At 49.0% G+C, this 57,671-nt stretch carries 58 protein-coding genes and 1 pseudogene (1 of these 59 only partly in view); 53 read left to right on the top strand and 6 right to left on the bottom strand.

The window, feature by feature from the left end; genetic code table 11:
• The 20 genes from A1sIA79_RS04380 to A1sIA79_RS04285 all read left to right on the top strand — a co-directional run.
• Positions 1-458 carry the end of an ABC transporter substrate-binding protein gene (locus A1sIA79_RS04380; protein WP_095675497.1) on the top strand. Its footprint begins 709 nt before the window's first position, so the window shows 458 of its 1,167 coding nt (coding positions 710-1,167); the start codon falls outside the window, past its left edge; the stop codon is at positions 456-458.
• A complete protein-coding gene (locus A1sIA79_RS04375; protein WP_095675004.1) occupies positions 459-1,610 on the top strand; it encodes an ABC transporter ATP-binding protein in 1,152 nt (383 codons plus the stop codon).
• Positions 1,607-2,455: an ABC transporter permease gene (locus A1sIA79_RS04370; RefSeq protein ID WP_095675003.1), complete on the top strand. Its 849-nt coding sequence runs from the start codon at positions 1,607-1,609 to the stop codon at positions 2,453-2,455. The genes A1sIA79_RS04375 and A1sIA79_RS04370 overlap by 4 nt, the downstream gene beginning before the upstream one ends.
• On the top strand, positions 2,452-3,246 hold the full coding sequence (locus A1sIA79_RS04365; RefSeq protein ID WP_095675002.1) for an ABC transporter permease: 795 nt from the start codon (positions 2,452-2,454) through the stop codon (positions 3,244-3,246). Before A1sIA79_RS04370 ends, A1sIA79_RS04365 begins: the two co-directional genes overlap by 4 nt.
• Positions 3,243-4,391 (top strand): 1-deoxy-D-xylulose-5-phosphate reductoisomerase, encoded by a 1,149-nt coding sequence (gene dxr / locus A1sIA79_RS04360; protein WP_095675001.1) that lies wholly within the window; start codon positions 3,243-3,245, stop codon positions 4,389-4,391. The genes A1sIA79_RS04365 and dxr overlap by 4 nt, the downstream gene beginning before the upstream one ends.
• Entirely contained in the window at positions 4,391-5,530 is a 1,140-nt protein-coding gene (locus A1sIA79_RS04355; protein ID WP_095675000.1) for a M50 family metallopeptidase, read from the top strand. Before dxr ends, A1sIA79_RS04355 begins: the two co-directional genes overlap by 1 nt.
• Positions 5,531-5,583: 53 nt before the next feature.
• A complete protein-coding gene (ispG, locus tag A1sIA79_RS04350; RefSeq protein ID WP_190277091.1) occupies positions 5,584-6,738 on the top strand; it encodes a flavodoxin-dependent (E)-4-hydroxy-3-methylbut-2-enyl-diphosphate synthase in 1,155 nt (384 codons plus the stop codon).
• 21 nt (positions 6,739-6,759) lie between these two features.
• Positions 6,760-8,493 (top strand): proline--tRNA ligase, encoded by a 1,734-nt coding sequence (locus tag A1sIA79_RS04345; RefSeq protein WP_095674998.1) that lies wholly within the window; start codon positions 6,760-6,762, stop codon positions 8,491-8,493.
• Positions 8,493-9,269, top strand: coding sequence for a sulfite exporter TauE/SafE family protein (locus A1sIA79_RS04340; protein ID WP_095674997.1), 777 nt, complete (start codon positions 8,493-8,495; stop codon positions 9,267-9,269). The genes A1sIA79_RS04345 and A1sIA79_RS04340 overlap by 1 nt, the downstream gene beginning before the upstream one ends.
• A gap of 45 nt (positions 9,270-9,314) precedes the next feature.
• A complete protein-coding gene (gene rimP / locus A1sIA79_RS04335; RefSeq protein WP_095674996.1) occupies positions 9,315-9,791 on the top strand; it encodes a ribosome maturation factor RimP in 477 nt (158 codons plus the stop codon).
• A complete protein-coding gene (gene nusA, locus A1sIA79_RS04330; protein WP_095674995.1) occupies positions 9,791-10,759 on the top strand; it encodes a transcription termination factor NusA in 969 nt (322 codons plus the stop codon). The genes rimP and nusA overlap by 1 nt, the downstream gene beginning before the upstream one ends.
• Positions 10,760-10,939: 180 nt before the next feature.
• Positions 10,940-13,651, top strand: a complete 2,712-nt coding sequence (gene infB / locus A1sIA79_RS04325) for a translation initiation factor IF-2 (RefSeq protein WP_095674994.1) — start codon at positions 10,940-10,942, stop codon at positions 13,649-13,651.
• A 14-nt stretch (positions 13,652-13,665) separates the two neighbouring features.
• Positions 13,666-14,106 (top strand): 30S ribosome-binding factor RbfA, encoded by a 441-nt coding sequence (gene rbfA, locus A1sIA79_RS04320; protein ID WP_095674993.1) that lies wholly within the window; start codon positions 13,666-13,668, stop codon positions 14,104-14,106.
• On the top strand, positions 14,106-14,981 hold the full coding sequence (gene truB / locus A1sIA79_RS04315) for a tRNA pseudouridine(55) synthase TruB (protein WP_095674992.1): 876 nt from the start codon (positions 14,106-14,108) through the stop codon (positions 14,979-14,981). The genes rbfA and truB overlap by 1 nt, the downstream gene beginning before the upstream one ends.
• 18 nt (positions 14,982-14,999) lie before the next feature.
• Positions 15,000-15,887: a bifunctional riboflavin kinase/FAD synthetase gene (locus A1sIA79_RS04310; protein WP_095674991.1), complete on the top strand. Its 888-nt coding sequence runs from the start codon at positions 15,000-15,002 to the stop codon at positions 15,885-15,887.
• A 145-nt stretch (positions 15,888-16,032) separates the two neighbouring features.
• Complete coding sequence (rpsO, locus tag A1sIA79_RS04305) at positions 16,033-16,302, top strand: 30S ribosomal protein S15 (protein ID WP_095674990.1); 270 nt, start codon at positions 16,033-16,035, stop codon at positions 16,300-16,302.
• A gap of 172 nt (positions 16,303-16,474) precedes the next feature.
• Positions 16,475-18,676, top strand: coding sequence for a polyribonucleotide nucleotidyltransferase (locus A1sIA79_RS04300; RefSeq protein WP_095674989.1), 2,202 nt, complete (start codon positions 16,475-16,477; stop codon positions 18,674-18,676).
• Positions 18,677-18,680: 4 nt separating this feature from the next.
• A complete protein-coding gene (locus A1sIA79_RS04295) occupies positions 18,681-19,958 on the top strand; it encodes a M16 family metallopeptidase (RefSeq protein WP_095674988.1) in 1,278 nt (425 codons plus the stop codon).
• On the top strand, positions 19,955-20,689 hold the full coding sequence (gene dapB / locus A1sIA79_RS04290; protein ID WP_095674987.1) for a 4-hydroxy-tetrahydrodipicolinate reductase: 735 nt from the start codon (positions 19,955-19,957) through the stop codon (positions 20,687-20,689). The genes A1sIA79_RS04295 and dapB overlap by 4 nt, the downstream gene beginning before the upstream one ends.
• Before the next feature lie 16 nt (positions 20,690-20,705).
• Entirely contained in the window at positions 20,706-20,963 is a 258-nt protein-coding gene (locus A1sIA79_RS04285; protein ID WP_095674986.1) for a glutaredoxin domain-containing protein, read from the top strand.
• Here A1sIA79_RS04285 and A1sIA79_RS04280 read toward each other — a convergent pair.
• Together A1sIA79_RS04280 and A1sIA79_RS04275 are read right to left on the bottom strand one after the other, a co-directional pair.
• A complete protein-coding gene (locus tag A1sIA79_RS04280; RefSeq protein WP_095674985.1) occupies positions 20,960-21,265 on the bottom strand; it encodes an AzlD domain-containing protein in 306 nt (101 codons plus the stop codon). The genes A1sIA79_RS04285 and A1sIA79_RS04280 overlap by 4 nt on opposite strands.
• Positions 21,262-21,930 carry an AzlC family ABC transporter permease gene (locus tag A1sIA79_RS04275; protein WP_223298324.1) on the bottom strand — a complete coding sequence of 223 codons (669 nt, stop codon included), beginning with the start codon at positions 21,928-21,930 and terminating at the stop codon, positions 21,262-21,264. Before A1sIA79_RS04275 ends, A1sIA79_RS04280 begins: the two co-directional genes overlap by 4 nt.
• Before the next feature lie 60 nt (positions 21,931-21,990).
• Here A1sIA79_RS04275 and thyX point away from each other — a divergent pair, with 60 nt between their 5' ends.
• The 11 genes and pseudogenes from thyX (at position 21,991) to A1sIA79_RS04220 (ending at position 32,017) form a co-directional block, all read left to right on the top strand.
• Positions 21,991-22,710: an FAD-dependent thymidylate synthase gene (thyX, locus tag A1sIA79_RS04270; RefSeq protein WP_095674983.1), complete on the top strand. Its 720-nt coding sequence runs from the start codon at positions 21,991-21,993 to the stop codon at positions 22,708-22,710.
• A gap of 16 nt (positions 22,711-22,726) precedes the next feature.
• Positions 22,727-23,623 carry a 4-hydroxy-tetrahydrodipicolinate synthase gene (gene dapA, locus A1sIA79_RS04265; RefSeq protein ID WP_095674982.1) on the top strand — a complete coding sequence of 299 codons (897 nt, stop codon included), beginning with the start codon at positions 22,727-22,729 and terminating at the stop codon, positions 23,621-23,623.
• 9 nt (positions 23,624-23,632) lie between these two features.
• Positions 23,633-25,318, top strand: a complete 1,686-nt coding sequence (locus tag A1sIA79_RS04260; RefSeq protein ID WP_095674981.1) for a ribonuclease J — start codon at positions 23,633-23,635, stop codon at positions 25,316-25,318.
• A 49-nt stretch (positions 25,319-25,367) separates the two neighbouring features.
• Positions 25,368-27,689 carry an FtsK/SpoIIIE family DNA translocase gene (locus A1sIA79_RS04255; RefSeq protein ID WP_190277034.1) on the top strand — a complete coding sequence of 774 codons (2,322 nt, stop codon included), beginning with the start codon at positions 25,368-25,370 and terminating at the stop codon, positions 27,687-27,689.
• Between the two features lie 124 nt (positions 27,690-27,813).
• Entirely contained in the window at positions 27,814-28,545 is a 732-nt protein-coding gene (locus A1sIA79_RS04250) for a helix-turn-helix domain-containing protein (RefSeq protein WP_095674980.1), read from the top strand.
• 38 nt (positions 28,546-28,583) lie between these two features.
• On the top strand, positions 28,584-29,966 hold the full coding sequence (gene rimO / locus A1sIA79_RS04245; protein ID WP_095674979.1) for a 30S ribosomal protein S12 methylthiotransferase RimO: 1,383 nt from the start codon (positions 28,584-28,586) through the stop codon (positions 29,964-29,966).
• A complete protein-coding gene (gene pgsA, locus A1sIA79_RS04240; protein WP_095674978.1) occupies positions 29,963-30,523 on the top strand; it encodes a CDP-diacylglycerol--glycerol-3-phosphate 3-phosphatidyltransferase in 561 nt (186 codons plus the stop codon). The genes rimO and pgsA overlap by 4 nt, the downstream gene beginning before the upstream one ends.
• Entirely contained in the window at positions 30,524-30,997 is a 474-nt protein-coding gene (locus A1sIA79_RS04235) for a CinA family protein (protein ID WP_095674977.1), read from the top strand.
• 30 nt (positions 30,998-31,027) lie between these two features.
• Positions 31,028-31,217: pseudogene (locus A1sIA79_RS04230) on the top strand (helix-turn-helix domain-containing protein); the annotation flags it as partial.
• A 60-nt stretch (positions 31,218-31,277) separates the two neighbouring features.
• Positions 31,278-31,805 (top strand): TetR/AcrR family transcriptional regulator, encoded by a 528-nt coding sequence (locus tag A1sIA79_RS04225; RefSeq protein WP_223298323.1) that lies wholly within the window; start codon positions 31,278-31,280, stop codon positions 31,803-31,805.
• Positions 31,806-31,816: 11 nt separating this feature from the next.
• On the top strand, positions 31,817-32,017 hold the full coding sequence (locus A1sIA79_RS04220; RefSeq protein WP_095674974.1) for a DUF3046 domain-containing protein: 201 nt from the start codon (positions 31,817-31,819) through the stop codon (positions 32,015-32,017).
• A gap of 3 nt (positions 32,018-32,020) precedes the next feature.
• Here A1sIA79_RS04220 and yaaA read toward each other — a convergent pair whose 3' ends face one another.
• On the bottom strand, positions 32,021-32,575 hold the full coding sequence (yaaA, locus tag A1sIA79_RS04215) for a peroxide stress protein YaaA (protein WP_095674973.1): 555 nt from the start codon (positions 32,573-32,575) through the stop codon (positions 32,021-32,023).
• A 201-nt stretch (positions 32,576-32,776) separates the two neighbouring features.
• On the opposite strand from yaaA, the gene recA reads away from it, so the two are divergent.
• Positions 32,777-33,856, top strand: a complete 1,080-nt coding sequence (gene recA, locus A1sIA79_RS04210; RefSeq protein WP_095674972.1) for a recombinase RecA — start codon at positions 32,777-32,779, stop codon at positions 33,854-33,856.
• On the top strand, positions 33,856-34,362 hold the full coding sequence (locus tag A1sIA79_RS04205) for a regulatory protein RecX (protein ID WP_420022520.1): 507 nt from the start codon (positions 33,856-33,858) through the stop codon (positions 34,360-34,362). Before recA ends, A1sIA79_RS04205 begins: the two co-directional genes overlap by 1 nt.
• Here A1sIA79_RS04205 and A1sIA79_RS04200 read toward each other — a convergent pair whose 3' ends face one another.
• A complete protein-coding gene (locus A1sIA79_RS04200) occupies positions 34,363-35,082 on the bottom strand; it encodes an IclR family transcriptional regulator (protein ID WP_095674970.1) in 720 nt (239 codons plus the stop codon).
• A 70-nt stretch (positions 35,083-35,152) separates the two neighbouring features.
• Here A1sIA79_RS04200 and leuC point away from each other — a divergent pair, with 70 nt between their 5' ends.
• The 6 genes from leuC (at position 35,153) to A1sIA79_RS04170 (ending at position 40,770) form a co-directional block, all read left to right on the top strand.
• The gene (gene leuC, locus A1sIA79_RS04195) at positions 35,153-36,544 is read left to right on the top strand and encodes a 3-isopropylmalate dehydratase large subunit (RefSeq protein ID WP_095674969.1); all 1,392 of its coding nucleotides are present in this window, start codon (positions 35,153-35,155) and stop codon (positions 36,542-36,544) included.
• A gap of 14 nt (positions 36,545-36,558) precedes the next feature.
• Positions 36,559-37,158 (top strand): 3-isopropylmalate dehydratase small subunit, encoded by a 600-nt coding sequence (gene leuD, locus A1sIA79_RS04190; protein ID WP_095674968.1) that lies wholly within the window; start codon positions 36,559-36,561, stop codon positions 37,156-37,158.
• A 245-nt stretch (positions 37,159-37,403) separates the two neighbouring features.
• Positions 37,404-37,853: an HU family DNA-binding protein gene (locus A1sIA79_RS06980; RefSeq protein WP_095674967.1), complete on the top strand. Its 450-nt coding sequence runs from the start codon at positions 37,404-37,406 to the stop codon at positions 37,851-37,853.
• Positions 37,854-37,928: 75 nt separating this feature from the next.
• Positions 37,929-38,708 (top strand): lysophospholipid acyltransferase family protein, encoded by a 780-nt coding sequence (locus A1sIA79_RS04180; RefSeq protein ID WP_095674966.1) that lies wholly within the window; start codon positions 37,929-37,931, stop codon positions 38,706-38,708.
• The gene (locus tag A1sIA79_RS04175; RefSeq protein WP_095674965.1) at positions 38,705-39,706 is read left to right on the top strand and encodes an NAD(P)H-dependent glycerol-3-phosphate dehydrogenase; all 1,002 of its coding nucleotides are present in this window, start codon (positions 38,705-38,707) and stop codon (positions 39,704-39,706) included. Before A1sIA79_RS04180 ends, A1sIA79_RS04175 begins: the two co-directional genes overlap by 4 nt.
• A complete protein-coding gene (locus A1sIA79_RS04170; protein ID WP_095674964.1) occupies positions 39,703-40,770 on the top strand; it encodes a D-alanine--D-alanine ligase family protein in 1,068 nt (355 codons plus the stop codon). The genes A1sIA79_RS04175 and A1sIA79_RS04170 overlap by 4 nt, the downstream gene beginning before the upstream one ends.
• Here the strand turns inward: A1sIA79_RS04170 and A1sIA79_RS04165 are convergent.
• Positions 40,767-41,000: an Lrp/AsnC family transcriptional regulator gene (locus tag A1sIA79_RS04165; protein ID WP_095674963.1), complete on the bottom strand. Its 234-nt coding sequence runs from the start codon at positions 40,998-41,000 to the stop codon at positions 40,767-40,769. The genes A1sIA79_RS04170 and A1sIA79_RS04165 overlap by 4 nt on opposite strands.
• A gap of 53 nt (positions 41,001-41,053) precedes the next feature.
• Between A1sIA79_RS04165 and A1sIA79_RS04160 the strand changes: the two genes are divergently transcribed.
• A complete protein-coding gene (locus A1sIA79_RS04160) occupies positions 41,054-41,968 on the top strand; it encodes a thiamine-phosphate kinase (RefSeq protein WP_095674962.1) in 915 nt (304 codons plus the stop codon).
• 6 nt (positions 41,969-41,974) lie between these two features.
• On the opposite strand, the gene rpmB is transcribed toward A1sIA79_RS04160, so the two are convergent.
• Positions 41,975-42,160 (bottom strand): 50S ribosomal protein L28, encoded by a 186-nt coding sequence (rpmB, locus tag A1sIA79_RS04155; protein ID WP_095674961.1) that lies wholly within the window; start codon positions 42,158-42,160, stop codon positions 41,975-41,977.
• 151 nt (positions 42,161-42,311) lie between these two features.
• On the opposite strand from rpmB, the gene recG reads away from it, so the two are divergent.
• The 13 genes from recG to ffh all read left to right on the top strand — a co-directional run bounded on the left by recG (position 42,312) and on the right by ffh (position 57,616).
• On the top strand, positions 42,312-44,477 hold the full coding sequence (gene recG, locus A1sIA79_RS04150) for an ATP-dependent DNA helicase RecG (protein WP_095674960.1): 2,166 nt from the start codon (positions 42,312-42,314) through the stop codon (positions 44,475-44,477).
• 2 nt (positions 44,478-44,479) lie between these two features.
• Positions 44,480-45,067 (top strand): 16S rRNA (guanine(966)-N(2))-methyltransferase RsmD, encoded by a 588-nt coding sequence (gene rsmD / locus A1sIA79_RS04145; protein ID WP_095674959.1) that lies wholly within the window; start codon positions 44,480-44,482, stop codon positions 45,065-45,067.
• Positions 45,068-45,096: 29 nt separating this feature from the next.
• Entirely contained in the window at positions 45,097-45,579 is a 483-nt protein-coding gene (coaD, locus tag A1sIA79_RS04140) for a pantetheine-phosphate adenylyltransferase (protein WP_095674958.1), read from the top strand.
• Between the two features lie 2 nt (positions 45,580-45,581).
• Positions 45,582-46,064 carry an ATP synthase subunit B family protein gene (locus A1sIA79_RS04135; protein ID WP_095675495.1) on the top strand — a complete coding sequence of 161 codons (483 nt, stop codon included), beginning with the start codon at positions 45,582-45,584 and terminating at the stop codon, positions 46,062-46,064.
• Between the two features lie 21 nt (positions 46,065-46,085).
• A complete protein-coding gene (locus tag A1sIA79_RS04130) occupies positions 46,086-46,655 on the top strand; it encodes a YceD family protein (protein ID WP_095674957.1) in 570 nt (189 codons plus the stop codon).
• A gap of 94 nt (positions 46,656-46,749) precedes the next feature.
• The gene (rpmF, locus tag A1sIA79_RS04125) at positions 46,750-46,923 is read left to right on the top strand and encodes a 50S ribosomal protein L32 (RefSeq protein WP_095674956.1); all 174 of its coding nucleotides are present in this window, start codon (positions 46,750-46,752) and stop codon (positions 46,921-46,923) included.
• Between the two features lie 49 nt (positions 46,924-46,972).
• Positions 46,973-47,605: a ribonuclease III gene (rnc, locus tag A1sIA79_RS04120; RefSeq protein ID WP_236856100.1), complete on the top strand. Its 633-nt coding sequence runs from the start codon at positions 46,973-46,975 to the stop codon at positions 47,603-47,605.
• Positions 47,606-47,672: 67 nt separating this feature from the next.
• Positions 47,673-51,209, top strand: a complete 3,537-nt coding sequence (smc, locus tag A1sIA79_RS04115) for a chromosome segregation protein SMC (RefSeq protein ID WP_223298322.1) — start codon at positions 47,673-47,675, stop codon at positions 51,207-51,209.
• An 18-nt stretch (positions 51,210-51,227) separates the two neighbouring features.
• The gene (ftsY, locus tag A1sIA79_RS04110) at positions 51,228-52,064 is read left to right on the top strand and encodes a signal recognition particle-docking protein FtsY (protein WP_095674954.1); all 837 of its coding nucleotides are present in this window, start codon (positions 51,228-51,230) and stop codon (positions 52,062-52,064) included.
• A 156-nt stretch (positions 52,065-52,220) separates the two neighbouring features.
• Positions 52,221-53,525, top strand: a complete 1,305-nt coding sequence (locus A1sIA79_RS04105; protein WP_095674953.1) for an ammonium transporter — start codon at positions 52,221-52,223, stop codon at positions 53,523-53,525.
• On the top strand, positions 53,522-53,860 hold the full coding sequence (locus A1sIA79_RS04100; RefSeq protein WP_095674952.1) for a P-II family nitrogen regulator: 339 nt from the start codon (positions 53,522-53,524) through the stop codon (positions 53,858-53,860). Before A1sIA79_RS04105 ends, A1sIA79_RS04100 begins: the two co-directional genes overlap by 4 nt.
• Positions 53,861-53,899: 39 nt before the next feature.
• Positions 53,900-56,161, top strand: coding sequence for a [protein-PII] uridylyltransferase (locus A1sIA79_RS04095; RefSeq protein ID WP_095674951.1), 2,262 nt, complete (start codon positions 53,900-53,902; stop codon positions 56,159-56,161).
• A gap of 12 nt (positions 56,162-56,173) precedes the next feature.
• On the top strand, positions 56,174-57,616 hold the full coding sequence (gene ffh / locus A1sIA79_RS04090; RefSeq protein WP_095674950.1) for a signal recognition particle protein: 1,443 nt from the start codon (positions 56,174-56,176) through the stop codon (positions 57,614-57,616).
• The last annotated feature ends 55 nt before the right edge of the window (positions 57,617-57,671 follow it).

The following is a 57,671-nucleotide window of genomic DNA, read 5'->3' as shown; positions in this document are numbered from 1 at the left end:
ATGGTTGGATTCGCGGAGTTAAGGGCAACGAATACGCAGAGGATCTCACCTCTGGTGATGCCACTGCAGTCATTGGTTGGTCTGGCGATATGTTTATTCTAAAGTCAGAAAATGAAGGAAAGTTTGACTTTGCCATCCCAGAGTCAGGCGGAACTATCTCTGGCGATAATATGTTGATTCCATCAACTGCAACCCCTGAGGCAAAGGCCAATGCGGAGAAGCTCATTAATTACTATTACGAGCCAGCAGTTGCCGCAGAAGTTGCCGCATATGTGAATTACTTCTGTCCGGTCAAGGGCGCCCAAGCTGAGATGGAGAAGATTGATCCTGATCTAGCAGCAAGTGAGTTCATCTTCCCAACTGCTAAGACCATGTCCAACCTCTCGGTATTCCGTGCTCTGACACCAACGGAAGAGACAACCTGGACTGAAGCTTTCCAGAAGGCTGCCGGAAACTAAGTGTCAGATGCGGCAAGTTCTGCGCGAGGAGATCTAGGGCTCTCACACCTAACAAAGAGTTACGGTGATTTCACGGCCGTTAATGATTTGTCCTTGATCATTCCGAAGGGCTCATTCTTTGCACTCCTTGGACCATCAGGATGTGGAAAGACAACGACGCTTCGCATGATCGCGGGGCTAGAAGAACCTACGCAGGGAACTATCTCTTTGGGTGCTACTGACATTACCTATACAAAGCCGTATCAACGTCCTATCAATACCGTCTTTCAGAACTACGCCCTCTTTCCGCATCTAACCATCTTTGAAAATATTGCCTTCGGCCTTCGCCGGCGCGGTATTAAAGATGTCGATGATGCGGTCAATAAGGCGTTAGATCTAGTGGAACTTCCACATTTGGCCCAACGTAAACCAACTCAGTTATCTGGCGGGCAGCAACAGCGCATCGCACTTGCTCGCGCGATTGTGAACCGGCCAGCGCTGCTTCTCCTTGATGAACCACTGGGCGCACTTGACCTTAAGCTGCGTCGTCAGATGCAGATTGAACTTAAGTGGATTCAGAAGGAAGTGGGAATTACCTTCGTGCACGTTACCCACGATCAGGAAGAAGCCATGACCATGGCTGACACCATCGCGGTGATGAACGAGGGCGAAATTGAGCAGATGGGTTCGCCAGCAGAACTCTATGACAATCCCAAGACCGCATTTGTTGCCAACTTCCTTGGGCAGTCAAACCTGATTAAAGGAAGTATCACTGGCTCCGATGGAGCTAATCAAATTGTTGATCTCTTTGGGCAGAAGATTTCCCTGCAGAAAGATCGCTCACACGCAGTTGATAACTCAATTTTGGCAGGTATCAGACCAGAGAAGTTCCGTATTTCACGTCTTGAAACATCAACTTCTGGAAATGTGCTCACCGGCGGCAAGATTGAAGATGTTTCCTATATTGGCGTTTCTACCCAATACCAAGTGCTGATGCCATGGGGACAAGAGCTCATGGTCTTTGAACAAAACGATGATGGCGTTGCACCCTTTAGCGTGGGTGAGAGCGTGAACATCTCATGGGAGCCTGTCTTTACCTTCGCCCTGCGTGGCGATGATGATGCCGAAGCCGGAACTGAAGTAAATCCCGAAGAGGATTTAGAAGAAGAATGAAAAAGATCAGCACCCCGTATCTCCTGTTGATTCCGGGGATGGGGTTCCTCTTCATCTTCTTCATACTTCCCTTATTTAACCTTGCTCAGACTTCTACCCAGACTCCAGTGGGTGGGGGAGATACAGGTGAGTACGAACAGACCTGGCGCATTGCTAATTACTTCGATGCCTTTGTGGAAAATAGAGAGCAATTCGGTCGCTCATTTCTTTATGCACTCATTGCTACTGTGCTTGCGCTGGCAATTGCTTATCCACTTGCCTACACCATCGCCTTTAAAGGTGGGCGATTTAAGAATGTCATGCTGGTACTTGTCATCGCGCCGTTCTTTACCTCCTTCTTACTTCGTACCATTGCGTGGAAACAAATTCTTGGCGAAGAAGGTTTTGTTGTTCCCACACTTCGCTCGCTGCACGTCATCTCCGAGAGCACGACCCTGACCTCTAGCGCTTTTGCGGTGGTCATGGGTATGACATATAACTTCTTACCCTTCATGACTCTGCCGCTCTATGCCTCCATCGATCGCATCGACCCGCGCACACTTGAAGCATCAGGTGATCTCTATGCCAATGGCTTTACTACTTTCCGCCGCGTGACTCTTCCGCTATCTATGCCGGGAGTTGTCGCCGGAACTTTGCTGACATTTATTCCAGCGGCAGGTGATTATGTGAATGCGGCAATTCTGGGTAGTCCGCAGACAAAGATGTTGGGAAATGTGATTGAGTCCAGATACTTTAGAATTGTTGATTACCCAACGGCTTCGGCGCTCTCATTTACGCTCATGATCTCGATCTTGATTCTGGTTACCGTCTATGTGCGTAAAGCTGGAACCGAGGAGTTGGTATGAACACACTCTCGCGCTGGTTTGGCCGTAACTTACTTCGCATCTACGCGGTGGTTGCCTTTACCTACCTCTTTATTCCAGTTGCCTACACCTTTGCCTTCTCATTTAATGACTCTGGCAAGAGCAATCTCATCTGGAAGGGTTTCACCTGGGCTAATTGGCAGAACCCATGTGGTGCACCTGAAGTATGTACCGCGCTAGGAAATTCAATCAAGATCGGTTTACTTGCCACTATTTTTTCCACAATCCTAGGAACAATGATTGCTTTCGCTATTGGTCGTCATAAATTTAAGGGTCGTTCATCAACGAACCTACTTATCTTCTTGCCGATGGCAACCCCCGAGATTGTTCTTGGAGCCTCGCTGCTCTCACTCTTCCTTGTCTTTCAAATCAATCCAGGATTCTGGCCGACAGTCATTGCCCATGTTCTTTTCTGCATGTCATTCGTTGTTGTCACGGTCAAAGCTCGTATTGCAAGTTTAGATCCACGGCTAGAACAAGCTGCCATGGATCTCTATGCAAATGAACGAGAAACTTTCCGCAGAGTAACTCTTCCTTTGGTGGCTCCAGGAATCGCAGCTGCTGCGCTCTTGGCCTTTAGTCTCTCCTTCGATGATTTCATCATTACCAACTTCAACTCAGGCACCATGACGACCTTTCCAAAGTTCATCTACACATCTGCCGCCCGTGGAATTCCAGCACAAGCAAATGTGATTGGTTCAGCTATGTTCTTCCTCGCACTTGCCATTGTGATTGTTGGGCAGCTGGTAACACGTAAACGCAAAGTTTCATGACCCGCGAACTTGTCATACTAGGTTCCACTGGCTCAATCGGCGTTCAAGCGCTGGAGATAGTTGAGGCTAACCCAGCACTCTTTACCGTGGTTGCTATCACTTCAGCTGGAACTCATCCGCAGTTAGTAATTGAACAGGCGAAGAAGTTTGCGGTGAAGCTCGTTGGTGTAACAAAGAACGCTGAGATTATTCGCCAGGGACTACCTGGAGTGCAAGTCATTGATGGCCCCCATGCATCAACTGAAGTAGCGGCAATCACCTGCGATGTTGTGCTCAACGCCATTACCGGTTCTATTGGTTTAGCGCCCACACTTGCTGCAATCAAAGCGGGCAATCGGGTGGCGCTAGCAAATAAGGAATCACTTGTTGCCGGTGGAGATTTAGTGATTGCCCACGCTAAAGCTGATCAGATCCTTCCTGTTGATTCTGAGCATTCTGCGATCTGGCAGGCGCTTATGGGTGAGAAGAAATCTGAAATATCTAAGCTAGTTCTCACCGCAAGTGGTGGGCCATTTCGCGATCGCGCTGACTTGTCTACCGTGACTTTGCAAGAAGCACTTGCACATCCCACATGGACCATGGGACCTGTTGTGACAATTAATTCAGCCTCCCTGATGAATAAGGGTTTGGAAATTATTGAAGCTCACTATTTATTTGGCATTGCCTATTCACAGATAGAGGCAGTGATTCATCCGCAATCTGTGGTGCACTCGATGGTCGAATGCATCGATGGTTCAACTATCGCCCAAGCATCACCGCCGAATATGAAGGGGCCGATTTCATTGGCGCTCAGCCATCCACATCGCGTTCCTGGGGCGACGAAGCCAGTTGATTGGAGTACTTCTCACACTTGGAACTTTGCTCCCATTGATGAGGCTCGTTTTCCAGCGGTGGCACTTGCTCGCACCTGCGGTGAAATTGGGGGAGGACTCCCAGCAATCTTTAATGCTTCTAACGAGGTTGCCGTGCAAGCATTTATCGATGGGCAGATCTCATTTACCGACATTTTCGCCATTGTCAGTCAGAGCGTGGATCACCTTCGGGCATCAGCGGCCACAACTCTGCGTGATTTGGAAGATGTCAGTGCGGCAGAAGATGATGCTCGCCAGATAGCCGGTGAATTAGTGAAGAAAGTAGCTCTGTGATGAAAGTACTTGGAATCTTAGCTTTTGCAGTTGCGCTGCTTCTCTCTGTCATGGTGCACGAATTCGGGCATTACATCACCGCTAAGAAATTTAATATGAAGGTCACTGAATTCTTCCTAGGGTTCGGTACCAAGTTGTGGTCCTTTAGAAAAGGCGAGACTGAGTTTGGCGTGAAGGCGATTCCAGCCGGTGGCTACTGCCGCATCGAAGGAATGACACCTACTGATCGGATGCCGGCCGGGGAAGAATCGCGAGCTTTCTTTACCGCCTCATCAGGTAAGAAGTTAATTGTTTTAGGTGCAGGATCTTTTGCCCATTTCCTGATTGGCTTCCTACTCATCTTCTCAATCTTCTTTGGAGTTGGTTACACCGCACTACTTTCAAATATTGCCCAAGTTTCTCCCAACTCTGCCGCTTCCGAAGCAGGTTTTCTAGCCGGAGATAAAATCATTGAAGTAGATGGCCAGAAAGTTAAGGATTGGTATCTTGATTCGCGCAAGATTGCCGAGTCAGATGGCAAGCAGATGCGATTTACCATCGAGCGTGCAGGTGAGGTTCTTACTCTTACTGCCACACCGCAATATGTCCAAGAGCAGAAGCGATATGTGCTGGGTGTGGTCACCCAGATTGGTAATAAACGCGAAAGCTTCTTCCCTGCGATATCTGCCTCTGCTAAAGCCACGGTCACGCTGACCAAAGAATCAGTGAAATCACTCTTTGCTCTTCCTTCTAAGGTGCCACAACTTATTCGCCAAACATTTATGGGCGAGGAGCGCAATCCTGATGGGCTGGTTGGAATTGTTGGCGCAGCACGAGTTTCTGGCGATGCGGTGAGTTCGCAGAAATTAAATAGTAATGAACGGGTATCCACCTTCATCCTTATCGTCGCCAGCTTAAATATTTTCGTTGGTCTCTTTAATTTGCTGCCCTTTCTGCCACTCGATGGTGGTCATATGGCCATCGCAATTGCTGATGAAGTCCGCGCCCTCTTTGCACGCATTCGCAGGAAGCCTCGGCCAGCCGGTATCGATGTCAATGTCATGACACCAATCACCATGGCTGTCTTTGGCGTATTAGCTGTGCTGACGTTGATACTTCTTGTGGCAGATATCATCAATCCAATTTCAATCAACTTCTAGCGCACACTACTCACCACCAGGAGCAAGATTGCGCGAGATAGGGCAGAATACGCATCATGGTTGATCTCGGAATTCCAAGTGCTCCACCGCCAACCCTGCACCCGCGTCGCAAGACGCGTCAGCTCAAAGTTGGCTCGGTTGGGGTTGGCTCCGAATCACAGGTAAGTGTGCAATCGATGTGCACCACTCTCACATCAGATGTGAATTCAACTCTGCAACAGATTGCAGAGCTCACCGCATCTGGTTGCCAGATTGTTCGAGTTGCAGTGCCTTCCCAAGATGATGCTGATGCGCTGGCACAGATTGCTAAGAAATCTCAGATTCCAGTGATTGCAGATATTCACTTTCAACCAAAATATATCTTTGCCGCTATCGATGCTGGGTGCGCCGCCGTTCGTGTGAACCCTGGCAATATCAAGCAGTTTGATGACAAGGTCAAAGAGGTAGCAAAGGCGGCAGGAGATGCCGGCATTCCAATTCGTATTGGTGTGAACGCTGGTTCGCTAGATCCGCGACTGCTTGCAAAATATGGCAAGGCAACTCCAGAAGCTCTGGCTGAATCAGCGCTCTGGGAAGCATCACTATTTGAAGAGCATGGCTTTGGCGATATCAAGATTTCAGTCAAGCATCACGATCCGGTCACGATGGTCAACGCTTATCGAATTCTTGCCGCCAAATGTGATTATCCGCTGCACCTCGGGGTAACAGAAGCTGGTCCAATCTTTCAAGGAACAATTAAGTCTGCAACTGCCTTTGGAATCTTGCTAGCCGAAGGAATTGGCGACACTATTCGCGTCTCACTATCGGCGCCTCCGGTGGAGGAAGTAAAGGTTGGCATTTCTATCCTTGAATCACTTAATTTGCGTCAGCGTAAACTGGAAATTGTTTCTTGCCCATCATGTGGTCGCGCTCAAGTAGATGTCTATACCTTGGCTGAGAAAGTACAGGCAGGTTTGCAAGGAATGACAGTTCCACTGCGCGTTGCGGTGATGGGTTGCGTCGTCAACGGTCCTGGCGAAGCTCGCGAAGCAGACCTTGGTGTCGCATCTGGAAATGGAAAAGGGCAGATCTTTGTTAAGGGTGAAGTCATTAAGACAGTGCCTGAAGCACAGATTGTTGAAACTCTGATTGAAGAAGCGATGCGCTTAGCCGAAGAGATGGAAGCCGCCGGCGTTGCATCAGGAGTACCTTCCGTCACTACTTCGTAATCCTCCGGTAGGGTTCGCATTATGTTGCGAATGTCCACTCTCTTCTTGCGTACTTTGCGCGATGACCCAGCTGATGCTGAAGTTCCAAGTCATCGCCTCTTAGTACGCGCTGGATATATTCGTCGTATTGCAGCCGGGGTCTATTCCTGGCTACCACTAGGCGTCATCACACTTCGTAATATTGAAAACATTGTTCGCCAAGAGATGGATAAGGCTGGCTTTCAAGAAGTTCACTTTCCAGCGCTTTTGCCGAAAGATGCCTATGAGCAGACTGGTCGCTGGACTGATTACGGGCCAGATCTCTTTCGCTTGCAAGATCGAAAAGGTGCAGATTACTTACTAGGGCCAACTCACGAAGAGATGTTCACGTTGATGGTTAAGGGTGAGTACTCCTCTTATAAGGATTTGCCGCTCTCGCTCTATCAAATACAGACCAAGTATCGCGATGAAGCTCGTCCACGTTCTGGAATTATTCGTGGGCGCGAATTTGTCATGAAAGACTCTTATTCATTTGACCTCACCGATGAAGGTCTAGTTGATTCCTACATGCGCCATCGCGCTGCCTATATTGCAACCTTTGATCGGCTGCGCCTTAAGTACAACATTGTCAGTGCGGTATCAGGTGCCATGGGTGGCTCGGCATCAGAGGAATTCTTAGCACCGTGTGAAACCGGTGAAGATACGTATGTTCTTTGTGAAAAGTGTGGCTATGCCGCAAATGTGGAAGCGGTGACAACAGTTGTTGCACCAGGTGACGCATCGACAGTGCCGGCACAAGAAGTCTTTGATTCACCTAACACTCCCACCATCGACACATTGGTTGAACTTCTGAATGCCAAGTTTGGCGGGGGATATGACGGGGCAAAGACTCTTAAGAACGTCATGCTGCTGGCTGATGAGAAAGCGATTTCCGTACTTGTGCCTGGCGACCGCGAAGTTGATCTCAAACGATTGCAAGCAAATCTTGCTGGTGTCAATGACTTGCGAGTATTTGAAGAGGCAGATTTTGCAAAGTTTCCAGGACTTGTGAAGGGTTACATCGGACCGCAAGATGCAAAGAAGAATGGCATCACTGTCTATGCCGATCCACGCATTGCTCCTGGCACAGCATGGGTAACAGGTGCCAATGCCAAAGATAAGCATGCACGTAATGTGGTCAATGGTCGCGACTTCGCTGTTGATCATTACGTGGAAGCAGCGCAGATTCGTCAAGGAGATGCATGTCCTAAGTGCACAGCTCCAGTTGTAATTGATCGCGCTATTGAAATTGGTCATATCTTCCAGCTAGGTCGCAAATATGCGCAGGCACTTAACCTCACTGTGCTCGACCAAAATGGAAAATCACAAGTTGTCACCATGGGTTCCTATGGAATTGGTGTCTCGCGCGCAGTTGCTGCCATTGCCGAACAGAGTTATGACGAGATCGGACTTTCTTGGCCGGTAGAAGTTGCACCTGCCAAAGTCCACGTTGTTGCCACAGGCAAAGAGGATAATATTTTTGAGACCGCCGAGAAGATTGGCGCCGAGCTAGAGGCGCGCGGAATATCTGTGATGCTAGATGATCGACGTGGCACTAGCCCAGGGGTTAAGTTTAAAGATGCTGAACTGATTGGAATTCCAGTCATTGTTGTGGTGGGTAAGGCACTTGAAAATGGGAACGTTGAAATTCGGGTGCGCAAGACGGGAGATATATCAGAGACCGCGGTGGCATCAGCTGTAGATTCCATCGCTGCTCTGCTACCTACTTTGAGTTAATGTTTGAAGATATCTCGGCTCTTACTCTGACGCTTATTCTCTGCGCAGGATTTTCTGCCGGATTCATTGATGCCATCGCTGGCGGCGGCGGACTCATTCAATTACCCGCGATGTTGATTTCATTTCCACAAAAAGAAGTTATTGAAGTCGTTGGAACGAGTAAGGCTGGCGCGATATGGGGAACATCGGCGGCAGCGCTGAATTACCGGCGCAATATCAAGACTGATCCGAAATTACTCATCGCCATGGTTCTGCCAGCATTTATTGGGTCGGGGCTAGGGTCTTTACTTGCTACTCAGATTTCTACAACGCAATTGAAAGCTGGCATCGTCGTAATGCTCGTTGCAGTATTTATCTACACCCTGATTCATCCAGATTTAGGAAAGATTGAGATCTTTAAGCATTCCCATCTCCGCCGGATGCAGATTGCAATCTCTGCCGGTTTTATCATCGGTTTCTATGATGGGCTCATTGGCCCAGGAACTGGAACTCTCCTGATGATTGTTCTAGTCGCAGGGTTCGGATTCGCATTTGTGGGTGCATCTGCCATTGCAAAGGTAGTCAATGTTGCAACTAACTTAGCCTCAATCTTGGTAATTGGATTTAACGCCTCCATTATGTGGAAGGTCGGAATAGCACTGGGTATTGTCAATCTTGCCGGCGGTTTTCTAGGTTCGCATGTGGCAATAAATAAGGGCTCTGAGTTCGTCCGCAAGTTTTATCTCGTGGTTACCTTTGTCTTGATTGTCAGGGTATTATTTGACCTGTTCAAGTAAGGCAGTACCCACAACTTAAGAACAATTAAATATGAAGGGCTAGAAATGGCAATCACAGATCAAATAGCGCAACTGGTTACACCTGCAGTTGAAGCTCAAGGATTCTTCCTTGAAGAAGTCTTACTTGTATCACCCGGCAAACATCGCATTGTTACCTGCATCGTTGATGGCCAAAGTTCCTTAAATATGGATCAAGTCACCGCCGTTTCGCGCGCCATTTCAGAACTTCTCGATGAAGCCGCCTTTATGGGAGAAGCGCCATTCACGTTGGAGGTCACTTCTCCGGGTGTTGATCGCCCGCTAACTAAGCCACGTCACTTTGCCAAGAACGTAGATAGATTGCTCAAGGTTGTGCGCATTGATGGTGAGGTCGTTACTGGCCGAATCTCTGCAAATACTGAAACTGAGCTCACGCTTTCGGTGACCGAGAAGAAGGAAGTAAAAGAAGTTGTCATAGCGCTAGCTGATATTAAGCGCGCAACGGTTGAAATTGAATTTAACCGGAAAGATAGTGACAAGTAATGGGCGTTGATATTGAGGCGCTCAAGCAACTCACCGATGCCAAAGGTATGCCGCTAGAACAATTGATTCAGGCAATTGAAGCTGGAGTACTCACCGCTTATTCTGAGACGCTAGAGCCGAACCGTTATGCGCGCGTGCAACTTGATCGCGAAACTGGAGACATTGCGATATTTGTTCCAGAGTTCAATGAACTAGGAGAGCGCGTTGCCGAGAATGTGCTTGAGGTAGAGGGCTTTGATCGCACTGCCACTTCCACTGCACGCCAAGTAATTAAACTTCAGATGCGTGCAACTAACGATGCTGAAATCGTTGGTGAGTTCACTGCCTCCGTCGGTGATGTAATCTCCGGAATTGTGCAACAGGGGCGCGATCCTAAGATGATCAACGTTAACCTGGGTCGAACAGAAGGTCGCATTCCGCCGCAAGAGCAAGTTCCTGGGGAAGTCTTCAATCATGGCGATCGCATCAAATGTTTTGTAGTTGAGGTAAAGCAAGGACTTAAGGGTCCAGAAATCATGTTATCCAGAAGCCACCCAGCACTGGTCAAACAGTTATTTGCACTAGAAGTTCCGGAGATACAAGATCGCATCGTTGAGATTATGGCGGTTGCGCGAGAGGCCGGACATCGCACAAAGATTGCCGTGCGCTCTCACCGCGCTGGAGTTTCATCAAAAGGTTCACTGATTGGCCCAATGGGTTCTCGTGCACAAGCTGTCATGAATGAGCTACACGGCGAGAAGATTGATATCGTCGATTGGGATGAAGATCCAGTTAAGTTTGTGGCTCACGCACTTGCTCCAGCCAAAGTAACGAGTGTGACTATCGTCGATGAATCAATTCGTTCTGCAAAAGTCATTGTTCCGGATTACCAACTATCGCTGGCCATCGGAAAAGATGGACAAAATGCCCGTCTTGCCGCACGACTTACCGGCTGGCGAATAGATATTCACCCCGATACTCCCGCGTGAAATAGGGATTTCTGACCTCATTCGCTAGACTGGGGCCATCGCATAAGCGCAAACGCGTGAGTGCAATTACTGAAATGGATGCGAAAGATATGAAACTCAAATGAGCTCGTTTACATCATGAGGTCGAACAACTAGGGCTCGCATCCCACAAATTTTAATGCGGGCCAAGACAGGAGAAATGTGTCAAAGGTCCGCGTACACGAGTTAGCAAAGCAGCTCGGTATGGAGAGCAAGGAAGTCCTTGCAAAGCTCCAAGAAATGGGCGAATTCGTCCGATCAGCATCATCAACAGTGGAAGCACCGGTTGTGCGCAAGTTAGTTGCGCTATACCCAGATGCTAAGCCTGCCGAAGAGAAGAAGCCCGTTAAAAAGGCTGCGGCGAAGAAAACTGCCGCCTCCAAGAAAACTGCTGAAGTAAATCCAGAACTTGCAGCAGAGTTAGCTGCCGAACTCGGCGTAGATCTTGCCGCCCTGAAAGCATCACGTGATGCTGCCGCAACTGCCCACGAAGAAGCAAAGAGTGCTGCAGCTGCAGAAGCTCACGCACCTGTGGCACCGACTACACCCGCTACACCTGGTGCACCACGTCCAGGAAATAATCCATTTTCATCAGGGGCAGCAGTTCCACGTCCACCGCGTCCTGGTAACAATCCATTTTCAACAGGTGGCAGCGTTCCTCGCCCACCTCAAAGACCAGCAGGTTCAACGGGTGCACCACGTGCCGGTATGGCAGGTGCTCGTCCCGGTTCTGTTCGTCCAGGTTTTGCAGCACGTCCTGGTGGTGCACGTCCGCCAGGTGCTGGTACTGGAACTGGAACTGGAAACTATCCACCACGTACAGGCGGCGCACCAACTTCATCAGGTCCATATCGTTCACAAGGGAATGCTCCAGCAGGTGGCGCACCTGGTGGTCCACAACGTCCAGGCGGCGGTGCTCCTAATCGCGGTCCAGGTCGTGGCGGAACTGCAGGTGCATTTGGAAAGAATGCAAGTAAATCTTCAAAGCGTAAGCAGAAGTCACGTAAGGCGCTGCGCGAAGAATTCGACAATATGCAAGCTCCACAATTAGGTGGAGCAGTTATTCCTCACGGTGATGGCAAGACAAAGATTCGCATGCGCCGTGGCTCATCACTTGCAGATTTTGCAGAGAAGATCAATGCAGATCCAGCAGCGTTGGTATCAGCGCTATTCCACCTAGGTGAAATGGTGACTGCAACGCAATCTGTTGATGCCGACACATTTGAAATTCTCGGTGCCCAACTTGGATATGTCATCGAAGTTGTTTCGCCTGAGGAAGAAGATCGTGAGCTCTTACAGGGATTTGATATCGATCTCGCTGCCGAAATGAGCGACTACGACGAGGAAAATCTCACTGCTCGCCCACCAGTTGTCACTGTTATGGGACACGTGGATCACGGTAAGACATCACTCCTTGATGCAGTTCGTAAGACTGAAGTGATTAAGGGCGAAGCTGGTGGCATCACCCAGCACATCGGTGCCTACCAAATTCACCATGATCACGATGGCGTCAATCGTGCGATTACATTTATTGATACACCAGGTCACGAAGCCTTTACCGCTATGCGTGCACGTGGTGCCAAAGTCACTGATATTGCAGTGCTGGTAGTTGCAGCAGATGACGGCATCATGCCTCAGACGATTGAAGCACTTAACCACGCACAGGCAGCTGATGTGCCAATCGTGGTGGCAGTGAACAAGATTGATAAGGAAGGCGCCAACCCAGATAAGGTCCGCCAGCAACTTACTGAGTACAACTTGATTGCCGAGGAGTACGGCGGAGACACAATCTTCGTAAACGTCTCTGCTAAATCAGGTGTCGGAGTCAATGAACTCATTGATTCAATCTTGCTCACAGCAGATGCTGCTATTGATCTGCGCGCGGTGGCACTAGATGTCGCTCGCGGTGTTGCCATTGAAGCTCACCTCGACCGTGGTCGTGGACCAGTTGCCACTGTTCTTGTGCAGCGCGGAACACTCAAAGTCGGAGATGCCATCGTTGCCGGAGGATCATTTGGTCGCGTGCGCGCTATGCACGATGAAGATGGAAATACGGTTGAAGAGGCAGGACCATCACGTCCAGTGCAGGTTCTCGGATTCACATCCGTTCCTAATGCTGGGGATACATTCCTGGTTGCCGAAGATGACCGCACATCTCGTCAGATTGCTGAAAAGCGTCAAGCTGCAGAGCGCAACGCGCAATTGGCGAAGGCGCGCAAGAAGGTCTCACTTGAAGACTTCATGGAGCAATCCAAGATTTCAACTCTTAACCTCATCCTTAAGGGTGACGTTTCTGGTTCGGTGGAAGCACTCGAAGATGCACTGATGCAGCTCGATGTTGGCGCTGAAGTAGATCTACGAGTTATTCACCGCGGTGTTGGCGCAATTACTAAGAGCGATATCACTCTTGCATCTGCCTCAACTGCAGTTGTTATCGGCTTTAACGTTAAGCCAGAGCCACAGACTGCTATCTATGCTGATCAAGAAGGCGTCGAAGTCCGTTTCTACTCAGTTATCTATAACGCAATCGAAGAGATTGAACTCTCACTTAAGGGACTCCTTAAGCCAGAGTTTGAAGAGGTCATACTTGGCAGCGCTGAAGTACGCGATCTCTTTAAATCTTCAAAGGTTGGAACTATTGCCGGTTCGGTCGTCAGCGATGGAATCATTCGCCGAAATGCAAAGGCACGTGTCATACGTGGCGGAGCAGTCATTGCCGAAGAGGTCACTATCGAATCGCTCAAGCGATTTAAAGATGATGCCACTGAAGTCCGTGAGGGCTTTGAATGCGGTATCGGGGTAGGCAAGGGTGCTGACCTTCAAGTGGGAGACATCATTCAGGTCTTTGAGATGCGTGAGAAGAAGCGCGCATAACGCTTCGAAAAGAAATGGGAAATTCACACCGCAGCCAGAAGGTTGCAGACCGCATCAAGGTAGTAGTGGCACAGCTGCTTGAGACAAAGATTAAAGATCCGCGTCTTGGCTTTGTCACTGTTACCGATGCGCGGGTGACCGGAGATCTCCAGAACGCCTCTATCTTCTATACCGTCCTTGGTGGAGATGATGAGCGCGCTGCAACCGCCGCCGCACTCGAATCAGCAAAAGGTGTGATCCGCAGCGCTGTGGGAAAAGATTTAGGTACCCGCATTACGCCATCACTTGAGTTCATTCTTGATGGACTTCCAGAATCTGCCCAAGCACTTGACTCACTTTTAGAGCGAGTTCACCAACTTGATGCTGAAGTTGCGAAAGCGCGCGAGAATGCAAAGCCAGTGATGGAAGATGCCTATAAAGTCCCACGCGTCGTAGAAAACAAATTTGATAACTAATGACAGATGGATTCCTGGTTGTAGATAAAGCTGGGGGAATGACCAGTCATGATGTCGTAGCAGTGGGGCGAAAAGCACTGGGCACACGCAAAGTGGGCCATGCCGGAACACTTGATCCGATGGCTACAGGAGTATTAGTCCTAGGTTTCGGAAATGGCACACGCCTTTTGCAATACATCACCGATGGCGACAAGTCATACGTTGCAACAATTGTTCTTGGCGCATCAACTGTGACCGATGATAAAGAAGGCGAAGTGATTGCAACTACCCATGCAGCAGATGTTACTGATGGCGAGATTGCAAGAGTGTTAAAAACTATGGTTGGCACCATCGCCCAACGCCCATCATCTGTCTCGGCCGTAAAAGTTGGCGGAGAGCGTGCTTATGATCGTGTGCGAGCTGGTGAGAAGTTTGAACTGGGGTCGCGCCAAATAACAATCTCGCAACTAGATATTCTGGCAATTCGCCATTTAGCTGCCACAACTGAAGTTGATATTGAAGTGACCTGCTCAGCTGGAACATTTATTCGCGCCATTGCCCGCGACTTAGGGGAGGCGTTAAAAGTTGGGGGACACCTAAGCGCCTTGCGCCGCACGCGAGTTGCTGGCTTTAGTGAAAAAGATGCAGTCTCTTTTCAAGACCTTAAAGATCAGAAGTTCACACCACTAAAGCTTGCCGATGTGGCCCGGGTTACTTTTTCGGTGCGCGAGCTCACTCTGGAAGAAGTCACAGAGTTATCTTTTGGCAGGCCCCTGTCGGAAAATGGCGCCACCTCTATTACTGCTGCGATGTCACCAGATAATCGACTCATCGCACTGCTCAAAGATGATGGAATACATGCAAAACCCATCGCTGTCTTTGCGGCAGCGAACTAGGTAAGGCAAGATTGGAATATGTCCGAGACTAACGTTGTACTCATTGGGGTATTCGATGGGGTACATAAGGGACATCAACAACTGCTTAATCGCGCAAAAGAGATTGCAGCTGGACGACCAATCGTTGCCCTGACCTTTGATCCACATCCAACAACTGTTTATGCCCCTACGAAGGTGCCCACTTCTCTGACAACCCTGGCAGATCGGGTGGAACTCTTAAAGATTCACAACGCTGATCAGGTCGCGGTAATGAAGTTCAATGAGAAGTTTGCTGCAATGTCTCCCGAAGATTTTGTAGCCAATGTCTTGGTAGGCCAACTGCATGCCAGCACCGTGGTGGTGGGCAAGAACTTCACTTATGGTCACAAAGCAGCTGGAAATGTTGATTCACTTATCGCAGAGGGCCGCACACATAATTTCACAGTTGATGTGCAGGAGCTGAAAGCAGATACCGAGGTCATCTCATCTTCGCGCATTCGCACGCTAGTAATTGAAGGAAAAGTTGAAGAAGCGCGCACGCTTCTATCGCGACCTCATCGACTAGATGGCGTGGTGGTGCATGGTGAAAAGCGCGGCCGGGAAATCGGTTATCCCACAGCTAATTTAGGAAATATAGAGGGACAGACTATTCCTGCCGATGGTGTCTATGCCGGGTGGTTGACCGTGGGAATTAATTTCTGGCCAGCGGCAATTTCGATTGGTACCAATCCAACATTTGCAGGGGAACGCGCCAGACAAGTTGAAGCGTATGCACTTGATCAAGAGGGGCTAGAGCTCTATGACAAGAATGCATCGATTGAATTCGGTTGGTATCTACGCCCCACTCTGAAATTCGATAGCTTGGAAGAGCTATTGGTCCAGATGAAGAAAGATTGCGATAAAGCACGCGAATTAACCGAGAAATAAGGGCAATTCAGCCTCAATTTCACTTATCCACACCCCACAGGTAAACTTTGACCTGTCCAACGAGAAAGTGATTTCCCGTGATTCAAACCGGGAAGCCTCTTGAACAGTACTGATGTACTTAACATGAAAAGGAATACAGCAACCAATGGCACTAACACCAGAAGTAAAGAAAGAAATCATTGCGAAGTACGGCTCATCAGCTACTGATACAGGAAGCCCTGAAGCTCAGATCGCTTTATTGTCACGTCGCATCGATGACATTACGACTCACCTTAAGACCAACCCACATGATCACCACAACCGTCGTGGTCTGTTGTTGCTCGTAGGTCAGCGTCGTCGCATCTTGCAGTACCTCGCAAAGACAGATATCAATCGTTACCGTGGAATTCTCGAGAAACTCGGAATCCGTCGCTAATTAAGTAAGAACTACCCGCCGGGGGACTAATGGTCCTCGGTAGTGGTTTCCAGATGTTTGCATCTGTGAACTTCGATCGAAGATTCATTCGTTTCGCCTTGCGAGTAGTTACCGCTTCCAAGCTGTGCTCATGCACCTTGGAATATGCAACAAACGAATCAAAGGAGGACCCATGGAGGGTCAAGACGTAAAGACAGCAATAGCCGTTATCGATAACGGAAAGTACGGAAAGCGCGAGATCAAGTTCGAAACCGGACGCCTCGCAAAGCAAGCAGCAGGAGCTGCAGCTGTGTATCTAGATGATCAGACAATGATCTTCTCGGCAACAACAGCATCAAAGACACCTAAAGATCAATTCGATTTCTTCCCACTTACAGTTGATGTAGAAGAGAAGATGTATGCAATTGGCAAGATCCCAGGATCATTCTTCCGTCGTGAAGGCCGACCATCAGAAGAGGCAATTCTTACCTGCCGTCTGATTGATCGCCCATTGCGTCCATCATTTATTAAGGGACTTCGTAACGAAGTACAAATCGTTGTGACAGTAATGGCACTCGATCCTGACCACATGTATGACGTGATTGCTATCAACGCAGCATCAATGTCAACACAACTTGCAGGTCTGCCATTTTCAGGTCCTATCGGTGGAGTGCGTGTTGCACTTATCGAAGGCCAGTGGGTTGCATTCCCAAATCACTCACAGGTTGAGAACGCCGTTTTCGATATGGTCGTTGCAGGTCGCGTGACAGCTGACGATGTAGCAATCATGATGGTGGAAGCAGAAGCGACATCACGCACAATCGGTCTCATCGCCGGTGGCGCAGCAGCACCTACGGAAGAAATTGTTTCGCAAGGACTCGATGCAGCTAAGCCATTTATTCGCATTCTCTGCGAAGCGCAGTCAAAGCTGGCAGCAGTAGCTGCAAAGCCAACTGCAGATTTCCCAGTCTTCTTGGATTACCAAGATGATGTCTTTGCCGCAGTTGAAAAGGCTGCAAAAGATGATCTTGCAAAGGCGATGACAATCGCAGGTAAGCAAGAGCGCGAAACAAAGATTGATGAAATCTCTGCTGCAACTAAGGAATCTGTCTCTGCTGCCTTTGAAGGTCGCGAGAAGGAAGTTCCAGCAGCGTTTCGCTCACTGACAAAGAAGCTTGTTCGGCAGCGCGTATTGCGTGACAAGATCCGTATCGATGGCCGCGGTCTTCGTGATATTCGTGCCTTGTCTGCAGAAGTTGAAGTTATTCCTCGCGTTCACGGATCTGCAATCTTCGAACGAGGAGAGACTCAGATTCTCGGAGTGACAACTCTTAATATGCTCAAGATGGAACAGCAGCTCGACACAATGAGCCCTGAGACATCAAAGCGTTACATGCACAATTACAACTTCCCACCATATTCAACTGGTGAGACCGGTCGTGTGGGAACTCCAAAGCGTCGCGAAATCGGCCACGGAGCACTTGCAGAGCGCGCACTTATTCCAGTACTTCCAACTCGCGAAGAGTTCCCTTACGCAATCCGTCAGGTCTCTGAAGCACTTGGTTCAAATGGATCCACATCAATGGGTTCAGTTTGTGCATCAACGCTGTCAATGCTCCAAGCTGGTGTGCCACTAAAGGCTCCAGTTGCCGGTATTGCAATGGGTCTTATCTCAGATGACGTTGATGGCAAGATTGAATACGTTGCTCTGACAGATATTCTCGGTGCTGAAGATGCATTCGGAGATATGGACTTTAAGGTTGCCGGAACGAAGGACTTTATTACCGCCCTTCAACTTGATACCAAGCTCGATGGAATTCCAGCCTCAGTTCTCGCTGGCGCACTTCATCAGGCAAAGGAAGCGCGTTTAGCAATTCTTGATGTCATGAATGAAGCAATCGATACACCGGATGAGATGAGCCAATACGCTCCTCGCATCATCTCGGTGAAGATTCCAGTAGATCAGATCGGTGCAGTAATCGGGCCTAAGGGCAAGATTATTAACCAGATTCAAGATGAGACTGGCGCAGATATCTCGATTGAAGATGATGGAACTATCTACATCGGTGCCACCGATGGGCCTTCAGCTGAAGCAGCTCGCGCGCAGATTAACGCGATTGCTAATCCACAAATGCCAGAAGTGGGAGAGCGATACCTCGGAACTGTTGTGAAGCTTGCAACATTCGGTGCATTCATCTCATTGATGCCAGGTAAAGATGGCCTGCTCCACGTATCTCAGATTCGCAAGATGCATGGTGGAAAGCGCATTGAAAACCTAGAAGAGGTCATGAAGGTTGGCGACAAGATTCAGGTTGAAATCGGCGAGATTGATCCAAAGGGCAAGCTCTCTTTGGTTCCAGTTCTCGAAGATGGATCGACTCCAGCTGCTGAATAAGTAGATGTCAGTTAAACGCTCAGTTCACGCAAGTGGCCTGCGTATTGTTACGGAAGAAGTTCCGTCAGTACGCAGCGCTGCTGTGGGAATTTGGGTCAATGTAGGTTCTCGTGATGAAGCACCAGCTACGGCTGGTGCTTCTCATTTTCTGGAACATCTGCTCTTTAAAGGAACAACAAGTAGAACAGCGTTAGAGATATCTTCATCCATTGAGTCAGTCGGCGGTGAGATGAATGCCTTTACCTCTAAGGAATACACCTGCTTCTACGCCCGCGTAATTGATACTGACTTACCAATGGCAATCGATGTGGTTAGCGATCTCATCACTTCCTCCGTTGTCTCAGCCCTAGATGTCGATGCCGAGCGCAAAGTAGTTCTTGAAGAAATTGCGATGCGCGATGATGATCCCAGTGATCTGGTGCACGATCTCTTTAGCGATACCTATTATGGCGATACGCCGATCGGGCGCCCAATTCTAGGAACGATTGATTCAATCAATGCGATGTCTCGCAACGCAGTCTTTAACTACTATAAGAAGAAGTACTTACCGCAAGATCTGGTTGTTGCTGTGGCCGGCAATATCAAACATAAGCGCGTGGTTGCGATGGTTGAGCAAGCCCTTTCGCGCGATAACTTCCTTGATGTCATGGCTGCCCCTGTTATTCGCCCCAATATTCCGATTAAGAATTCAAAGCAACAATCTGTTGGTCTGATGTATAAAAAGAGCGAACAAGCTCATATGTTCTATGGGATGGAAGCTGTTGCAAGGGCAGATGAACGTCGCTTTGCGATGGGAGTTCTCTCTGCGGCCCTCGGCGGCGGCATGTCATCGCGCCTCTTCCAAGAGATTCGCGAAAAACGTGGTCTTGCCTACTCCGTCTACTCATATGCGCAACAATTTGCTGGCTCTGGCCTCATTGGTTTTTATGCCGGATGTAACCCAGCCAAAGCGATGGAAGTCGTCGAAATTATTCGCAGCGTCTTAAGTGATGTTGCCGAAAACGGGATGACTCATGAAGAAATTGATCGCGCCAAAGGCGCTGTGCGTGGATCCCTGGTATTAAGCCAGGAAGATACTGGTTCGCGCATGAGCCGCATCGGCAAGAATGAGATTGTGTATGGCCAAGTGATGGATTTCGATGACATTCTCACCTCAATTGACCGAGTGAGCGCTCAAGACATACGCGAAATTGCCAGCGAGTTCTTGGTCAAAACGCCTACCCTTGCTCTTGTCGGTCCATTTAAAAATGAAGCGAAATTTGAAAAGGTGTTAGAGCGATGATCAAAGTTGCAGTCATTGGTGCGCGTGGTCGCATGGGTTCTGAGGTAGTAAAGGCTGTCAATGAAGCCAAGGATCTCGAACTCGTTGCGCAACTTGATCTTGGAGATTCACTCGACGCACTTCTTGCAAGTGGGGCAGTAGTTGCGGTTGATTTCACAACACCTGATTCAGTCATGGCTAACCTCGAATTTTTGATTTCTCACAACATCAATGCGGTTGTGGGCACAACTGGCTTTGATGATGCGCGCATTGCCAAGATTAAGTCTCTGCTGGCTAACTCAAAGTCAGGGGTACTAATTGCTCCCAACTTTGCCATTGGGGCAGTACTCATGATGGAGTTTGCAACCAAGGCAGCTAAGTACTTTGAATCTGCTGAAATCATTGAACTGCATCACCCAAATAAAGTTGATGCGCCTTCCGGGACAGCCAGTCGCACAGCTGAACTTATGTCAGCTTCGCGCAAAGAAGCTGGCCTACCTGTGATGCCAGATGCGACAACTACTTCGCTAGCTGGAGCACGCGGTGCCACTGTGGGAGATATTCCAGTGCACTCGGTTCGTGTGCGCGGATTGGTTGCCCATCAAGAGGTATTACTCGGTGGAATTGGTGAAACACTTTCAATACGACATGACTCGATAGACAGAGTAGGTTTCATGCCAGGGGTACTCCTTGGAGTACGGAAAGTTGTGACACATCCAGGGCTGACTTTCGGCCTGGAAAACTTTATGTAAGAAAGAGGGAACTCACATGGCACTTGTAGATATCACGATGTATGGAGCCGACTGGTGTGGAGATTGCCGTCGTTCCAAGCGACTTTTAGAAGAGCTCGATGTTCAGGTCAACCATATTGATGTTGAAGTAGATGAGTCTGCAGCAGCAAAGGTCCGTGAGATCAACGGGGGAGCGCAGTCAATTCCAGTGCTTGTTTTTTCAGATGGCACACATATGACAGAGCCATCAGATAATGATTTGAAGGCAAAGCTAACTTCGCTGGGAATTATCTAGAAGCGATACAAAAGCGCGGAAGTAAGGGCTGCAGATATCACTACAACGAAGTATGGCGCTTTGAGCAGAAGTGCAATGAGTGCCACAGCAACACCGGCAAGGCGCTGATCAATTACCCAGATACCTTTTTCGGTCACTGTTTGAACTCCGACCAAGGCGCTGAGCAGTGCAACTGGTATCAGGGTATTAATGCGCAACATTCGGGGGTTTGTCAGATATTTCTCAGGGATTAAGTAACCTGAATACCGCAGGGCAAAGAGTGCGATGCTAGAACCGATAACACCTATCCAGAGCGCGTTCATCTGCGCACCTTCCAGCCAAAGATCACGGCAAGTACGACGGTGGAGATAATTGGTATACCGGCGCTGAGTACCGGACTAAGAAGGACTGCCAAGACAAGTGCGCACACCGCTAGCGCCCGTTCTAATTTATTTGTCAGCCTTGGCCACACAAGTCCTAAGAATGCCGCTGGAACTGCAGCATCGAGGCCCCAGGCGGAGGGATTTCCCATTGCCTTCGCACCGAGTGCGCCCAATAGTGTGAAGATGTTCCAGAAGATATAGACACCAACGCCGGTTAACCAGAAGCCTTGCTTCATCGCCGTAGACCCTAGTTTTTCTTGACTTAAGGCAACACCAGTTGATTCATCAATAGTTACTTGCGCTGCAATTACCTTCCGCAATCCAGAGACTTTCAGAAGAGGTGCCATGCGAAGTGCATACAACATATTTCTCACACCAAGAAGTGAAGCCGTTGCGATCCCTGCAATGGCGCTTCCACCTGCGCCCATGACGCCCACTACTGCAAATTGAGATGCGCCAGAGAAAGTCAGAAGAGAGAGTAAACAAGTCTGCAGAACTGAGAACCCCGCGGCGATACTGGCGGCGCCAAATGCAGTTCCATAAAGGCCCACCGTCAGGGAGACGCTCAAGCTTTGGGATGCGGTGGTGCGGTTCACTCTGGACACGCGGACATTCTGCCCTAGATATGCAGCAAGTGGAGGGGGGTAGATAGATAAGGTGCGAACATGTCTGAGACCGTAATTTATAGAGACGATGTATCAGTAGAGCTTGTTAAATCAAGTGCAAGTGATGCTGATGTCATTTGGGCCGCTCGAGTATCAACCGCCGGTGAGCAGTCACTTGATGAAATTGGTGAAGATCCAGCGCGATCTGCCGGGCTGATTAACTATCTTGCACGCGAACGCCATGGATCACCTTTCGAGCACACCTCGATGACTTTCTTTGTCTCAGCACCCATCTTCGTCTTCCGTGAATTTATGCGCCATCGCATCGCTTCCTATAACGAAGAATCTGGTCGCTACCGTGAACTCAAGCCAGTTTTCTATATTCCTTCGAAAGAGCGCAAACTTATTCAGGTTGGTAAGACTGGTGCTTACACATTTGAAGATGGAACGCCAGAACAATTTGAAATAACAGTTAAGGCGATGAAGGATGCATATGTCATTGCCTATGAGTCATATGTGAAGATGTTAGAGGCTGGCGTTGCCCGCGAAGTTGCGCGAGTAGTTTTGCCGGTCGCAACGTATTCATCTATGTATGTCACCATGAATGCACGTGCACTGATGAACTTTTTATCCCTGCGCACATCTCGTGAAGGTTCGCACTTTCCAAGCTATCCGCAGCGAGAAATCGAGATGGTTGCCGAAAAAATGGAAGCCGAGTTCGCGAAATTGATGCCTTTGACATACGGAGCCTTTGAAAAATCTGGTCGTATTGCGCCTTAAGCGATAAGATGCGCGGATGAGTATCCAGCCTCCTTTTGGTCGATTAATCACCGCAATGGTGACCCCATTCAATAGTGATGGTGCAATCGATTGGGATGGCGTTGCCACATTGGCACAACATCTTGTTGATACCGGACATGATGGAATTGCAGTCAATGGCACAACCGGTGAAGCTCCCACCACAAAGTCTTCGGAAAAACTTGAGATCATCAAAGTGGTCAAGAGCGTCGTTGGCGAAAAGATCTGTGTTCTCTCAGGTGCTGGCGATAATGAGACCGCTTACACAGTTGAACAAGCTAAGCGTTCCCAAGATGCGGGGGCAGATGCACTGCTGGTGGTTACTCCTTATTACAACAAGCCTCCCCAAGCTGGAATCGAAGCGCACTTTCGCGCAGTAGCCGCCGCAACTGATCTTCCCATCATGATGTATGACATCCCAGGTCGCACCGGTGTTGAAATCGAATCTGACACCATCGTCAAACTCTTTGAAAGCGTGAAGAACATTGTTGCCCTCAAAGATGCCAAGGGAAATATCGCAGCCACATCATGGGTGATTAAGCGCTCAGGTATTCCGGTCTATTCCGGTGATGACATTCTCAACCTGCCCTTCCTCTCAGTTGGAGCAGTTGGATTCGTCTCTGTCTGTGGCCACACCGCTGGCTTAGAACTCAAAGCAATGCTCGATGCTTGGTTTGCTGGAGATGCACCACGCGCACTTGAAATTCATCAGAAACTTCTTCCAGTCTTTACTGGAACCTTCCGCACACAAGGTGCAATTTTGACCAAGGCAGCGATGTCTCTCATGGGACTCCCAGGAGGAACTACTCGTCTGCCACTCGTTGATGCCACCGAAGCACAGATCGAACAATTACGAAAAGATCTTATTGCTGGTGGAATCACGTTGAAAAAATAATTTGACTGTATGACTCAACACCCGCATCCAAACTTAGGAACTCCTAGCAAGCTAGTGGCTGGGGGAGTTCGCATCGTCGCCCTTGGTGGAATCTCTGAAATCGGTCGCAATATGACCGTCTATGAAACTAATGGAAAGCTACTGATCATCGATTGCGGAGTTCTCTTTCCAGAAGATAATCAACCCGGAATCGATTTAATCCTGCCTGATTTCTCCTACATCCGAGATCGCCTTGCTGATGTAGTTGGAATCTTTCTTACCCATGGACATGAAGACCATATCGGGGCAGTTCCATACTTACTGCGCGAACGTGGTGATATTCCGGTCTATGGCTCTCCGCTGACAATCGCTCTCATCGCCGCTAAATGTAAAGAACATCGAATTTCTCCACTGATGCGCGAAGTTCGAGAAGGACTGCGCGAAGATGTCGGACCATTTGAATTAGAGTTTATTGCGGTCAACCATTCGATTCCGGACGCACTTGCCGTTGCCATCCACACAAGTGCTGGAACAATTCTTCACACCGGTGATTTTAAAATGGATCAACTTCCACTCGATGGTCGCATCACAGATTTGCGAACATTTGCCCGCTTAGGTGAAGAAGGCGTAGATCTATTCCTGGTTGATTCCACCAATGCCGACGTTCCTGGCTTTACGCCATCGGAGCGGGAAATCATGCCAGCGCTTAATCGGGTAATTTCATCAACAAAGCGCCGAGTTATTGTTGCCTCATTTAGTTCGCACGTGCATAGAGTGCAGCAGGTCATTGATACGGCAGCTCTTCACAATAGAAAAGTTGCATTTATTGGGCGTTCGATGATTCGCAATATGAAGATTGCACAAGAGATGGGATACCTCACCGTTCCCTCAGGGATTTTATTTGATGCCCGAGAATTAGAAAACTACGACGATAACGTGGTGCTCATCTGCACAGGTTCGCAAGGTGAACCGATGGCAGCACTTTCCCGGATGGCAAACGGTGATCACCAGATCAGAGTGGGAGAAGGCGATACCGTCATCTTGGCATCCTCACTGATTCCAGGTAATGAGAATTCTGTCTTTCGCATTATTAATGAACTCACTCGATGGGGCGCTAAAGTGGTGCATAAAGCGAATGCCATGGTGCATGTCTCAGGTCACGCAGCAGCGGGTGAACTTCTCTACTGCTACAACATCGTCAAGCCTAAGTACGCCCTTCCTGTGCATGGCGAATGGCGTCACCTAAAAGCTAATGCAGAGCTCGCAATCGAATCAGGTGTCCCGCGCGAGAACGCATTCATTATTGAAAATGGCATTGTTATCGACCTGATTGATCACCACGCCGAAGTTGTTGGCGCTGTGCCATGTGGTTTTGTCTATGTCGATGGTGGCAGCGTTGGCGATATCACCGAATCATCTCTCAAAGATCGCAGGATTCTGGGTGAAGAAGGATTCATCTCTGTCATTGTTGTGATCGAATCGCAAACTGGAAAAATTGTTGCTGGACCTGACATACATGCGCGTGGCTTTAATGAGGACATCGCACTCTTTGATGAGGTGAAAGGGCAGATTGAAAAAGCTCTAGCTGCTGCAGTTGCAGAGGGCGTCAATGGAACGCATCAGTTGTCACAAGTTGTGCGTCGCACCATTGGGGGATGGGTAGGCCAAAAACATCGCCGGCGCCCGATGATTGTTCCAGTAGTCATCGAGGTCTAAGCGGCGCGCCTACGCTCGCTAAAAAAACTCTCCACCTAAGATTGAATGTGTGGCTAAGAAAAAGAAAAGCACATCCGCACGCTCAGCACTGGGCTCCATTGGTCGCGGCTTAGCCATACTCTGGCACTACCTTGCTAAATTTTTAGGTGCATCAGTTCGATTCGTTGCTCGCGGTGCGCGAGATTTAGATCCGGCACATCATCGAGATGGCGCAGCACTCCTTGTTCTTTTAACTTCACTGGCAGCATTTGCTGGAACTTGGTTTCAGGCAGATAACTATGTGGGGCGCAATCTCTATTCATTTTTCTACGGGGCATTTGGTCGCATCGGTGTTTTAGCACCGCTAGTCCTGCTCTACTTTGCAGTGCGACTCTTTAGAAAACCTGACGATGCTCACGTCACTGGCCGAATCACTATTGGAACGCTCACGCTATTAGTGAGCACAACAGGTTTAGCACACCTGCTCAACGGTTCACTTGGGGCAGTTAATGCAACGGGTGCTACTGCAATCAGAGAAGGCGGTGGCTTACTTGGGTACTGGGTAGCGTTGCCGTTGGTTGCTCTGATGACATCACTGCTTGCTTATCCAGTTCTGATTGCAATCTTTCTCTTTGGGCTTCTCATTATCACTGCCACCCCAATTTCAAAGGTGGGAATTAAACTCAAAGTCATCTTCATCTGGCTCTGGTCTAAAAAGCCATCACGGAGCAAGGATGAGTTTGAGATTTCAGATACGCCACCTTTTGAATCTCCTGTGGTCGCCTGGAATCAGGATGAAGATGAGATTGATGAAGAAGAGTTCGATGAAGAGTTCACCGTTGAGATTCCCAGAGCTCCGTTGGAAGCACAACTTAAAGAGGCTCCGAAAAGTGATAGACGTCCTGAGCAACTCTTGCTCACCAGTGATATTAAATATGAGCTGCCTTCACATGATCTGCTCAAGTTAGGACCTGCTGCAAAGGCGAAGAGCAAAGCTAATGAAGTTGTTGTGGCCTCACTGACTGAAGTATTTAAACAATTTGAAATTGATGCTGAGGTAACAGGCTTTATGCGTGGGCCGACTGTGACGCGCTATGAAGTTGAGCTGGGGAATGCGGTTAAAGTCGAACGAATTACCGCTTTATCGAAGAATATTTCCTATGCTGTTGCAAGCAACGAAGTGCGAATTCTTTCCCCGATTCCGGGTAAATCTGCGGTAGGTATTGAAATTCCTAACGCTGATCGTGAAATTGTCGCCCTCGGTGATGTCATGCGCTCTAGCGTTGCCGGTCAAGATCACCACCCAATGCTGGTTGCACTTGGCAAGGATGTTGAAGGTAATTTTGTCTGTGCAAACCTTGCGAAAATGCCTCACTTATTAGTAGCTGGTGCAACGGGTGCGGGTAAATCTTCCATGATTAACGCCATGATCACCTCGATTTTGATGCGTGCTACACCTGATGATGTGCGCCTGATTTTAATTGATCCAAAGCGCGTGGAACTCACCGCCTATGAAGGTATTCCACATCTGATTACTCCAATCATTACCAATCCGAAGAAGGCAGCGGACGCGCTCACCTGGGTTGTGCGTGAAATGGATCTTCGTTATGAAGATCTTGCAACTTTTGGCTTTAGACATATTGATGATTTCAATAAGGCTGTTCGTGCTGGAAAAGTTGTGACTCCTCCGGGATCAGATCGCATCGTTGAGCCCTACCCGTACTTACTTGTCATCATCGATGAGTTAGCAGACCTCATGATGGTCGCTGCTCGCGAAGTAGAAGAATCGGTAGTGCGAATTACACAGTTGGCAAGATCTGCAGGCATCCACTTAGTGCTAGCTACACAACGCCCAAGTGTGGATGTCGTCACCGGTCTTATTAAGGCCAACGTTCCTTCACGTCTATCTTTTGCAACATCATCACTCGCCGATAGTCGAGTTATTCTCGATAGTCCTGGAGCTGAAAAATTGATTGGCCAAGGTGATGCACTGTTTATCCCAATGGGTGCAAGTCGTGCGATAAGAATTCAAGGTGCTTATGTTTCAGAGCGTGAAATTGAAGCGGTGACAACCCATGTTAAGAAACAACTTTCACCACGTTATCGTGATGACGTTACACAGGTAGCGCAGGTAAATAAGAATATTGATAAAGAAATTGGCGATGATTTAGAGATACTGATTCAAGCTGTTGAGTTAGTAGTAAGCACTCAATTTGGTTCAACTTCTATGTTGCAGCGAAAGTTGCGAGTGGGATTTGCAAAGGCTGGACGATTGATGGATCTGATGGAATCTAGGGGAATCGTAGGACCCTCTGAAGGCTCCAAGGCCAGAACCGTCTTAGTTAAACAAGATGAGATTGACTCTGTGCTTGCCACGCTTCGCGACTATTAACAGCAGGTAAATTTGGTGTGGTTTTTGTGGGTGAGACTTATCTTCACCACCCAGATCTGTTCTCAACCGGGGTAGTTAGTTATTACAATTGCCTTCTTCTCAATACATTTAATGAGGGACCTTCATGAGCACAGGCAGCGAACTACGCGATCAACGCGAGGCTGCTGGCATTTCTAAAGATCAGTTAGCCGCGCTGATTAGTGTGCGAGCCGGATTAATCTCGCAAATGGAGCTCAATGATTTTTCACATTGTGGTGGCGACACCTACGCAAGAGGACACCTTAAAAATATCGCTCTTCGACTTGGTTTAGCCGCAGATTATTTTGTCGAGATGTACAACGCTGAGCACTCATCAGAACATAGAGGTATTCACGATCAGCTCCTTGATAACAATGTTGGAACAATCCCTCGTGAGGCCAGAAAAATATCTTGGAAGTTACCGGCGCTTATCTCTGTTGCCATCTTGGTTGTCGCGGGTTCTATTCAGATCGTAGTATCAAATCAATCCTCGGTAACAACTCCTGAAGTTGTTGCTAAACCATCACCGGTTGCCTCAGTCACACCAGAGGCCACGCCAACACCGGCACCTACCGTTTCCACCTCAGCATCGCCTTCAACCGGATCTGTCTCACTAGTACTAGAAGCCACGCGAGGTAATTCATTTATCAATGTGGTCGTTGATGGCAAGAGTGTTATTAAAGGTTCAATATTTCAAGGTGAAACCAAGAGTTACACTGGTGCCACCTCGGTCAGCATTTACCTGAGTAATCCGGCAGGTGTAGATGTGACACATAATGGAAAATTATTGAGCCCGCTCGGCGGACAGAATCAGGAAATCCGTCGCACCTTTCGCTAATTAAGATTTCTTACCGATAACCCTGTAACATCACCTTCATGTCTCGCACCGTAGCTATTGTCACTATGGGGTGCGCCCGTAACGATGTTGACTCAGAAGAACTCGCTGGCAGATTAGCCGCCGATGGCTGGACCCTGGTCGCAGACGTTGAATCTGCAGAGGTCGCAGTTGTTAATACCTGCGGTTTTATTGAATCAGCGAAGAAGGATTCAATCGATGCCCTCTATGCCGCGAACTCACTTAAAGGTCATGGCACCACAAAGGTAGTTGTAGCCGTGGGTTGCATGGCAGAACGCTATGGAAAAGAGCTGGCCGAGGCGCTTCCGGAGGCAGATGCAATTCTAGGTTTCGATGATTATCAAGATATCTCAGAACGCTTGCAATCAATTATTAGCGGTAATGCACATACGCCACACGTTCCACGCGATCGTCGCGCACTACTTCCCATCGCACCAGTTGAACGCGCAGCTGCGCGTGATGAAAGTTTTGCATCGTCAGTCGGCGCTGGTGGTTCCCTCTTTCGTAAGCGGCTAGGAGATGCACCCTGGGCGCCACTAAAGATTGCTTCAGGCTGCGATCGTCGTTGCTCCTTCTGTGCAATTCCATATTTCAGAGGCTCATTTATCTCACGTAGGCCGACTGAGATTCTGCAAGAAGCCACATGGCTTGCCAATAATGGCGTGAGTGAACTCTTTCTGGTCAGTGAGAACACCACGAGTTATGGCAAGGACCTCGGTGATATCAAGTTGATGGAGAAGATCCTTCATGAATTTGCCGAAATCCCTAGAGTTGAGCGAGTTCGTCTTTCTTACCTGCAGCCTGCCGAAATGCGACCATCACTGCTGCAAGCGATGATTGAGACCGAAAAAGTTGCGCCGTATTTTGATCTCTCTTTCCAACATACCAGCCCTACAGTGTTACGTCGGATGCGCCGTTTTGGTGATTCAGAAAAATTCCTACACCTGATCACGCAAATCCGCGCACTCTCACCCGAGGCCGGAATCAGATCAAATTTCATCGTTGGTTTTCCCGGTGAGACCGAAGCCGATTACAACGATTTAGCTGAATTTATAACGGAAGCAAAGCTAGATGCAGTGGGAGTATTCGGATATTCCGATGAGGATAATACGGAGGCGATAGATCTTTTGGATAAGGTCGCCGATGAAGTAATTCGCCAAAGAGTAGAGTCACTGTCTTCACTAGCTGATGAAATGGTCTCAGTGCGCGCACAAGCTCGCATCGGTGAACATGTGCGGGTTCTCATTGAAGATGCCGAACTACAAGAAGGACGCGCGGCTCATCAAGGGCCTGAAGTAGATGGCACAACATCATTTATTGGCACCTCATTTGCTGTCGGTGAGTATGTCGATGCGGTGATTATTGAATCGATGGGCGCAGATTTGGTGGCGCAGGCACAATGAGAATTCCTTCATTCATCACACCGAATTGGCTGACAGTTACTCGAATTCTTTTTATTCCGGTGGGTGTCTACTTTCTCTTTCTTGATGGGGGAGATAACGCTGGCAATCAAATAATTGCCTGGACCATATTCTTCTTCTTAGGACTCACAGATTTTGTTGATGGAAAGTGGGCGCGGCAATCGAATCGCATCACAGCCCTTGGCACCTTTCTCGATCCAGTAGCCGATAAAGCACTGATTGGCTCGGCGATGATTTCACTCTCCATCCTTGGCCGCTTTCCGTGGTGGATGACGATACTTATCCTCACCCGTGAAATCGGAATCACAATATTTCGTTTACTTGTCATTCGAGATGGTGTAATTCCTGCCAGCAAGGGCGGAAAGTTAAAGACTTTCTTCCAGGGTTTCGGTGTGGGCTTCTTCGTGCTGCCACTGCCAGCTTCCCTTGATTGGTTTAAGTTCGCATTTATCTCAGTGGCAATCATTTTGACACTCACCAGTGCCTATGAATACATCAACGCCTGGCGCACAAGTGCGGGCAAAGGCAAGGTTAAATAGATGGCCACACAATCTCCAGCGCAATCAATTATTGAAACCTTAACTTCCCGTGGTCAGACACTTGCCGTTGCTGAATCTCTGACTGGTGGGGGACTTGGTTTCGCACTTACCCAAGTGCCGGGGGCATCTGCGGTTTTTCTTGGTGGCATCATTTCCTACACAACTGATGTCAAGGTGCACGAACTTGGTGTTGGGCAATCAGTCATCGATCAATACAAAGTTGTCAGTGAAGAAGTAGCGATTGAAATGGCAGAGGGTGCAAAGAATAAGTTTGCAACTACCTGGGCGATTTCAACGACGGGCGTAGCCGGCCCCGGGGATTATCAAGGGGTGCGCGAAGGAACAGTCTGGATCGCAATTCGTGGCCCTATCAATCAAAGCCTGACGCTTACCCTGGATGGCGGGCGCGATGGCGTGCGCCAAGGCGCTATATCCAGCGCAATCGGTACCTTTGCGCGTATCCTTAGCGCTTAGTACCTCACGAGATTCGAAAGGAGCGTTGCCATGGTTCTACTTCGCCAAGCAGTGGGTCACACACTTCGTAACGCTCGCACAAATCAATCTCGCACCCTTCGCGATGTCGCGCGGGAAGCACGCGTTTCACTCGGTTATCTGTCGGAAGTAGAGCGCGGACAGAAAGAAGCTTCTTCTGAACTTCTCAATGCAATCTGCGAAGCGCTCGGCCTGACTCTCTCTTCGGTCATGACCGGGGTAACTCACGAACTCGCATCTCGTGAAAGTGCAAAGCTCTCCGTTGTCGACGCAGCCTAAGTACCTATTGCAAGGCGGGATACACCGCCGTACCGAGAGTGCAATCCTCGAAGGAACAAAGAAACTAATTTCCCAGTTTGGCATCTCTAACGTTTCCATGATTGAAATTGCCGATGCATCTGAAGTATCTCGCGCCACTTTATATAACCACTACCGAGATAAGAGCGCGGTATTACTTGCCCTCTTAACTGCCGAAGTAGAACGACTTGTTGAGTTGGCCGAGCGCGCTGGCACCCCAGCCGATGCGCTAGAAACCTTGTCGCGTGAAGTCTCAGCCGATACCGCACTTGCTTCCATGAGAACACACGATGGGCAGATGCTGATCGCAATCATGTCTCATTCAGAAAATCCGCTCTATCTCACCCTTGCGCAATGCATCTATGGGGCAATCAAATCTGAGGCGGGCACCGGAGTTGCCATGCGCTGGCTGCTTGGACAGGTAATGCAACCAATAACTCCGAAACAATCACGTGAGCAGGCAGAGTTACTCGTCGATCGCACATTGTTTTAAGAGATTTAGCTATGCGCATTTCAGATCTGCGGGAACGCTTAACGCTCTCATTCGGTGAATCCTGGGCGCCATCTTTCGCACACGATATTGCCATCAGCGAGCTTGCATCTATGACAGTCAATGAAGCACTAGCTGCCGGACGGGAAGCCGATGAAATTTGGCGGGCAGTGTGTAAGCAATGTCCGAATGAAACCCAGAAGTACCGGTATTAAGCCCTAAACGGCGATGACTTCTAAGACCCAGGGCTGCTGACCCGCAGCCGGTGTTAAGGCGCAGGGATATTTCTCAGAGACGATGGCATAGAGATCTTCCGGAGTCTGCGGCGTAGCGCGAGATTGCAGCAGCCAGCGCGTGATTTCACCGCGGGTCTTTTTAGACATATGAGTCACCACCGTGCGCACGCCGTTAACCACCGTTGAAACCTTTACCTCCACCGTGATTTCAGGTGGAGCTGTCCATACGCTCTTATAGGTCGAGGAGCGGCAGTCGATAATGAGCTGGCGCTCGCGGGAATCAAGGGCTGCGCCAACACTGGGCCGCATCAACTTGTTATCAATCTTGGCCTTGTAGCTCTCAATGTGATCACTTGGCCCAATAGCCCCGTATTTGGCGGAGATAATGGCGATTACCGATTCACCGCGCTTCTTGGCCGCGGGTGTGAGCGTGGGCCAATCCAGTGCCTGATAGAGGACCCCGGTATAGACCGAGATTGCGGGGGTGGGTTTAGTGGTCGCAAGCTTCTTTTCGGACGGGGGAAGCAGGATCAACATGCGACACACCCTACTTGTCAGTGGCTGGTAATACAGTTCGAACAGATGTTCGGATATAGTTTCCCTGCACAACCAGAGCGGTGCTCAGCCTTCGCCCACAGCGTCTCTATAACGCCACGGGCCGTAGCAGAGAATTCCGTACCTTCTGGGCCAACTACCAACGGTGGCGCTCGCCAACGTTCGAGATATAAGGAGAAGACAGTGGCTGCTGAAAAATCAAAGCCTGAAGATAACAAATCATCTGACCGTCAAAAGGCGTTAGATACCGCACTTGCCCAAATCGAACGTCAATTTGGTAAAGGCTCAGTAATGAAGATGTCAGATCGACAAGCACAGGTAATCGAAGTGATTCCAACTGGTTCGATCGCGCTAGATATCGCACTCGGAATTGGTGGACTACCACGCGGTCGTATCGTTGAAATTTATGGACCAGAATCTTCCGGTAAGACAACTCTTACCTTGCACGCAATCGCAAATGCCCAGAAAGCTGGCGGCATCTGCGCATTTATCGATGCTGAGCACGCATTCGATGCTGAGTATGCAAAGAAGCTTGGCGTTGATATCGATGCGCTCCTTGTCTCACAGCCAGATACTGGCGAGCAAGCACTTGAAATCATGGACATGCTCATTCGTTCCGGAGCACTTGATCTCGTAGTTGTTGACTCGGTTGCAGCCCTGGTACCACGTGCTGAAATTGAAGGCGAGATGGGCGATTCCCATATGGGCTTGCAGGCACGCCTGATGTCACAAGCGCTGCGAAAGATTACTGGCGCACTGCATCAATCAAAGACCACTGCAATCTTTATCAATCAGCTTCGCGAAAAAATCGGTGTCTTCTTCGGTTCACCTGAGACAACAACAGGTGGAAAGGCACTTAAGTTCTACGCTTCAGTTCGCCTTGATATCCGCCGTATTGAAACGCTTAAAGAAGGAACAGAATCTGTCGGTAACCGTACTCGCGTTAAAGTGGTGAAGAACAAGATGGCTCCACCATTTAAGCAAGCAGAGTTTGACATCATCTACGGTGTGGGAATCTCACGCGAAGGATCAATCATTGACATGGGCGTAGAGCTCGGAATCGTGAAGAAGTCTGGTGCTTGGTACACATACGAGGCAGATCAACTAGGTCAAGGTAAAGAGAATTCACGTGCATTCCTTATCAATAACCCAGATCTAGCCAACGAGATAGAGTCAAAGATTCGTGCCAGCTTCGTGCCCGTAGAAGTCGATGCAGCGCTCATTGCTGAAATCGATGAAGCTGCAGCAGAGGTTGATTTCTAATTTCACTGCAATTTGCAAAGGTTGAGAGAGGTGAGGGCTCTGACCCTTACGAAGTAGCTCACGCAATTGCGCTTAACGCACTTGTGACTCGAGCAAAAAGTAAGGGCGAGCTTCTCGCTCATCTTAAAACCCGTGGCGTAGAAGATGATGTGGCGCATGCTGTCATCTTTCGTCTGCAAGAAAGCGGCCTAGTGAATGATCGCGAATTCGCCCTTGCCTGGGCCACCTCGCGACATGAGCATAAGAAGATTTCAAAGCGCATCATTGCGGGGGAGCTTCGTCAAAAAGGCGTCACCCAAGAGCAGATTGATGAGGCACTTGATGGCATCGATGACGAATCTGAATATCGATCAGCTTTTGAACTTGGCTTTAAGAAATACAACACTATGTCTCGGCTAGCACCTGATGTGCAGGTCCGCCGCATTCAATCGCTCTTAGCCCGTAAAGGCTTTAACTTCAACATTATTTCTCGAGTACTCAAAGAACTCGATTTACTTAATAACTAACTACTTACCTGATTTCAGATGTTCGCTTAGCCGTTCGGCCGTTGCCACAACTGCAGCGGCATGTACTCGGCCAGGCTGGCGGCCCAGTCTTTCAATGGGGCCGCTAATGGAGACAGCTGCAATAACTTTTCCGTTTGGTCCGCGCACGGGGGCGGAGACAGATGCAACGCCGGCTTCACGTTCGCCAACAGATTGTGCCCAACCGCGTCTGCGATCTGCAGCTAGATGTGCTGCTGTGTATCTAGCATTTTTAAGCCCGCGATGAATCTTCTCTGAATCTTCCCACGCCATTAATATTTGCGCCGCAGATCCTGCCTGCATAGTTAGTGATGCACCGATTGGCACAGAGTCACGAAGACCAGATAAACGCTCTGCTACCGCAACACAGATTCGAATATCTCCTTGGCGACGATAAAGTTGGGCAGATTCTCCGGTGGCATCGCGCAGGGCGGCAAGTGCCGGAGTTGCCACTGCAATCAAGCGATCTTCACCGGCTGCAGCTGCTAATTCACCTGAACGAGGCCCGATAATGAAGCGACCATTGAGATCGCGAGATACAAGATGATGAAATTCCAGGGCAACGGCGAGCCTATGAGCTGTCGGACGGGCAATTCCAGTGGCGGCTACGAGTTCAGCCAAGGAGTGAGGCCCTGATTCCAGCGTGGCCAGGATGTATACGGCTTTATCTAAGACGCCGACTCCGCTATTCTTCTTATCCACAGAGTGATATTAGCATCCCATTCTGTGAGACGCAATTGAGTGAACGCAAAGATGAGGAGCACCAGAGATTATGGGTAAAACACTCGCGGAGAAGATTTGGGATGACCATATCGTTCGGAGCGCAGAAGGTGAACCTGATCTGCTCTATATCGATCTGCATCTGATTCATGAAGTAACAAGTCCACAAGCTTTCGATGGTCTGCGTCTTGCGGGTCGGCCAGTTCGTCGTGCCGATCTGACAATTGCAACCGAAGATCACAACACGCCAACGCTAGATATTCTCAAGCCGATTGCTGATCCGGTTTCAAAGTTGCAGATCGATACTTTGCGCAGCAATGCGAAAGAATTTGGTGTCCGTCTTCACTCACTGGGAGATGCCGACCAAGGTGTAGTTCACGTTGTTGGCCCGCAGCTTGGAATTACCCAGCCAGGCATGACTATTGTTTGTGGAGATTCACATACTTCCACCCATGGTGCATTTGGCGCAATCGCATTTGGTATTGGTACCTCAGAGGTAGAACACGTTCTTGCAACACAGACGCTGCCATCACGTCGACCAAAGACAATGGCTATCAATGTCGAGGGAACACTCAAAGCTGGCGTGAGTGCGAAAGATATTATTCTTGCAATTATTGCCCAGATTGGTACCGGCGGCGGCCAGGGATACATCATTGAATACCGCGGTTCTGCAATCCGAGCACTGTCTATGGAAGGCCGCATGACGGTCTGCAACATGTCCATTGAAGCCGGAGCGCGTGCGGGGCTAATCGCACCAGATCAGAAGACATTTGATTACATTAAGGGAAAGCCACATGCACCGGAGGACTTCGAGAGCGCTCAGAAGTATTGGCAGAGCTTGTTTACCGATGCTGATGCCAAGTTCGATGTTGAAATCACAATCAATGCAGATGAGCTAGAACCATTTGTTACATGGGGTACTAACCCAGGACAAGGGCTACCGCTGAATGCATCAGTACCAAACCCGGCAGAAATCAAAGATGCCGAAGAGCGTGGAGCTGCCGAACGCGCTCTGCAATACATGGGACTCGTGGCTGGAACACCACTGAAGAAGATAGCTATTGACACTGTTTTCTTGGGCTCTTGCACCAATGGCAGGATCGAAGATCTACGCGCTGCTGCTTCAATTTTGGAAGGCAAGAAGATTGCAACCACGCTACGCATGCTGGTAGTTCCTGGCTCTGAACGAGTACGTCAGCAAGCAATGACGGAGGGGCTAGATAAAGTCTTCACCGATGCCGGCGCTGAATGGCGTAATGCTGGATGCTCCATGTGCCTTGGCATGAACCCAGATCAACTTGCCGTTGGAGAACGTTCGGCATCTACATCTAATCGAAACTTTGAAGGGCGACAAGGAAAAGGTGGACGTACTCACCTGGTCAGCCCATTAGTTGCTGCCGCAACAGCTATTCGCGGCACACTTTCATCACCGGCAGATTTGTAAGAGAGGCTAAGAAAATGGATAAGTTTATTAAGCACACTGGAACCGGAGTTCCGCTACGTCGCAGCAATGTTGATACCGATCAGATCATCCCGGCTGTCTATTTAAAGCGTGTGACACGTAGTGGCTTCGAAGATGGTCTCTTCTCAGCTTGGCGCTCAGATCCTGAATTTGTACTTAATAAGCAAGAGTTCAAGAGCGGCACCGTGCTTGTGGCCGGGCCAGAGTTTGGAACTGGATCCTCACGCGAGCATGCAGTGTGGGCTTTGCAGAATTACGGCTTCAAGGTAGTGATCTCTAGCCGCTTTGCAGATATCTTCCGAAACAACTCCCTCAAAGGCGGATTATTGACCGTCATAGTTCCACAGGCGGTCGTTGACGCTCTCTGGGATGCCATCGAGAGCGAGCCAACCACTGCAATTACCGTCGACCTTGAGGCGCGCACAGTTTCCTATAACGCCATCACAGTGAGCTTTGAACTCGATGATTACACCCGCTGGCGCCTCATGGAGGGGCTAGATGACATCGGATTAACGTTGAAGCACACTGATTCCATCGACGCTTTTGAAGCAAAGCGCCCGGCATATAAGCCAAAGACGCTACCCATACGGATTTAAACCCACTTCACGTGTGAAAATGAGCGTGTAGTAATGCTTTTTTCCAAGGGGTGAGTGGGATGTGTAAAACCCTCAATTAAAGAATGAGAGTTTTTTACGCACAAATAAGCAATTTTTAGGGAAATAATTCGTTGCGACACGCGCGCGTTAATAACGCTCTCACCCCATGAATAGGTTTATGTTTTACGCAGTTAGGCAAAAGCTTAATTATTTAAGCGTAAAACTTCTCATTAAGGGGAAACTGAATGAATAAGGCCCAGTTCATCGCTGCGTTGGCCCCACACTTCAACGGCAGCAAGAAAGATGCAGCACACGCTGTAGATGTAGTTTTTGACACAATCGTTCGTAACATGTCAGCCGGAAACGACGTCATGATCAACGATTTCGGTAAGTTCAAGAAGGTTGATCGCAAGGCACGTATGGGTCGTAACCCATTCACCGGCGAGACAATCAAGATCAAGGCGTCAAAGAAGGCACGTTTCCTTCCTGCAAAGGCACTCAAGGAAATTATTGCTGGAGATCGCAAACTTGGTCCAGCTCCTAAGCCAGAAGTTAAGGCAGCACCTAAGGCAGCAGCGAAGAAAGCTGTAGCTAAGAAGAAGGTTGCTAAGAAGAAGCCAGCAGCTAAGAAGAAGGTTGCTAAGAAGGCTCCTGCAAAGCGCAAGCCGGCAAAGAAGGCAGTTAAGAGACGTTAATTCTTAACACTTTTCACAAGAAGGAGTCTTGCGAAAGCAAGGCTCCTTCTTGCTTTCCCCGTTACCATAGCGAACATGGCAGAGTTCAAGCTTTCTTATGAACCGCCACGCGGTTATCCCCTTGGCACAAATCTCACATACAAAGTTTTTGCAGCTATTTTGATCCCAATTTTCAATCTCTTCATGAGTCGAGATTGGAAGGGTGCGCAGAATATTCCGGCTGATGGCAGAGTCATCGTCGCAAGCAATCACATGTCTTATCTCGATGTCCTAGTCTTCACGCACTTTCTTTTTCGAAATGGCAGAGCCCCTCGATATCTTGGCAAGGTTGGGGTTTTTCGAGTTCCTGTGGTTGGCAAGATTCTTTTAGCATCTGGTCAGATTCCGGTGGAGCGAGAAACTATCGATGCTAAGAATGCAGTCGATCATGCAAAGATTCTGCTGGAGTCCGGACATATGCTCGGTGTTTATCCGGAAGGAACTCTTACCCGAGATGGGCAGATGTGGCCCATGATTGCCAAGACGGGGTGCGCGCGACTTGCGCTAGAAACAGATACGCCCGTCATCCCGATTGCGCAGTGGGGATCTCAACTTGTCGTTCCGAATTACACCAAGCGAGTAAAACTCTTTCCGCGCAAGACAATCATCATCAGAGCTGGCAAGCCGGTCGATCTCTCGCCTTGGAAAGGAAAGCACGAGGACCCCCAGGCGCTGATTGAAGCAACAGCTAAAATCATGCGAGAAATTACCGTCCTGCTCGAGGATATTCGTGGTGAGAAGCGACCTGAAGTAATCTTTGACCCGCACACATCAGATCTTCCACGGATAGGTAACTTTAAGAAGAAGAGAGCATGAGCAAAGTAACTGTTTTCGGTGCCGGCGCCTGGGGTTCAACCATGGCGCAGGTCTTAAGTGATGCGGGAAATGAAGTACTCCTTTGGGGTCGCAGTGAATCTGTCATCTCAGAAATCTCCACCGCTCATACCAATGTGAAGTATTTGGGTAGCCACATACTGCCCGATGACATCATTGCGACTACCAGTCTGGATGATGCATTCGCGTTCTCGCAGATGTATGTGCTGGCCATACCTGCTCAAGAAATCCGGGCAACGCTGGAAGATTGGAAGGCTCGCTTTCCATCGGACTGCACCATTGTGAGTACCCTCAAAGGAATTGAAATAGCCACTCAAATGCGTATGACCGAGGTTATTGAAGACGTTCTTGGCGCACATAAGATTGCAATCATTACCGGACCTAACTTGGCCGATGAACTTGTGCTTCGTCAGCCCGCCGGCGCTGTTGCTGCGGCAACGTCGCAAGTGCTAGCTGATCAGATTAGAGAGTTATTTCGCACTCCCTATTATCGTGTCTATACATCAACTGATGTCATGGGCTGCGAACTTGCTGGCGCCATTAAGAGTGTTATCGCACTAGCGGTTGGGCTATCGATTGGCATGGGCTTTGGCGAAAATACCCAAGCGATGTTAATTACCCGCGGGCTAAATGAAGTCGCACGATTATGTGCAGCCCACGGCTCTGATCCATTGTCTGCCGCCGGCTTAGCGGGCATGGGAGATCTTGTTGCCAGTTGCGGCTCGCCACTTTCGCGCAATAGAACATTTGGTGAAGTCATTGGTCGCACAGGTTCTATGAGCGCTGCCCGCGCACAGATGGTGAAAACTGTCGAAGGCGTTGCATCATCGAGTGCCGTACTTGAAATTGCCCATCGCGTGGGTATCGAAGTTCCCGTAATTGAAGCAGTAGCTGACATTGTGAGTGAAAAACTCACTCCAGAAGCAGCGTTACAAAGATTGATGGAGATAACCACCAAGGCTGAAAACTTCATCCGATGACACAACGCGTAGCAATCATTTGTGGTGGACGTAGTAGCGAGCATGAAATTTCTTGTATCTCCGCCGGGGGAGTCCTTGCCGCCATTAATCGCACAGCCTATGAACCCATTCTGATTGGAATTACCAAAGAAGGCTCATGGGTTTTGATTCCAGAAGATCACACCATGGCAATCGTTAATGGCGTTCTTCCATCTGTTCCACAGAACGCTCCAGCAGTTGTTGTCGATGTTGCCGGATTTTCTAGCGGTGGAAAAGATTTGAAGATAGATATCGTTTTTCCGCTTTTGCACGGTCCATATGGTGAGGATGGAACTATTCAAGGACTGCTTGAGATGGCAGATATGCCATATGTGGGTTCTGGAGTTCTTGCATCGGCTGTGGCGATGGATAAATCATTTGCCAAGCCAATATTTGCTTCCCACGACATTGCAACTGTTCCGGGAATAGTCGTTAAAGAAGGTGCCTGGAAATCTAGCGCGGCTGCTATTACGAAAGAGATTGCAGGTCTGGGTTATCCAGTATTTGTTAAGCCGGCACGTGGTGGATCTTCGCGCGGGACAACAAAGGTAAAGAGCGCCGACCAGTTACCAGCTGCAGTTGCCGAAGCCCACCGCTTTGACTCGAAAGCAATGGTGGAAAAGGCGATAGTTGGCTCTGAGATTGAATGCGCTGTCCTAGAAATTGATGGTGCTCCGCAAGCCTCGGTTGCCGGAATGATTCATATCGATTCTAGATTTGAGTTCTATGACTTTGAAGCAAAGTACTTAGATGGTGCAACCTCGATAGAACTTCCAGCACCTATAGATAGCGCAATCGCAGAAAGAATCCGTAACTCTGCAATCAAAGCATTTTTAGGACTTGGCTGTTCTGGCCTTGCCAGAGTTGATTTCTTCCTGAGCGAAAAAGGTGAAGTGATTATTAATGAGCTCAATACGATGCCTGGATTTACCGCCACTTCAGTATTTCCAAAGATGTGGGCTGCAACGGGAATCGGATATTCCGAAGTTATTACGCATTTGTTAGAGGGCGCGCAAAAGCGCACCAATGGGGTGCTGGGTAATTAATTAGTTACTGGACAAGTAAGTGTGCGAGTAATACCTGGAACCGCTTGCACCTTCGAGAGAATTGCGCGTCCAAAATCTTCCATCGATGGCGACTCTGCGCGCATGATGACATCGTATGGACCAGTAACGCCTTCAGCGAGTGAAACTCCTGGGATTAACTTGATGGCATTAGCAACGGATGAGGCCTTGCCTACCTCAGTTTGAATCAAGATATAAGCCTGTATAGACATTTGAGTTCCTTTCGCTTCGCCCTAACGTTATCTCATGTCATAGGCTTATGGCTATGGGGTTTAGTGAAGCGGATGTGATCTCCGTACTTAAGGAAGTTTTTGCAACCACTGACCCCCGTCTGCTTGTTGGAATTGGCGATGACGCTGCTCTCGTTCAGGGCGCAGAGCGTCAAGTGATCACAACCGACGTTGCTGTTGCAGGGGTGCATTTTCGAACCGACTGGTCATCACCCTTTGATATCGGGCGCAAAATTACCGCAGCTAATGTTGCCGACGTTCTGGCTATGGGTGCTACCTGTGATTACCTAGTTGCTGCAGTGACCCTTACGGGCACCGAGGATTTAACTTGGATTGAACAACTTGCTCGTGGCATGAAAGCTGAGGCAGATCGTGCGGGAGCATTGATTGCGGGTGGAGATATTGCTCGCTCATCGGTGATAACGATTGCTATGACAGCAGTGGGTCGCAGTGATGCGCCCATACTTCGCAGTGGCGCCCGCGCTGGTGATGACATCTTTATCTCCTCACTTACTGGCTGGTCTGCTGCAGGTCTTGCACTGCTCTCGAAAGAGAAGCCACCTGCAGGAGCAATTGCCACAAAAGCGATTTCAGAATTTTCTGCTCCCACACTTGATTACGAATTGGATTTTTCTCAGGCAAGCGCACTTTGTGACATCAGTGATTCACTTCTGATTCAGGCCCAGCAATTGGCTGCGGCATCAGGTGTGTGCCTGCACTTTGAGACTGAGTTCTTTCAAGAGATAGAAGAGTTTGCAGAGCTACAAAAACTAGCAATTGATAGCAGCTGTGATGTGTGGGATTGGGTCTTAGGTGGGGGAGAAGATCATGTATTTCTTGCAACCGGTAAAGACTTACCCGGAGTACGCGTAGGAAGAGTTATGTCAGGTTCTGGAATTTCGGGGATAGAAATGAAAAAGGCCCCAGTTTCCTGGAGCCATTTCAATTAAAAGAATTTAACGGGTGACTTTGCCTGCCTTAAGGCATGAAGTGCAAACGTTCTGACGCTTTGATGATCCGCCTACTAAAGTCTTTACGCGCTGAATATTTGGATTCCAACGGCGACGTGTCTTCACCTGTGAGTGTGAAACGTTATTGCCAAAGCTTGGTCCCTTGCCACAGATGTCGCATGAAGATGCCATGGGTGGTTCTCCTTCTAGATTAAACGCTCGTAATCGAACAGGGCGTAAGGGTAGCAAGAGGGGCGGCTTTGGGCGAATCCGGTGAAATTTATGCTCAAAGCACACGCTCTTAAATCAAGGCGGATTGCAACCGAGGCGAGAGAATGTCGCCATGGCAACCCTGGACTCGAAACTAGTTGGAGTATTGGGTGATCGCACAACAAAGGTATTGCGAGATTTATACGGCTATCTCACGGTTGGGGATTTACTTCATCACTACCCGCGTCGCTATTTAGTGCGCGGGGAACTTTCAGATATTTCTGAGCTTAATGAGGGCGATGAGGTAACTATTCTGGCTGAAGTATTTAGCGCCAGTAGCCGGCGACTGCAGGGAAGAAAAGGCAACATTCTTGAAGTCATTGTTACTGATGGAAGTGCGAAGTTATCGCTCACCTTCTTTAACCAAGCATGGCGTGAGAAAGATTTAAAGATTGGTAAGCAAGGACTCTTTGCCGGCAAGGTGGGAGTCTTTAACGGCAAACGTCAGCTTGCTCATCCAGATTATGAGTTGATTGCCGATGGCAATGACGTTGATGCTGCGGTGGAAGGTTTTGCAGGCAAGTACCTGCCTATGTATCCAGCAAGTTCAAAGATGCCGTCTTGGAAAATTGCTCAATGTATTGAATTAGCAATAGGCGCACTCGATGACGTTCCTGATTTCCTTCCCGAATTAATACGCGAAAAGTATGGATACCCAACGCTCCATCAAGCTCTGGTACAACTACACAATCCGGCAGATCTCGATAGCGCAGAGAAGGCACGAGAGCGACTCACCTACGATGAAGCGTTCTTACTTCAATTGTTACTACTTGCACGACGGAAAGAACTTAAAGGTCTTGATGCGGTAGCCCGAGCAGTCACAGCAGATGGACTCCTAAAAGAATTTGATTCAGCTCTGCCCTTCGAACTTACCGCGGGACAGCGCGCGGTTTCGGCAGAGATTGAGAATGATTTAGCGCAGCCGCATCCGATGAACCGACTGCTGCAAGGTGAAGTAGGTTCAGGAAAGACAATTGTTGCGCTGCGCGCAATGCTGACTGTCATTGATAACGGGGGACAGGCGGCGCTGCTTGCACCCACTGAAGTCTTAGCTGCGCAACATCTGCGCACCATTCAGACCCTACTTGGTCCTCTAGCCCATGGCGGAATGTTAGGTGGGTCAGAGAAAGCAACTCATGTCACGCTGATTACCGGATCACAGAGTGCGGCATCGCGCAAAGAGGCGCTGGCGCAGGCAGCATCAGGTGCGGCCGGAATTGTGATTGGCACTCATGCACTTCTTGGGCAAAGCGTTGAGTTTAAAGATCTAGGTTTAATTGTGGTCGATGAACAGCACCGTTTTGGTGTTGAACAACGCGATGCGCTTAAAGGCAAAGCAGTTACGCCACCACATTTATTGGTCATGACTGCAACACCAATTCCACGCACAGTTGCCATGACGGTATTCGGAGATCTCGATGTATCAACTCTGCGCGAACTTCCACTTGGACGACAGCCAATTACAACGCATGTTGTGCCAGTCTTAGAAAAACCTGGCTTCCTGGAACGTGCGTGGGAGCGAATTCGCGAAGAAGTATCACAAGGGCATCAGGCCTACGTTGTCGCACCTCGCATCGCAGCCGGCACATCAGAGGATGCGGATATTGATTTTCTGATGGGAGAAAGTTCATCCACATTGGCATCAGTAGAAGACCTCGGCCCACTTCTTTCCGGGGGTGCCCTACAAGGACTTAGTGTTGCGCCCTTGCATGGAAAGCAGGCCTCCGAACTTAAAGATGCCACCATGAAAGCATTTAGCAATAAAGAAATTGATGTTCTAATTTCAACGACTGTTATTGAAGTAGGTGTGGATATTCCCAATGCCACGGTGATGGTCATCATGGATGCCGATCGATTCGGTGTTTCACAACTCCACCAATTGCGTGGTCGCGTGGGTCGAGGCACTTCACCTGGACTATGTCTGCTTGTGACATCAGCACTTGCGCAAACTCCAGCACGTGAGCGGTTAGAAGCGGTAGCGGGCACTACCGACGGCTTTGAACTTTCGCGCATTGACTTAGAGCAAAGACGTGAAGGAGATGTATTAGGTGCCAGTCAATCTGGCTCACGATCACATCTGCGATTACTGCGCGTTTTGCGGGATGAATCAATGATTGAGCAGGCCCGTGAAGATGCATCTAGAATTCTCGATGGAGATATCAAGGAGTATCCACTTCTTGAAGCTGAACTTGCCCAGATACAAGCAGATGCCGCTGCTGAATTTATAGATAAGGCTTAACTATGAGAATCATTGCCGGTCGTGCAAAAGGGCGAAACATCGATGCCGTTGCATCTGCCACACGTCCAACATCTGATCGTGCGCGCGAAGCGCTCTTCTCAACGCTTGCCTCAGAATTTGGAGATTTTGATGGATTGCATGTTCTCGATTTATACGCTGGTACCGGAGCGATTGCGCTAGAGGCGCTTTCTCGAGGAGCATCAGTTGTTCACGCGGTGGAAAAAGATGAGCCCGCAGCGCAAGCGATTGAGAAGAACTACGAGAATATCAAGAGCGCACAATGCCCTGGAATGTTTCATCTATACACCATGGGCGTAAATCGATTTTTGCAAGATAAGGCACAGTGGCAATATCACTTCGTATATGTAGATCCTCCCTATGACCTCGATGACCTTGATGTGGTTGAAACTCTGATCCAGCTTGTCTCTGGTGGCTTCTTACATCCACAGGCACTGATTGCAGTAGAGCGAAATAGCAGAGTGCGTGAGATTTCCTGGCCCGATGGACTTGAGCAAGTACGTGAAAAGAATTACGGCCAAGCAACTATTTTCTATGGTTCTCCCACGCCTGAAGATGCGGAAAATGGATAACAACTCGAATCATTGCTAGCGTTTGCACTATGAGACGCGCCGTTTGTCCCGGGTCATTTGATCCCATCACCTTTGGGCATTTAGATATTATCGAGCGCGCCAGCCATCAATTTGATGAAGTAATCGTGACCGTCTTTGTGAACCGTAAGAAAGCAGCGCTCTTCACTATTGAAGAGCGGATGCAGATGATTCAGCAAAACGTTGCAAAGTTTAAAAATGTCCGTGTTGACTCTGGGGACGGACTCCTCGTTGAATACTGCAAGGCAAACAAGGTGCAGGCAATCGTGAAGGGCTTGCGCGCGGTCACAGATTTTGATTATGAGTTACAGATGGCTCAAGTGCACACCCAAGCTTCGGGTGTGGAGACCATGTTTATGGCAACTTCGCCAACCCATTCATTTTTATCGTCATCGATTGTCAAGGAGCTTGCTCACTTTGGTGGAGATGTTTCAACCATGGTTCCGGAAAATGTTCATCAAGCACTCAAAGCACGAGTAGGAGCATCAGAATGACAATGGATTCAATAGAGAAACTTAATACCGCGATTGCGATGATTGAAGAGGCACGTGGTGTGCCACTTTCTGCCTCCTGTGTTGTCCATCGTGGGGAGATGTTGGAAATTTTGCAGAGTGCCCGTGACTTTCTCCCAGTTGATTTCTTAAGTGCCGAAGCCATCTTGCAAGATCGTGATCGAATTATTGATGAGGGTCGAAATAGCGCTGAAGCGATGATTGCAACGACACGTGAAGATGTCTCACGAATGATTGAGCAAACTTCAATTGTGCAGGCGGCACGCGATGAAGCCCAGAGAATTCTCGATGATGCTCGCGCAATAGCCGAAGATGAGCGACGTGAGGTCGAGGCATATATTGACGCTCGCCTTGCCACCCTAGAAGTCATTCTTAATAAGACTCTCGATGCAGTGGCTCGCGGACGCGAACGACTTGAAGGTGCGGGCGATAACGACGTTTTATCTCAGCTAAATTCTGATCGCTAGCAATCAAGAGGACTAATTTAGATGAATAGAAATACCGAACCTTTCATGCTCAATACTTACGAGCTTGCTCGTCGTGCCGGAGAGATGAAGGAATATCAACTTGATATTGCGGCCAATGCGCGTATTGGAGTGCCGCTGATTGCAGTTCCAGAAGGCGATGTCATTGAAGTTGACGCCCGGCTTGAGTCAGTGACTGAAGGAGTTCTTCTCAGCGCTGATATTTATGCGGTAGCTCAAGGAGAATGTATTCGCTGCTTAGACCCAGTTGAAGTTGTCATCGACCGAAAAATTCAAGAGCTTTATCGATACGAGCCTACAAATGAAAAAGGTCGCAAGAAAAAGCGCGTAGAAGAAGATATTGATTTAGAAGATGTTGAAGAGTTGCAGATGGAGGGGGACCTCATGAACCTTGAGATTCCCATCATCGATGCAATTATTCTCACTCTGCCGGTGAACCCGCTCTGCTCCGAAGAGTGCCTGGGCTTATGTCCTGATTGCGGGGAAAAGTGGGAATCCCTTCCAGAGGACCATGCCCATGAAGTCATCGATGCTCGCTGGTCGGGTCTTGGAAGCCTGGATTTTGGCAATTAAGCAGATATGGGCGATACTTAGCCCTATCGCAACACCAGCTAGCGGATCTAGATTTGCAGCAATCAAGTAGCCATCAAGATTAAGGAAGATTACCGTGCCAGTACCAAAGCGAAAAATGTCTCGTTCAAAGACACGTTCCCGTCGAAGCATGTGGAAGACAACTGCAGCGGCTCTTTCAACTTGCCCACAGTGCCAGCAACCAAAGCTCAACCACGTTGCGTGTCCAACATGCGGCACATATAACCGCCGTCAGGTTCTAGAGGTCTGATCTGTACTCAAACCTTCTTAAGCAATTAGGGATCGAACTTTCTCCAGAACTGCTTGAGTTAGCCTTTACCCACCGTTCCTTTGCTTATGAAACTGGAATATCAACGACCAATGAGCGCCTGGAATTTTTAGGTGACTCTGTTTTAGGCCTGATCGTCACCGAAGAGCTCTATGTTAAATATCCAGATCTTGATGAAAGTCGTTTATCTCCACTGCGTTCAGGCATAGTCAATATGCGCGCACTTGCAGATATCGCGCGAACTCTCGAACTCGGAAAATATATCCGTTTGGGCAAAGGCGAAGAAGTCACAAATGGCAGAGATAAAAACTCTCTTCTTGCTGATGCACTAGAAGCCTTAATTGGCGCTATTTATCTTGAATGTGGATTTGAAAAATCAACTACCGTGGTTCGCCAATTGATTAAAGAGACCCTCGATAGTGCAATGTCGAAAGGCGCCGGACTTGATGGAAAGACCGCGCTGCAAGAGTTATTAGCCGCGCAAGGCAAGGGATCTCCTGAATATCAAGTCAGTGAAACAGGTCCAGATCACGATAAGAGTTTTACTGCAGTTGCACTAGTTGCAGGTGCTGCGATTGCAGAAGGAAGTGGAAAAAGTAAGCGCGAGGCAGAACAATCAGCAGCCCGCACCGCTTTGGAAATTCTTTCTCTACTCGAGCCTTAAACCCTCAAGTTCAACTTGACCCGAGTCGCTTTTATACCAAAGGCGCACACACCGGTAGGTTTACCGCGTGTATTTGAAGAGTCTGACACTTAAAGGGTTTAAATCCTTTGCCTCTGCCACCACTCTTCGACTCGAACCCGGGATCACCTGCGTGGTCGGACCTAACGGCTCTGGAAAATCTAACGTCGTTGATGCACTCACATGGGTGATGGGCGAGCAGGGCGCAAAATCTCTGCGTGGTGGAAAGATGGAAGACGTTATCTTCGCCGGAACATCTGGCCGAGCGCCGCTTGGTCGCGCTGAAGTTGCAGTCACTATCGATAACACCGATGGCGCGCTACCGATTGAATACACCGAAGTAACTATTTCTCGCATCCTCTTTCGCAATGGACAGAGTGAATACCAGATCAACGGTGAAGCATCACGACTTCTCGATATTCAAGAGCTATTAAGTGATTCCGGTATTGGCCGTGAAATGCACGTCATCGTTGGGCAAGGCCAACTGGATGCAATTTTGTTGGCAACACCGGAAGAGCGACGAGGATTTATTGAAGAAGCTGCCGGTGTTCTTAAACATCGTAAACGTAAAGAGAAAGCGATTCGCAAGCTTGACTCCATGCAAGCAAATCTTGCGCGCGTTAATGACCTCACCGTTGAACTCAGGCGTCAACTTCGTCCGCTTGGCAAACAGGCAGAGGTCGCCAAGAAGGCAGCCACCATCCAGGCAGACCTCCGTGATGCAAAGCTGCGATTGCTGGCAGATGATTACATTGCAATGTCAAAGACCCTCGATGCAGAAGTTGCAGATGAGAATGCCCTACGCGAACGCCGTTCTCTAGTTGAGACAGAACTCGACAGAGTTCGTCGCCGAGAAGAGGAACTTGATGCCACCTCAGCTTTTGAGAGCCCGCTATTAATTAGCGCACAAGAGAATTTCTATTCATTAAGTGCGCTGCGTGAAAAATTTAGAGGCACGCAATCACTTGCGCAAGAACGTTCACGATTCTTAGCTGAAGAAGCAGAGGAAGCTCGTAATGCTGGGCGCGATCCGCAAGCTCTTGACCAAGAAGCTGCGGCGCTGCGCGTTGAAGAATCTCGACTTCGCGCAGAAGTTGCTCAGGCGCAGAGTGCACTCACGCAAGCAACAACTCTCTTGGGTACTGCCGAGGCAGCGCTCAAGTCCGAGGAAGACACCATTGCTGCGGCGATGCGCGCAATTGCTGATCAACGTGAAGGCACAGCGCGTCAAGAAGGACATATCAAATCTCTGGCGGCGCGACTAGATGCAATCACAGAGGAAATTTCACGTGTTCAAGCTGCACGCACGGAAGCACAATCCCGGTTAGATATTGCAAAGGTTGATTACGCTAGATTTGAAATGGAAATCGGTAACGCCGATGCCGGAGAACAAGGCCTCGACTCTGAATTTGAGGTTGCAAAGAGCGCACTTGATGCGGCGAAGAAATCTCACGAAGAACTCATTGATGCCGAGCGAGCAGCTGACCGTGAGCGAAATGCCCTTGAATCAAAGCTGGAGGCGATTCGTATTACCTCGCAATCGCGCGATGGCGCTGCAGAATTGGTACGCGATTCACGTGGCGTGCAGATTCTGGGAAGTATCGCTTCTCTCATTGAAATTGATAAAGGATGGGAAGCTGCAACGGCTGCCGCACTCGGGGGACTGGCAGATGCAGTAGTTGTAAAAGATCTTTCTTCTGCAGTGAGCGCTCTGACAACACTTCGCCGTGAAAATCTCGGGCAAGCAGATGTGCTGGTCTATGAATCTGGCCAACAATCTGCGACTTCTACCCCTAGTGGCCTCACCTCTCTTCTTGGCCACGTTCGCTCAAACCAAATTTCTGAACTCTTAACATCACTTCTATCAACAACAGTTGTGGCCGATAACCCATCTGAAGCCGAAGGCATTTTGCGTCAACACAAGTCAGTCACTGTGGTTACTCGTGATGGTGATGTATTTTCATCACACCGCGCACGAGGAGGTTCCGCCTCTTCTCGTTCACTCATTGAAATCTCCGCACTTGTTGCCGACCTGGGTGCGAAGCTTGAAGATATCAACCATAAGAGTGACCGCTTAAAATTTGAGATTTCTAGTGCTGTGACTGAGGTAGAAAATAGGCAATCTACTTTTGATTCAGCCGTTGCTAAGCTCAATGAATCAGATGCTCGTATTGCTGCGCTGACCGAGCAATTAGCGGTTTCAGGCCAGAACATTAAGTCGGCAGGGGCAGAGGTAGATCGCCTCACAGTTGCAATCAATGAAGCGACTTCTGCTAAGTCTCGTGATGAGAATGAACTAGTTATTGCTCGCACGCAAATGCAGCAACATGGTGAGATAACCGAGCCGGATCACTCAAGTGTGGAGGAGATTCGCAACTCTGTCTCACAGGCTCGAACAACTGAAGTTGAGGCACGATTAGCTGTGCGTACATCTGAAGAGCGAGTCACATCAATCTCAGCGCGCGCGTTAGCACTAGAAGAATCAGCGCAAGCAGAACGCGATGCCTCTGAACGCGCGGTATCGCGACGTGGAGCCAGAGCTAGAGGTGCCATTATTTCTCAAGCAATCGCTGAAGCGGCCTATGAAGTTCTCATTAAAATTGAACGTTCTATTGCAAAAGCACAGACTGAACGTTCCCGGCTAGAGACAAACCGTTCTGATCGAGAAGGTGAAACGCTGACTGTGCGCGCACGAAATCGCGAACTGACATCTGAACTCGACCAACTCACTTCGAGTGTTCATCGTGATGAGATAGCGCGCGCAGAACAACGCATGCGAGTAGAAGCACTTGAGATTAAGGCAGTTGAGGAACTGGGAATAGATATTCCAACTCTGATCAATGAATATGGCCCTGATAAGGATGTGCCTACATTTATCGAAACTGAGTCAGGTGAAATTGTTGCAACCGAACTGATTCCGTACCGCCGTGATCAGCAGGAGAAGCGACTCGCTGCAACTGAGCGTTCGCTCACACTGCTGGGCAAGATAAATCCGCTAGCTCTTGAAGAATATAACGCCCTGGAAGAACGTCTTAAGTTTCTTGCTGAGCAGCTAGAAGATCTAAAGAACACTAAGAAAGATCTGCTGGATATCATCAAGGAAGTTGATGATCGCGTGCAAGACATATTTATGCAGGCTTATGAAGAAGTGGCTGAACACTTTAAAGATATTTTTGCCCGACTATTTCCAGGTGGCGATGGTCGACTCTTCCTGACTAACCCGGATGATTTACTCAATACTGGAGTCGATGTGGAAGCGCGTCCGCCAGGTAAGCGAGTCAAGCGTCTCTCACTTTTATCGGGAGGCGAGAAGTCACTTACTGCAATCGCTATGTTGATTGCTATCTTTAAAGCGCGCCCAAGTCCGTTCTATGTACTCGATGAGGTTGAGGCCGCACTCGATGATGTGAACTTAGGTCGTCTGCTAACAATCTTGGAAGAGTTACGCCAAAGTTCACAGTTGATCATCATCACCCACCAGAAGCGCACCATGGAGATAGCCGATGCGCTCTATGGCGTGACAATGCGTGGAGATGGCGTGACTGAAGTGATTTCACAGCGTTTACGTGAATCTGAAACCGCGTAATCTTCTAGCCGGTTAACGATGGGTCTATTTAATCGTTTAGTGGCCAAGGTCCGCGGAACTTCCACAGCATCAGCACTCGATTGGTCTGAGATTGAGACCGAACTGCTCTCATCAGATTTAGGCCCATCACTGGTCACAGAATTGTTGGCGGCCGCGAAGAAGATGCGCGGAGATGATGCAGAAGCTGCGATTAAAGAGATTCTGCGTGGTAAATTTTCGGAGAAGTCTCGTGCGCTAGCCGATGGAGATGGCCTTCAGATCATTGTGATTGTCGGCGTTAATGGAACGGGAAAAACCACCTCGGTTGCCAAATTAGCAACACATCTACATTCGCAAGGAAAGTCCATACTCCTTGGAGCAGCCGATACTTTTCGCGCCGCAGCTGTTGAGCAACTAACAACATGGGGTCAACGCATCGGTATTGAAACTATTTCAGGAAAAGAAGGAGCCGAGCCGGCATCGGTCGCCTTTGATAGCGCTAAACGTGCATTAGAAGTTGGTGCTGATTTTCTTCTGATAGATACTGCTGGACGACTTCATAATAAGAGTGCGCTCATGGATGAACTTGGCAAGGTAAAGCGAGTTGTTGGAAAGGTTGCACCGATCTCTGAAGTTCTCCTGGTTATTGATGCGACCACTGGACAGAACGGTCTTACGCAGGCAAAAGTATTTAGTGAAGCTGTTGATGTCACCGGACTGATACTGACCAAGCTCGATGGAAGTGCGCGCGGTGGGGTAGCACTGGCTATCGAAAGCGCTCTGGATCTACCCATTAAGTTCATCGGGACTGGGGAAGGCGCCACTGATTTCACCCCATTTGACCCCGAGAAGTACCTAGAAGGCTTGCTCGCGTAACCCACTTGTAACAATTGGGGCGTATTTGTGACACACCCTTAACCTGCAAATCCATCTCCTGTAATGCGCCGGAGGCATCTTTGCCTCATCTCAACGACGAGTATCTCAATCGTAGGTAATGGATTCCGATAGAAGGAATTCGGAAATGGACTCGATATGGAAGAAGTAGTTCTTAACAGCGGTGACACCGCATGGATGCTGGCAAGTACAGCCCTCGTGCTTTTGATGACTCCAGGCTTGGCATTTTTCTATGGCGGAATGGTTCGCACGAAAAGTGTTCTTAACATGATGATGATGTCGATGGTGACAATCGGAATCGTGAGCGTTCTTTGGGTTATCTATGGTTTCGAATTAGCCTTTGGATATAAATCAGATTCACCTTGGTATGGTGGAATCGGACTCAGCGGCCTTGGTGGGCAGGTAAATGAGCTCGCCAATAACGGCGGCGTGTATCCAATTCCAGTTCTCGTATTTGCGGCCTTCCAATTAATGTTTGCAATCATCACCCCAGCACTTATCTCTGGTGCCATTGCTGATCGTGCAAAATTCACTTCATGGGCAATCTTTGTAGCAATCTGGTCAACAGTTGTCTACTTCCCAGTGGCTCACTGGGTCTTCGCATTTGGAAACAAGATTGGCGACACAATCACTAGCACCGGATATCTCGCAGGTAAGGGAGTCCAAGACTTTGCTGGTGGAACTGCCGTTCACATCAATGCCGGCGCTGCAGGTTTGGCACTTGCAATCGTTCTTGGAAAGCGCATCGGGTGGCGTAAAGAATCAATGCGTCCACACTCATTGCCACTGGTAATGCTTGGCTCAGGTTTACTGTGGTTTGGTTGGTTTGGCTTTAATGCTGGATCTTCCCTTGCTGCAAATGGAATCGCAGGACTTGCCTTTATGAATACTCAGGTCGCAACTGCGGGTGCAGTAATCGGTTGGCTCTTAGTTGAAAAGATTCGCAATGGACATGCAACATCATTGGGTGCGGCGTCAGGTGCGGTTTCAGGTCTTGTAGCCATCACACCAGCGTGTGCATTCGTTGCTCCTTGGGCTGCAGTGGTGATCGGTTTCATCGCCGGAATCCTCTGCTCACTTGCAGTGAGCCTGAAGTACAAGTTCGGCTTCGATGATTCACTCGATGTCGTAGGCGTTCACCTTGTTGGTGGCATCTGGGGTTCACTAGCAATCGGTCTATTCGGAGCTAGCGCTGTCAATAGCATCGGACTAGATGGAATCTTCTATGGTGGTGGAACTGCGCTGCTAAGCAAGCAAGCACTAGGTGTTGGTCTAGTACTTGCGTACTCATTCATTGCAACTCTGATTATCGGATATGCAATCGAAAAAACTATCGGCTTCCGTGTCACACGTGAAGTTGAAATCGAAGGCATCGACCTCAAGGAACATGCTGAATCTGCTTATGAACTAGCTAGCTCATCACGTGGAGGTGCATCACTATGAAGTTGATTACCGCAATTCTCAAACCGTTCAAGTTAGATGAAGTAAAAGATGCTCTGCAAGCAGCAGGCATTAACGGCATGACTGTCTCTGAAGCCAGTGGCTTCGGACGCCAGCGTGGTCATACCGAGGTCTATCGTGGTGCTGAATACACCGTTGACCTCGTTCCAAAAGTCCGTCTCGAAGTTCTTGTAGATGACAAGGATGCGGCATCAACCGTGGATGTCATCGTCAAAGCTGCATCAACAGGATCTATCGGTGATGGAAAGGTTTGGACAACTCCAGTAGAACAGGTCGTGCGCGTTCGAACAGGAGAGCGTGGACCTGAGGCTATCTAGGGAGGTCCAAACCAAGTAACTGGAAACTAAGATTGGACCATGGGAACACGAGAGCGAAGAAATAGATCTAACGAGGGAGATCTTCTTCTCACATCGCTGTTCCAAGAAAGTGGCGCCAATATTGAAGAGGTAGCTATCGCCGCGGTCGGAGGTTTCGGCCGCGGCGAACTATCTCCAGGTTCGGATTTAGATATTGTCATTCTTCATAACGGATCCCTGCCTGAAGTTCAGTTGGGAGAGTTAGTAAATAAGATTCTTTATCCAATTTGGGATAAAAAGATAAAGGTTGACTACTCCGTCCGCACCCGCGCGGAGGTTCGAGCTGCGGCTAGTGATGATCTCAAGGTAATTCTTGGTCTATTAGATATCAGGCTTGTCTGTGGAAGTGCTGATCTGGTTGCCGGCGTACAAATCGATGCGTTAGATGAATGGCGTAAGAATTCAAAGGGCAGACTTGTTGAACTAGAGCGTTCTCTGACCGAACGCCATCAACGTTTTGGTGAATTGGCATATCTACTAGAGCCTGACCTGAAAGAGGCTCGTGGTGGATTACGTGATATCACTGCGCTGCGCGCAATCCATAAAAGTGGAACGATTTTAATTCCGATTGAAAAGATAAGTGTTGCTGAATCAATTCTCGCAAACGTGAGAGAGGCCCTTCATACCGTCAGTGGGCGCGATAAGGACAAGTTGTTTTTTCAAGAGCAAGATAAAGTGGCAGCGCTATTGGGTTATTCCGATGCCGATGCCCTGATGAGTGAAGTTGCCCAGGCTGCTCGTTCGGTTGACTACCTTCTAGATTCAACGTGGTATCGATATGCACATAAAGGCAAAGATGGCGCTGGACGATTCTTGCGTCGCGTGCGCACGACAACAATTTCACGCGATATCAGCGTTTCTAATCAGGAAGTAGTTATTGATACCAACGCAGATTTTGCAGGTGATCCGGTGATTGGATTACGTGCTGCAGCATCGGCGGCTCAATTAGGACTTCCATTGTCAATGGACTCACTTGAGCGTTTATCAGAATCGCTGCAAAATGGTCTGGGTCACCTTCCAAATCCTTGGCCACGTGATGCTCGTGAGAACCTGATTTCACTTATCGGTGCAGGTGCGGCGATGGTGCAAGTCTTTGAAGCCCTTGATCAGGAAGAAGTTCTCTTTGCCTGGATTCCAGAGTGGAAAGCTGTTCGTTCTCTTCCACAACGAAATGTCTTACATCGCCATACCGTTGATAGACATATGGTTGAGACAGCTGTTCATGCGGCAGCACTAACTCGAAAAGTTCACAGGCCTGACCTGCTTCTCTTTAGCGCGCTCTTTCATGACATTGGAAAGGGAACGGAAGAAGACCATTCGGAAAGAGGAGAAAGGCTCATCGAGCCACTTGCCTTACGCATTGGTTTTTCCACCGATGATATTGCAACGATAAAGCTATTGGTCAAGCATCACTTACTACTTTCAGCAACAGCCACGCGTAGAGACCTAGATGATCCGGCAACTATCACTTCAGTTGCAGAAGTAATTCCAGATTTGCAGTCTCTTGAACTCTTACATGCCCTTAGCATTGCCGATGGAGAAGCAACCGGGCGGGCTGCATGGAGTGATTGGAAAGCCTCGCTTGTGGCAGAGCTAGTGAAGCGGGTGGAGAAGGCGATCACAGATAACACGGTTGCTCAGCAACCTGAACTCACGGATGCACAACGTGCCCGCGCCGAATCGGGTGTGCTTTCGGTCAGCATTGAAGATCGCGGTGATGTCTATGCCATCGAGATAGTTGTGCCAGATAGCACGGGTCTACTCTCTATCGTGGCTGGCGTGCTCAACGTCATGCGCCTTGATGTCAGATCCGCTCGAACTAAATCTGTTGCACAAGCAGCCGTTATGGAATGGATAGTTATCCCGGACCCTCATGCGCCTGCATTAACGCAAGAGAAGTTGCATCAAGAGCTAGCCAGGGCTCTGGAGAATAAGAGTTCGCTTGCATCACGAATCCAAGAACGTATCGACACATATGCCCAGCTGCCTACTATTCCCGTTCCCGCACCTGTTGTTGAGACCTTTATGGATGCGGCAACTGATGCAACCATTATTGAGGTAAGAAGCCACGACCAACCAGCGCTGCTATTTCGTATCGGTGATGCAATTACCCGAAGCAATATTGATATTCGCTCTGCCATTGTCACAACACTGGGTGCCGAAGCCATTGACACCCTTTATGTGAGTGAAATTGGGGGAGGCCCACTGAGCGCCGAACGTGCCAATGAAGTGGCGATTCGAATTCGAGCAGCCCTGAAGTAGAGTTCCCCCACTATGTTTGATTCGCTCTCATCGAAATTTGCTGGTGCATTTGGTGCACTTCGTGCAAGAGGCAAAATATCTGAAAAAGATATCGAACTCACCACCCTAGAGATTCGCCAGGCTCTTCTTGAAGCTGATGTGGCACTAGAAGTTGTGGAGAGTTTCACAGCACAGGTACAGAGCAAATCACTGGAGTTACTATCAACTCTTCAGGCAGGCACAAATCAAGCACAGGCAATCTTTGATGTCGTAAACCAAGAACTCACGCAAATTCTTGGTGGGGGAGCACGTCGGATCCGCTTTGCAAAGAAACCTCCGACAGTCATCATGTTGGCTGGTTTACAAGGTGCCGGTAAAACGACTCTGGCTGCAAAGCTAGCAAAGTTTTATAAAGACCAAGGTGAGACCCCAATTCTTGTGGCATCAGATTTACAACGCCCGAATGCGGTAAATCAATTGCAGGTAGTTGGTCAATCTGTTGGAGTTCCAGTATTTGCACCTGAACCGGGAAATGGCGTGGGCAATCCGGTAACCGTTGCACGAGATGCCATTGCATTTGCCACATCAAAACTTCACAGCATGGTCATTGTTGATACCGCTGGACGTCTAGGTGTGGATCAAGAGCTAATGAATGAAGCAATCGCGATTCGTGATGCGGTCACACCGGATGAAATTCTCTTTGTTGTCGATTCCATGATTGGCCAAGATGCCGTGCGCACAGCACAAGCTTTTCAAGATGGCGTTGGCTTTGATGGAGTTGTGCTCACCAAGCTCGATGGTGATGCACGTGGTGGAGCAGCACTGTCCATTGCCGCCCTTACTGGTCGCCCGATTATGTTTGCATCCACTGGTGAAAAAATCAGTGATTTCGATATCTTCTATCCAGAACGTATGGCTTCTCGCATCCTGGGTATGGGAGATGTTGCCACGCTGGCCGAACAAGCGAAGAAAGCTTTCGATGGTGACTCTGCCAAGAAGTTAGAGGATAAATTCTTATCGGGAGAAGATTTCACCCTCGATGATTTCCTAGAACAACTAGAGGCCATGTCAAAAATGGGCTCGATGGGCAAGCTACTTGGAATGCTTCCCGGTGCGGGTGCTATGAAGAAACAGATTGAGAATTTCGATGAATCTGAGATCACGCGCACAAAATCAATAGTGCAATCGATGACTCCCAAGGAACGTCGAGATTTGAAAGTTCTTAATGGTTCACGTCGCGCTCGAATCGCTTTGGGTGCTGGACGAAAAGTCTCTGATGTCAATGCACTGGTGGATAAGTTCACCGCTGCGCAGAAGATGATGAAGCAGATGAGAAACGGTGGATCAATGCCTGGGATGCCTGCTGGAATGCCAGGTCTTCCTCCAGCGCCGTCTAAGACTGCGCCACCGGCTAAGAAGAAGTCGAAATCCGGAAATCCCGCTAAGCGTGCGCTGGAAAATGGGACGATTTCTTAATTTTGAGCGTACCTGGCAAGATTAGCCACCTGTTACAGGGCCCTCTACCCCGGTA

It is taken from the genome of Candidatus Planktophila versatilis, assembly GCF_002288105.1.
Taxonomy (GTDB): Bacteria; Actinomycetota; Actinomycetes; order Nanopelagicales; family Nanopelagicaceae; genus Planktophila; species Planktophila versatilis.
Note: the sequence above shows the minus strand (reverse complement) of the source record. Positions and strands in the feature narration are given on the sequence as shown.

Bases quoted from the DNA above. Each gene is read 5' to 3' on its own strand.
- A1sIA79_RS04370 (WP_095675003.1), top strand. From the start codon at position 1,607: ATGAAAAAGATCAGCACCCCGTATCTCCTGTTGATTCCGGGGATGGGG.
- A1sIA79_RS04365 (WP_095675002.1), top strand. From the start codon at position 2,452: ATGAACACACTCTCGCGCTGGTTTGGCCGTAACTTACTTCGCATCTAC.
- dxr (WP_095675001.1), top strand. From the start codon at position 3,243: ATGACCCGCGAACTTGTCATACTAGGTTCCACTGGCTCAATCGGCGTT.
- A1sIA79_RS04355 (WP_095675000.1), top strand. From the start codon at position 4,391: ATGAAAGTACTTGGAATCTTAGCTTTTGCAGTTGCGCTGCTTCTCTCT.
- A1sIA79_RS04345 (WP_095674998.1), top strand. From the start codon at position 6,760: ATGTTGCGAATGTCCACTCTCTTCTTGCGTACTTTGCGCGATGACCCA.
- A1sIA79_RS04340 (WP_095674997.1), top strand. From the start codon at position 8,493: ATGTTTGAAGATATCTCGGCTCTTACTCTGACGCTTATTCTCTGCGCA.
- rimP (WP_095674996.1), top strand. From the start codon at position 9,315: ATGGCAATCACAGATCAAATAGCGCAACTGGTTACACCTGCAGTTGAA.
- nusA (WP_095674995.1), top strand. From the start codon at position 9,791: ATGGGCGTTGATATTGAGGCGCTCAAGCAACTCACCGATGCCAAAGGT.
- rbfA (WP_095674993.1), top strand. From the start codon at position 13,666: ATGGGAAATTCACACCGCAGCCAGAAGGTTGCAGACCGCATCAAGGTA.
- truB (WP_095674992.1), top strand. From the start codon at position 14,106: ATGACAGATGGATTCCTGGTTGTAGATAAAGCTGGGGGAATGACCAGT.
- A1sIA79_RS04310 (WP_095674991.1), top strand. From the start codon at position 15,000: ATGTCCGAGACTAACGTTGTACTCATTGGGGTATTCGATGGGGTACAT.
- rpsO (WP_095674990.1), top strand. From the start codon at position 16,033: ATGGCACTAACACCAGAAGTAAAGAAAGAAATCATTGCGAAGTACGGC.
- A1sIA79_RS04300 (WP_095674989.1), top strand. From the start codon at position 16,475: ATGGAGGGTCAAGACGTAAAGACAGCAATAGCCGTTATCGATAACGGA.
- A1sIA79_RS04295 (WP_095674988.1), top strand. From the start codon at position 18,681: ATGTCAGTTAAACGCTCAGTTCACGCAAGTGGCCTGCGTATTGTTACG.
- dapB (WP_095674987.1), top strand. From the start codon at position 19,955: ATGATCAAAGTTGCAGTCATTGGTGCGCGTGGTCGCATGGGTTCTGAG.
- A1sIA79_RS04285 (WP_095674986.1), top strand. From the start codon at position 20,706: ATGGCACTTGTAGATATCACGATGTATGGAGCCGACTGGTGTGGAGAT.
- A1sIA79_RS04280 (WP_095674985.1), bottom strand. From the start codon at position 21,265: ATGAACGCGCTCTGGATAGGTGTTATCGGTTCTAGCATCGCACTCTTT.
- thyX (WP_095674983.1), top strand. From the start codon at position 21,991: ATGTCTGAGACCGTAATTTATAGAGACGATGTATCAGTAGAGCTTGTT.
- dapA (WP_095674982.1), top strand. From the start codon at position 22,727: ATGAGTATCCAGCCTCCTTTTGGTCGATTAATCACCGCAATGGTGACC.
- A1sIA79_RS04260 (WP_095674981.1), top strand. From the start codon at position 23,633: ATGACTCAACACCCGCATCCAAACTTAGGAACTCCTAGCAAGCTAGTG.
- A1sIA79_RS04250 (WP_095674980.1), top strand. From the start codon at position 27,814: ATGAGCACAGGCAGCGAACTACGCGATCAACGCGAGGCTGCTGGCATT.
- rimO (WP_095674979.1), top strand. From the start codon at position 28,584: ATGTCTCGCACCGTAGCTATTGTCACTATGGGGTGCGCCCGTAACGAT.
- pgsA (WP_095674978.1), top strand. From the start codon at position 29,963: ATGAGAATTCCTTCATTCATCACACCGAATTGGCTGACAGTTACTCGA.
- A1sIA79_RS04235 (WP_095674977.1), top strand. From the start codon at position 30,524: ATGGCCACACAATCTCCAGCGCAATCAATTATTGAAACCTTAACTTCC.
- A1sIA79_RS04220 (WP_095674974.1), top strand. From the start codon at position 31,817: ATGCGCATTTCAGATCTGCGGGAACGCTTAACGCTCTCATTCGGTGAA.
- yaaA (WP_095674973.1), bottom strand. From the start codon at position 32,575: ATGTTGATCCTGCTTCCCCCGTCCGAAAAGAAGCTTGCGACCACTAAA.
- leuC (WP_095674969.1), top strand. From the start codon at position 35,153: ATGGGTAAAACACTCGCGGAGAAGATTTGGGATGACCATATCGTTCGG.
- leuD (WP_095674968.1), top strand. From the start codon at position 36,559: ATGGATAAGTTTATTAAGCACACTGGAACCGGAGTTCCGCTACGTCGC.
- A1sIA79_RS06980 (WP_095674967.1), top strand. From the start codon at position 37,404: ATGAATAAGGCCCAGTTCATCGCTGCGTTGGCCCCACACTTCAACGGC.
- A1sIA79_RS04180 (WP_095674966.1), top strand. From the start codon at position 37,929: ATGGCAGAGTTCAAGCTTTCTTATGAACCGCCACGCGGTTATCCCCTT.
- A1sIA79_RS04175 (WP_095674965.1), top strand. From the start codon at position 38,705: ATGAGCAAAGTAACTGTTTTCGGTGCCGGCGCCTGGGGTTCAACCATG.
- A1sIA79_RS04170 (WP_095674964.1), top strand. From the start codon at position 39,703: ATGACACAACGCGTAGCAATCATTTGTGGTGGACGTAGTAGCGAGCAT.
- A1sIA79_RS04165 (WP_095674963.1), bottom strand. From the start codon at position 41,000: ATGTCTATACAGGCTTATATCTTGATTCAAACTGAGGTAGGCAAGGCC.
- A1sIA79_RS04160 (WP_095674962.1), top strand. From the start codon at position 41,054: ATGGGGTTTAGTGAAGCGGATGTGATCTCCGTACTTAAGGAAGTTTTT.
- rpmB (WP_095674961.1), bottom strand. From the start codon at position 42,160: ATGGCATCTTCATGCGACATCTGTGGCAAGGGACCAAGCTTTGGCAAT.
- recG (WP_095674960.1), top strand. From the start codon at position 42,312: ATGGCAACCCTGGACTCGAAACTAGTTGGAGTATTGGGTGATCGCACA.
- rsmD (WP_095674959.1), top strand. From the start codon at position 44,480: ATGAGAATCATTGCCGGTCGTGCAAAAGGGCGAAACATCGATGCCGTT.
- coaD (WP_095674958.1), top strand. From the start codon at position 45,097: ATGAGACGCGCCGTTTGTCCCGGGTCATTTGATCCCATCACCTTTGGG.
- A1sIA79_RS04135 (WP_095675495.1), top strand. From the start codon at position 45,582: ATGGATTCAATAGAGAAACTTAATACCGCGATTGCGATGATTGAAGAG.
- A1sIA79_RS04130 (WP_095674957.1), top strand. From the start codon at position 46,086: ATGAATAGAAATACCGAACCTTTCATGCTCAATACTTACGAGCTTGCT.
- ftsY (WP_095674954.1), top strand. From the start codon at position 51,228: ATGGGTCTATTTAATCGTTTAGTGGCCAAGGTCCGCGGAACTTCCACA.
- A1sIA79_RS04105 (WP_095674953.1), top strand. From the start codon at position 52,221: ATGGAAGAAGTAGTTCTTAACAGCGGTGACACCGCATGGATGCTGGCA.
- A1sIA79_RS04100 (WP_095674952.1), top strand. From the start codon at position 53,522: ATGAAGTTGATTACCGCAATTCTCAAACCGTTCAAGTTAGATGAAGTA.
- A1sIA79_RS04095 (WP_095674951.1), top strand. From the start codon at position 53,900: ATGGGAACACGAGAGCGAAGAAATAGATCTAACGAGGGAGATCTTCTT.
- ffh (WP_095674950.1), top strand. From the start codon at position 56,174: ATGTTTGATTCGCTCTCATCGAAATTTGCTGGTGCATTTGGTGCACTT.